44 protein-coding genes are annotated in these 57,671 nt (G+C 58.7%); 25 read left to right on the top strand and 19 right to left on the bottom strand.

The window, feature by feature from the left end; genetic code table 11:
- Positions 1-89: 89 nt before the first annotated feature.
- Positions 90-1,568: an HD domain-containing phosphohydrolase gene (locus HB376_RS19675; protein WP_213765346.1), complete on the top strand. Its 1,479-nt coding sequence runs from the start codon at positions 90-92 to the stop codon at positions 1,566-1,568.
- Positions 1,569-1,662: 94 nt separating this feature from the next.
- Here HB376_RS19675 and HB376_RS19670 read toward each other — a convergent pair whose 3' ends face one another.
- From HB376_RS19670 to nadC, 3 genes are all read right to left on the bottom strand, one after another.
- Positions 1,663-3,024 (bottom strand): MFS transporter, encoded by a 1,362-nt coding sequence (locus HB376_RS19670; protein ID WP_213765345.1) that lies wholly within the window; start codon positions 3,022-3,024, stop codon positions 1,663-1,665.
- Positions 3,025-3,147: 123 nt separating this feature from the next.
- Entirely contained in the window at positions 3,148-4,953 is a 1,806-nt protein-coding gene (gene phnN / locus HB376_RS19665; protein ID WP_213765344.1) for a phosphonate metabolism protein/1,5-bisphosphokinase (PRPP-forming) PhnN, read from the bottom strand.
- 7 nt (positions 4,954-4,960) lie between these two features.
- Entirely contained in the window at positions 4,961-5,797 is an 837-nt protein-coding gene (gene nadC, locus HB376_RS19660; protein WP_213765343.1) for a carboxylating nicotinate-nucleotide diphosphorylase, read from the bottom strand.
- 865 nt (positions 5,798-6,662) lie between these two features.
- Between nadC and HB376_RS19655 the strand changes: the two genes are divergently transcribed.
- Both HB376_RS19655 and HB376_RS19650 read left to right on the top strand, forming a co-directional pair.
- Positions 6,663-8,210, top strand: coding sequence for a methyl-accepting chemotaxis protein (locus tag HB376_RS19655; RefSeq protein WP_213765342.1), 1,548 nt, complete (start codon positions 6,663-6,665; stop codon positions 8,208-8,210).
- A 252-nt stretch (positions 8,211-8,462) separates the two neighbouring features.
- The gene (locus HB376_RS19650) at positions 8,463-12,239 is read left to right on the top strand and encodes a chemotaxis protein CheB (protein WP_213765341.1); all 3,777 of its coding nucleotides are present in this window, start codon (positions 8,463-8,465) and stop codon (positions 12,237-12,239) included.
- Positions 12,240-12,323: 84 nt separating this feature from the next.
- Here HB376_RS19650 and HB376_RS19645 read toward each other — a convergent pair whose 3' ends face one another.
- The 3 genes from HB376_RS19645 to HB376_RS19635 form a co-directional block, all read right to left on the bottom strand.
- Positions 12,324-14,762, bottom strand: coding sequence for an HAD-IC family P-type ATPase (locus tag HB376_RS19645; protein WP_213765340.1), 2,439 nt, complete (start codon positions 14,760-14,762; stop codon positions 12,324-12,326).
- A gap of 84 nt (positions 14,763-14,846) precedes the next feature.
- The gene (locus HB376_RS19640) at positions 14,847-15,401 is read right to left on the bottom strand and encodes a general stress protein (protein ID WP_213765339.1); all 555 of its coding nucleotides are present in this window, start codon (positions 15,399-15,401) and stop codon (positions 14,847-14,849) included.
- A gap of 166 nt (positions 15,402-15,567) precedes the next feature.
- On the bottom strand, positions 15,568-17,184 hold the full coding sequence (locus HB376_RS19635) for an oleate hydratase (protein ID WP_213765338.1): 1,617 nt from the start codon (positions 17,182-17,184) through the stop codon (positions 15,568-15,570).
- 205 nt (positions 17,185-17,389) lie between these two features.
- On the opposite strand from HB376_RS19635, the gene HB376_RS19630 reads away from it, so the two are divergent.
- From HB376_RS19630 to HB376_RS19610, 5 genes are read left to right on the top strand one after another with little or no spacing between them, the layout of a single operon-like run.
- Positions 17,390-18,916 carry a basic amino acid/polyamine antiporter gene (locus HB376_RS19630; protein ID WP_213765337.1) on the top strand — a complete coding sequence of 509 codons (1,527 nt, stop codon included), beginning with the start codon at positions 17,390-17,392 and terminating at the stop codon, positions 18,914-18,916.
- Positions 18,913-21,282: an ornithine decarboxylase gene (gene speC / locus HB376_RS19625; RefSeq protein ID WP_255631447.1), complete on the top strand. Its 2,370-nt coding sequence runs from the start codon at positions 18,913-18,915 to the stop codon at positions 21,280-21,282. The genes HB376_RS19630 and speC overlap by 4 nt, the downstream gene beginning before the upstream one ends.
- 30 nt (positions 21,283-21,312) lie before the next feature.
- On the top strand, positions 21,313-22,536 hold the full coding sequence (locus tag HB376_RS19620) for an arginine deiminase (protein ID WP_213765336.1): 1,224 nt from the start codon (positions 21,313-21,315) through the stop codon (positions 22,534-22,536).
- A 29-nt stretch (positions 22,537-22,565) separates the two neighbouring features.
- Complete coding sequence (locus HB376_RS19615) at positions 22,566-23,570, top strand: ornithine carbamoyltransferase (protein ID WP_213765454.1); 1,005 nt, start codon at positions 22,566-22,568, stop codon at positions 23,568-23,570.
- 10 nt (positions 23,571-23,580) lie between these two features.
- Positions 23,581-24,510, top strand: a complete 930-nt coding sequence (locus HB376_RS19610; RefSeq protein ID WP_213765335.1) for a carbamate kinase — start codon at positions 23,581-23,583, stop codon at positions 24,508-24,510.
- Here the strand turns inward: HB376_RS19610 and HB376_RS19605 are convergent.
- Positions 24,494-25,366, bottom strand: a complete 873-nt coding sequence (locus HB376_RS19605; RefSeq protein WP_213765334.1) for a slipin family protein — start codon at positions 25,364-25,366, stop codon at positions 24,494-24,496. The two genes, HB376_RS19610 and HB376_RS19605, sit on opposite strands and share 17 nt — an antisense overlap.
- Positions 25,367-25,406: 40 nt before the next feature.
- Complete coding sequence (locus HB376_RS19600; protein ID WP_213765333.1) at positions 25,407-25,913, bottom strand: universal stress protein; 507 nt, start codon at positions 25,911-25,913, stop codon at positions 25,407-25,409.
- A gap of 561 nt (positions 25,914-26,474) precedes the next feature.
- Here HB376_RS19600 and HB376_RS19595 point away from each other — a divergent pair.
- The 5 genes from HB376_RS19595 to HB376_RS19570 all read left to right on the top strand — a co-directional run bounded on the left by HB376_RS19595 (position 26,475) and on the right by HB376_RS19570 (position 38,149).
- A complete protein-coding gene (locus HB376_RS19595) occupies positions 26,475-30,911 on the top strand; it encodes a chemotaxis protein CheB (RefSeq protein WP_213765332.1) in 4,437 nt (1,478 codons plus the stop codon).
- A 613-nt stretch (positions 30,912-31,524) separates the two neighbouring features.
- Entirely contained in the window at positions 31,525-31,806 is a 282-nt protein-coding gene (locus tag HB376_RS19590; protein WP_213765331.1) for a hypothetical protein, read from the top strand.
- A gap of 344 nt (positions 31,807-32,150) precedes the next feature.
- Positions 32,151-33,134 (top strand): zinc-dependent alcohol dehydrogenase family protein, encoded by a 984-nt coding sequence (locus tag HB376_RS19585; protein ID WP_213765330.1) that lies wholly within the window; start codon positions 32,151-32,153, stop codon positions 33,132-33,134.
- Positions 33,135-33,991: 857 nt separating this feature from the next.
- Positions 33,992-34,789: a PRC-barrel domain-containing protein gene (locus tag HB376_RS19575; protein ID WP_213765328.1), complete on the top strand. Its 798-nt coding sequence runs from the start codon at positions 33,992-33,994 to the stop codon at positions 34,787-34,789.
- Between the two features lie 147 nt (positions 34,790-34,936).
- Positions 34,937-38,149: an HAD family hydrolase gene (locus HB376_RS19570; RefSeq protein ID WP_213765327.1), complete on the top strand. Its 3,213-nt coding sequence runs from the start codon at positions 34,937-34,939 to the stop codon at positions 38,147-38,149.
- Positions 38,150-38,227: 78 nt separating this feature from the next.
- Here the strand turns inward: HB376_RS19570 and HB376_RS19565 are convergent, their stop codons facing one another.
- A complete protein-coding gene (locus tag HB376_RS19565; RefSeq protein ID WP_213765326.1) occupies positions 38,228-39,001 on the bottom strand; it encodes a helix-turn-helix domain-containing protein in 774 nt (257 codons plus the stop codon).
- 108 nt (positions 39,002-39,109) lie between these two features.
- The gene (locus tag HB376_RS19560; RefSeq protein ID WP_213765325.1) at positions 39,110-39,769 is read right to left on the bottom strand and encodes a BON domain-containing protein; all 660 of its coding nucleotides are present in this window, start codon (positions 39,767-39,769) and stop codon (positions 39,110-39,112) included.
- 440 nt (positions 39,770-40,209) lie between these two features.
- Between HB376_RS19560 and HB376_RS19555 the strand changes: the two genes are divergently transcribed.
- The 3 genes from HB376_RS19555 (at position 40,210) to HB376_RS19540 (ending at position 42,103) form a co-directional block, all read left to right on the top strand.
- Entirely contained in the window at positions 40,210-40,953 is a 744-nt protein-coding gene (locus HB376_RS19555) for an HAD family phosphatase (protein ID WP_213765324.1), read from the top strand.
- Entirely contained in the window at positions 40,950-41,129 is a 180-nt protein-coding gene (locus HB376_RS19550; RefSeq protein WP_213765323.1) for a hypothetical protein, read from the top strand. Before HB376_RS19555 ends, HB376_RS19550 begins: the two co-directional genes overlap by 4 nt.
- 572 nt (positions 41,130-41,701) lie before the next feature.
- Complete coding sequence (locus HB376_RS19540; protein ID WP_213765321.1) at positions 41,702-42,103, top strand: hypothetical protein; 402 nt, start codon at positions 41,702-41,704, stop codon at positions 42,101-42,103.
- A 77-nt stretch (positions 42,104-42,180) separates the two neighbouring features.
- Here HB376_RS19540 and HB376_RS19535 read toward each other — a convergent pair whose 3' ends face one another.
- Both HB376_RS19535 and HB376_RS19530 read right to left on the bottom strand, forming a co-directional pair.
- Positions 42,181-43,089 carry a cation diffusion facilitator family transporter gene (locus HB376_RS19535; RefSeq protein WP_213765320.1) on the bottom strand — a complete coding sequence of 303 codons (909 nt, stop codon included), beginning with the start codon at positions 43,087-43,089 and terminating at the stop codon, positions 42,181-42,183.
- Between the two features lie 149 nt (positions 43,090-43,238).
- Positions 43,239-43,475 (bottom strand): hypothetical protein, encoded by a 237-nt coding sequence (locus HB376_RS19530; RefSeq protein ID WP_213765319.1) that lies wholly within the window; start codon positions 43,473-43,475, stop codon positions 43,239-43,241.
- Between the two features lie 462 nt (positions 43,476-43,937).
- On the opposite strand from HB376_RS19530, the gene HB376_RS19525 reads away from it, so the two are divergent.
- The 5 genes from HB376_RS19525 to HB376_RS19505 all read left to right on the top strand — a co-directional run bounded on the left by HB376_RS19525 (position 43,938) and on the right by HB376_RS19505 (position 45,709).
- On the top strand, positions 43,938-44,258 hold the full coding sequence (locus tag HB376_RS19525; RefSeq protein WP_213765318.1) for a hypothetical protein: 321 nt from the start codon (positions 43,938-43,940) through the stop codon (positions 44,256-44,258).
- A gap of 62 nt (positions 44,259-44,320) precedes the next feature.
- Positions 44,321-44,497: a hypothetical protein gene (locus HB376_RS19520; protein WP_213765317.1), complete on the top strand. Its 177-nt coding sequence runs from the start codon at positions 44,321-44,323 to the stop codon at positions 44,495-44,497.
- Entirely contained in the window at positions 44,494-44,760 is a 267-nt protein-coding gene (locus tag HB376_RS19515; protein ID WP_213765316.1) for a hypothetical protein, read from the top strand. Before HB376_RS19520 ends, HB376_RS19515 begins: the two co-directional genes overlap by 4 nt.
- Positions 44,651-44,956, top strand: a complete 306-nt coding sequence (locus tag HB376_RS19510; RefSeq protein WP_213765465.1) for a hypothetical protein — start codon at positions 44,651-44,653, stop codon at positions 44,954-44,956. The genes HB376_RS19515 and HB376_RS19510 overlap by 110 nt, the downstream gene beginning before the upstream one ends.
- Before the next feature lie 207 nt (positions 44,957-45,163).
- Positions 45,164-45,709 carry a hypothetical protein gene (locus HB376_RS19505; protein ID WP_213765315.1) on the top strand — a complete coding sequence of 182 codons (546 nt, stop codon included), beginning with the start codon at positions 45,164-45,166 and terminating at the stop codon, positions 45,707-45,709.
- A gap of 200 nt (positions 45,710-45,909) precedes the next feature.
- Here HB376_RS19505 and HB376_RS19500 read toward each other — a convergent pair whose 3' ends face one another.
- The 5 genes from HB376_RS19500 to HB376_RS19480 form a co-directional block, all read right to left on the bottom strand.
- A complete protein-coding gene (locus HB376_RS19500; RefSeq protein ID WP_213765314.1) occupies positions 45,910-46,887 on the bottom strand; it encodes an aldo/keto reductase in 978 nt (325 codons plus the stop codon).
- Positions 46,888-46,942: 55 nt separating this feature from the next.
- Complete coding sequence (locus HB376_RS19495; protein ID WP_213765313.1) at positions 46,943-47,794, bottom strand: helix-turn-helix transcriptional regulator; 852 nt, start codon at positions 47,792-47,794, stop codon at positions 46,943-46,945.
- 234 nt (positions 47,795-48,028) lie between these two features.
- Complete coding sequence (locus HB376_RS19490) at positions 48,029-48,628, bottom strand: carboxymuconolactone decarboxylase family protein (protein ID WP_255631446.1); 600 nt, start codon at positions 48,626-48,628, stop codon at positions 48,029-48,031.
- 257 nt (positions 48,629-48,885) lie between these two features.
- Positions 48,886-49,299 carry a phasin family protein gene (locus HB376_RS19485; RefSeq protein ID WP_213765312.1) on the bottom strand — a complete coding sequence of 138 codons (414 nt, stop codon included), beginning with the start codon at positions 49,297-49,299 and terminating at the stop codon, positions 48,886-48,888.
- A 196-nt stretch (positions 49,300-49,495) separates the two neighbouring features.
- The gene (locus tag HB376_RS19480; RefSeq protein WP_213765311.1) at positions 49,496-50,488 is read right to left on the bottom strand and encodes an AraC family transcriptional regulator; all 993 of its coding nucleotides are present in this window, start codon (positions 50,486-50,488) and stop codon (positions 49,496-49,498) included.
- A gap of 155 nt (positions 50,489-50,643) precedes the next feature.
- Here HB376_RS19480 and HB376_RS19475 point away from each other — a divergent pair, with 155 nt between their 5' ends.
- The 3 genes from HB376_RS19475 (at position 50,644) to HB376_RS19465 (ending at position 54,131) form a co-directional block, all read left to right on the top strand.
- Positions 50,644-51,471 carry an NAD(P)H-binding protein gene (locus tag HB376_RS19475; protein WP_213765310.1) on the top strand — a complete coding sequence of 276 codons (828 nt, stop codon included), beginning with the start codon at positions 50,644-50,646 and terminating at the stop codon, positions 51,469-51,471.
- Between the two features lie 417 nt (positions 51,472-51,888).
- Positions 51,889-53,271, top strand: coding sequence for a sigma-54 dependent transcriptional regulator (locus HB376_RS19470; RefSeq protein WP_213765309.1), 1,383 nt, complete (start codon positions 51,889-51,891; stop codon positions 53,269-53,271).
- Between the two features lie 50 nt (positions 53,272-53,321).
- Entirely contained in the window at positions 53,322-54,131 is an 810-nt protein-coding gene (locus HB376_RS19465) for a hypothetical protein (RefSeq protein WP_213765308.1), read from the top strand.
- A gap of 49 nt (positions 54,132-54,180) precedes the next feature.
- On the opposite strand, the gene HB376_RS19460 is transcribed toward HB376_RS19465, so the two are convergent.
- Complete coding sequence (locus HB376_RS19460) at positions 54,181-55,464, bottom strand: tetratricopeptide repeat-containing glycosyltransferase family protein (protein ID WP_213765307.1); 1,284 nt, start codon at positions 55,462-55,464, stop codon at positions 54,181-54,183.
- Positions 55,465-55,693: 229 nt separating this feature from the next.
- On the opposite strand from HB376_RS19460, the gene HB376_RS19455 reads away from it, so the two are divergent.
- Complete coding sequence (locus HB376_RS19455; RefSeq protein ID WP_213765306.1) at positions 55,694-56,473, top strand: alpha/beta hydrolase; 780 nt, start codon at positions 55,694-55,696, stop codon at positions 56,471-56,473.
- Between the two features lie 147 nt (positions 56,474-56,620).
- Here the strand turns inward: HB376_RS19455 and gcvA are convergent, their stop codons facing one another.
- A complete protein-coding gene (gcvA, locus tag HB376_RS19450; RefSeq protein ID WP_213765305.1) occupies positions 56,621-57,511 on the bottom strand; it encodes a transcriptional regulator GcvA in 891 nt (296 codons plus the stop codon).
- Positions 57,512-57,671 lie beyond the last annotated feature (160 nt).

Below are 57,671 nucleotides of genomic sequence, written 5' to 3'. Positions count from 1 at the left end.
ATCTCTTGTATCGGTCAAATGACCGAGCCTGTGCCGATCCAACGAGCGCACTAAGCGAAAAGAGAAAAGAGAAAAATGAGGCGAAACTGATGCAAGACGACTCTGCTATCCGGGTGCTGGACGCCATCAAGGCGCTTGCGTTTATCGGCGACCTCAGCATGGGGCAGCCAACCGATCATTCGATGCGTACCGGCTGGCTTGCGGGACGGCTCGCCGCCGACGCCGGCCACGACGAGACGCAGTGCGGTGTTGCCATGGAGGTGTCGCTGCTGCGGTGGTCGGGCTGCACGGCAAACGCAGCGGGTTTCTCGGAGTGGCTGGGAGACGACGTCGGCAGCAGGGCGGACATGCTTGCGATGCGGCCCGGATGGGCCGGCGACGAATCATCGGGACGGCTCGGTGCGGCCATTACGCCGCTGGCGCAGATTCACTGCGAAGTATCGGGCGAAGTCGCGCGCATGCTCGGGCTAGCGGGAGCAACCCAGGTGGCGCTGCGGCACATTTTCGAAAGTTGGGATGGCTGCGGTTTCCCGCATCAGACGCAGGGCGGCAACGTGCCCGACGCCGTGTTTCTCGTCGCGCTGGCTGGCGATATCGAGATTTTCAGCCGTATCTACGGGGTGGAGCAGGCAAAGGTGCTGATAACCCGGAAGGCCGGTCATCAGTATCCGCAAGCGCTTGCGCAACTGGCATTATCTCGCGCGCCAAAATGGCTGAACGAGCTTGACCAGTGGAGTACGTCGGCGCGCGATGAACCCTTGAACACTCAACCGATGCAGCAAACGAGCGCGCCGGAAATCATTGCTGACGTGATCGACCTGAAGCTGCCCTGGATGGCGGGCTATTCACGGCGCGTGGCGAACGCGTCAGCGGTTTGCTGCGCGCGCCTGGGCCTTGACGAGGAGACACAGCGCCGCGTGTATCTCGCCGGCTTGATTCACGGCATGGGACGCGCGGCGGTGCCGAACTCGGTATGGAACACACCGGGCCGTTTGCCCACGGGAGCCTGGGAGAAAGTGCGGCTGGTCCCCTACTGGACCGCACGCGCAGGCAAGCAGATCGGTGCCCTCGCTCGTGAATCGGAGATTGCTTCGCTTGCCTATGAGCGGCTGGACGGTTCAGGCTATTTCCGGGGCGCAGAAGGCGGTGGCATTGCGCGTGAAGGCCAGGTGCTCGGTGCGGCCGCCGCCTGGGTCGCGTTGCGCTCGAAGCGTCCCTGGCGGGAGGCATACTCCGCTGAAGATGCCGCAACCTTGCTCCGCGAGCAGGCGTTGGCAGGGCGATTCAATGCCGATATTGTCAGTGCGCTAATCTCGAATGAATATGACGCGTATGACGGCGGCGTAATTTGCAGTAAACCCCACTCGGCCCAGGCACCGCTTCTGTCGCCTCGGGAATCGGAGGTGCTTCGTCACATTAGCCTGGGCGCCAGTAACAAAGAGGTGGCAAAGGCGCTTGAGCTAAGTCCCAGCACGGTGCGCACGCACGTCGAAAGCGTGTTCCGCAAGCTCGATTGCTCGACGCGTGCGGCGGCTACCTTGAAGGCGTCGACGCTTAAATTGATTTGACGTAGGCGACTCATTCGACCGCGCTGACATCGGCACCGGTCAACGAGTATCGCCCCGGGAAGCAGCTGACTTGCAACCCGGGGGGCAACAGACATCAGGGACGCACTTCATCCGAAGTCAAATCACGGTTCAAGTCGCTGCTGCTTGCCACCTGCTTGATGAGCTCTTTAGACGGCTCTGCAACCGGGACTTGCTGGGTGTCAAACAGCGGCTTCTCAGGATGCACGAACAACCAGAGCACCGTGCCTAACGCGGCCGCCAGTGCGATGACTATCAAGGCGCTACCCCAGTTACCGGTGAGCTTCACCATGAAAGCGACGGTAACGGGTCCCGCGACGTTCGATGCGGCTCCCCACAGATTAGTCCAGCCAGACATCACGCCGGTAAAATCCCGCGCCAGGTCCTGGGCTGCCGACCAGACGACGACTTGCACAAAACCCACCGCAGCGAATGATAAGCACAGGAAACCAACGACGGCCGCAATATTCACGGCATATGAAGCCAGACAGAGGGCGATAGCGCTAACAAGAAATCCCACCATGGCGACCGGAGCGCGAGCGGCCCAGACCGATTGAGTACGCTTCAATATTTTGTCGCATACGATCCCCGCCACGAACACCGCCACGAACACGGCGATCCATGGAAGCGACGCCGCAAACCCCATGGACTTAAGCGAGAGTCCACGTGCGCGCATGAGATAGGTTGGTAGCCAGGTCGTGTAGAAACTCTGGATCAGGACCAACAAAAAGTACTGGATACCGAAAAGCCAGAACCGCGGATGCCGGAGACACTTCAGAAATAATCCTTTGGCGACAGCCTCCGGTTCCGACTGTCCCGCAGCAATATAGGTTGCCTCCTCAGCGGTAATCAGGGGATGCCGCGCCGGCACATCGCGATAACCGAAACACCACGCGATTCCCAGTACGAGGCCTATTGCACCGAACACATAAAAGACGGAGTGCCAGCCGAACTGCAAGATCATCCAGGCAGTAAGTGGCGCGGAAATGATGGGTCCAAGATAGAGCCCCGCCAGGAGAAAGGAGTTACCCTTCGCGCGTTCATTCTTGGGGAACCAGCGTTTCACCGCGAGCACACCGCTTGACCAGTCAGCGGATTGTGCACCTCCGAGCAGAGCGCGGCAGCCGACCAGCCAGTTAAAGCCCACGCCGAACGGCGTCACTATCATCATCAAGGACCAAAGTGCGCTCGTTCCAAACAGGACCTTCCTGGACCCATGACGCTCGGCCAGCCTTCCCGCAGGGATCTGTCCCAATGCGTACGTCCAGAAATAGATAGTCAGGATCACTGACATCTCGACAAGCGACAGCCCTAGCTCTTTCTGGATCGTGGGGGCGGCGATCGTCATCGCGGCGCGGTCCAGCGTCATGACGAAGGTGATGGGAGCGATTAGCAACGAAACAATCCCCCACCGCAAATTGCCGTTTCTTTTTGGCATTCTCACTGCTCCAAGGATAATTAACCACGCGCTGTTATGGAATCACTGCTACCGATGCGGTCTTGCCAATTGCTTTTCAATCGTTTCCTAATCGTTTCCTAATCGCCTTCCGGTCGTCATGCCTCAAGCGGAGGGGAGGGGCACGCTATTCATGCTGTCAACGCAGATGTCATGCGTGCACGTTGTTTGGGCCAACAAAGCCGCTGCCGAGACAAGCCCTTCGTCAGCGCCGTGAATACGAAATAGTCCGTCCCCGGGCTCGACGTGCTGACCCACTGCGGCAAGAAGATCTACGCCGGCACCCAGATCCGCCGGAGCGCCGGCTGTTCGCGCAATTCCCGCGATGGCCCAGCCATCAATGCTGGAGACGACGCCTCCCTGCTGCGCCACAACCGTTTGTGCAAACCTGGCCGGCAAAACCGGCGGTACTCGCCGGCCCTGGCTATCGACAATGCGTTCGAATGCACTTCGGGCCTGGCCGGAAGAAAGCAGCGACTCCGCGATCTGCCGGCCCTTTGAAACGGTGCCTACGGCCGGTGCCCAAGCAAGAATCTCTGCGGCGAAACGGAGGGCTTTTTCGCGCAGGTCGGCGGGTGCATCGGGGTCGTTGTCCAGCACCAGCTTGACGTCCCGTACCTCGAGCGCAGGTCCGATGCCACGCCCGATCGGGCTGCTGCCATCGGTGACCATGGCCTTGACGCGCAACCCCAGGCCCGCTGCGACATACTCGAAAAGCTCACCTAACGCGCGTGCTTCGAGTTCGTCCTTCAGCTTGGCGTGCGGACCGTAAGGAAGATCGATGATGACGTGCGTGGATCCTGCCGACCACTTCTTGGATAGAATCGATGCAACGGACCAGCGGTTTGAATCAAGGCCCAGTGGTCGGGTAAATGCATTGATCCGATCGTCAATCAACGAGTGATTCAACCGTCCGTTCCATGCAATACAAGCGCGCGCTTCACTGACGCAACGACGTACCTCTGCGCTGGTGAGATCGACACGTGTGACCGTTTCCATTGCGTCGGCAGTACCTGCGGCAGAGGTGATTGCTCTTGATGACGTCTTTGGCATTGCAAGCCCGAACGCCGCCACAATAGGGACTACGATCAAGGTGATCCGGCTACCTGGGACGCCTCCCATTGAATGCTTGTCAACGAGCATTGGCTCGTCCCAAACGATGCGCGGCGTCAGCTTGCAACGCACCTTTGCCAACGCGAGCACTTCGGCGTCAGACAGGTTTTGCGACGCGTGTAAAAGGAACGCGTTGATATCCCGGTCCGAATAACGCAGTGCAAGAATGTCGTCGAGCACAGCGCTATATTGAGCTTCGTTCAGTGCTTCGCCCGCGATCTTTGCCTTCAGGGCGCGCATGCTGGGCGGAGCAGGTTGCGTGGCACGGCCAAGCGCTGCGACGAAACGTTCTATCCCCTGCTCAAGCGTTCCGTCATTTAATACCTTCAATATCTCAACGTCAGCAGAGGTCGGTTCGACCTGACGCGCCACGCGTTTTAAAACCTCCTCTGGGGTTTCCCTGCCTCGCGCAAGAATTCTTGCGGCGAGCACGGAAGCGGGCGCGCTCACTTCGACTACCACCAGCCGCGGCACGCGAGTTGAAAGCACGTCGATCATTGCTCGTGACCCATTCGCGATGACGTGATGCCCCTGCGAAAGTGCATTGAGGAGATCACGACGCAACCCGTACCTCAGTCCGTGTGCCGACCAGGTAATAAGGAATTCTCCTTGGCAGTCGAGACGCGCGAACTCGGTTTCATTAAGCGCTTCGTGATCTTCACCCGGCGAGCCGTGAGGCCGGGTGACTACCCGACGCGCAAAGACGAAATCGCTGAGAACTTCACGCGCTCCGTCAATGAGAGAGTCTTTGCCGGCGCCACTCGGGCCGACCACAAAAAAGAAAATTCCGTCGGACATGAGGTTGTTACTCCGCCTCGTCCAGACCGATGTCAACGCACACCGAAGCCTGGTTTATCTTGCTCGTGGAGATATAGTCGACGCCCGTTTTCGATATTTCCCCGATGGTTGCGAGGCTGATACCGCCAGACGCTTCAAGCTTCGTACGGCCATTGACCAGCTTCACGGCCTTCGTCATTTCCTCGACGGACATGTTGTCGAGCATGATCACGTCAACGCCGGCTTCCAGCGCTTCCTCGACTTGCTCGATGCGGTCGCACTCCACTTCGAGCTTCGTCAACACCGGCAATTGGCGGCGCGCACGTTGCACAGCCTTCGTGATTCCGCCACAAACCGCAATGTGATTGTCTTTAATCATCACGCCGTTATCAAGTCCGAGGCGGTGGTTCAAGCCCCCGCCGCAGGTCACCGCATGCTTCTCCAGCATGCGCAAACCGGGTGTGGTCTTGCGTGTGTCGATCAATCGTGCGCGCGTTCCCGCGACTGCCTTGACATACTCCGCGGTGAGGTTGGCAATGCCCGACATGCGCTGCAGGATGTTAAGCGCCGTTCGCTCGGCGGTCAGTACGCTTCGCGCATTTCCCCGTACGTCAAGAAGCACAGCCCCTTTCTTTACGTGGTCACCGTCCTTGACGCGTACGACTACGTCGAGCGTTGAATCGTAGCGCTTGAACACCCGTGCTGCGACGTCGATACCCGCCACGATCAGATCCTCGCGTGCATTCATGAAGAATGCTCCCGTTTCGTTCGCTTCAATCATGACCTGTGCGGTGAGGTCACAATACCCAATGTCCTCGGTCAGCCACATGTCAATCAGGCGATCCGTTTGAAATACGTCGTACATGTCCATCTCCTAGTGTATGAAAAAACAATTGTTGCTGCTGTATCGGTCCGGGCGTCAGGACTCACGGCTTATTCTTTTTTGATCGACAAGGGCGTCGGAAGGGGTGCCCCTTAAATCGAGAACAAAAAATATCGGACTACGAAATAGATAAGATTTAACGCAAGCATGACAGCGTGGTAAGGCAGTCTTACTGGCGTTGATGTACCTGTCGTTTCCGCCTGCAATTACAACGTCCACGCTCAAAAGCTATGCCCGGCCCGGACACTGGGCAGGTTGAACAGACGGCGGCGGCCGTGACGAACTCAAAGCTTGCCTGATCCGGTGTCGCGTTTGTGTCGATAGCTATCAGTAAGGACCGGCGAGCAACGCGCCCGGCGCCAGGCGTTCGAGGTTCCATTCGCGCAGCATGGGCAGGCCGTAACAGCGGCGGAAGGATCTGCCCGATACGCAAGGTCTTTGTCATCTGGTCGACTCCTCCGAAGCGCGGCATCAGGTTGCGTTTGATTTCTGAAAGTCTAGTGTTCACATTATAATTTGGCAAGATATCTAAGTATATTTTTGTTGGTGCATGTGTGCTTTAGTTTGGTGAAAACCCTTATTAAATGCCTCATTTAAGGGAATACCCCATTTGAAGTCGCACGCATGGAAATGATCTTCTTCAGGAAAAATTCAATGTGTACACTCGATATGACTTTATTCAACCAACCTGGACAACAGACTGTTGGCGAGCGCAGGACATGGAGGGAGTGAAGCGCGCTCTGCAGCAAGGCGGGAATCTGAAAAACATCGAAGAACTCGGCGGGAACTATCAAGTATCCGGGTTTCGTGCCGTACAACGCTTAGTACACGACTCTATAAAGACCTCATGAAACGCCTTACATTTCAGCAACAGTTGTGGATTCCTTTGGCGCTCGCCCTGATTTGCCTGATCTCCGTGGCGGGTTTCGGGGCTTACCAGACTCGCGAGGTCCGTCTGGAAGAAAGACAGCATTCGTTGAAGGACGCCGGAGATATAGCAATGAGCATCACGCGCCGTTATGCGGCGCTGGCCGCTGACGGAACCTTGTCGACGCCTGAAGCGAAGAAGCAGGCACTCGCGCAATTGCGAGCGATCCGTTATGGCGCCGACGGGTACGTATCCATCGTCGATTCAGATTGTCATGCCGTCATGAACCCTTCCAAGCCGGAAACCGAGGGCAAGTACTTTGGCGACTATCAGGATTCCAACGGGAAGTACGTGTACCGCGCGATGGCTGCAATCGCGAAGGGGTCTGGCGATGGGTTCGTTGACTATGCTACGCCACGGCTCGGTTCGAAAGAACCCGTTCGAAAGCGCAGCCACATCGCCACCTTTAAGCCCTGGGATTGGTCGTTCGTGACGGGTGCTTACCTGGATGACATCGACGAGGCATTCAACGCATCGCTGCGCCAGTTGGTCGTGCTCGTCGCCATCATCGCGGCCATGCTGTCTGGTGTTGTGTACCTTGTGAACCGAAGGCTAAACCGTTCGCTAGGTGGCTCGCCGGAGTATGCAGCGCAGGTCGTGGGCGCTACAGCAGGGGGTAACCTCGCGCAGCACATAGACCTGCAAGCCGGCGATCGGGGCAGCCTTCTGTTCAAGCTTCAAGAGATGCAGGCGCAACTGCGTCAGGCGGTGGTCGCGATTATCGGCGCGGCGAATTCCATTGGAACGTCAACAGATGAGATATCGTCGGGCAACGCTGACCTGTCAAGAAGAACCGAGGGGCAGGCCGCGTCGTTGGAGGAAACTGCTGCAAGCATGGAGGAGCTTACGTCGGCGGTGAGACAGAATGCCGACAACGCGCGACAAGCTTCGGTGCTCGCCGGCGATGCCTTTTCCATCGCGAATCGAGGTAACGACGTCGTTTCGGAAGTCGTCGCGACCATGGATGAGATCACCAGCAGTACGAAACAGATTGGGGAGATCCTTGGGATGATCGAAGGGATCGCGTTCCAAACCAATATCCTCGCACTCAACGCGGCTGTCGAGGCCGCGCGGGCCGGTGAACATGGCAGGGGATTCGCGGTTGTTGCATCCGAAGTCCGGAATCTCGCGCAGCGTTCATCGACCGCCTCCAAAGACATCAAGAGATTGATCGAGCATTCGAATGGTCGCGTTCAGAGCGGCGCCACGCTCGTCGATAGCGCCGGCCAGTGCATGAAAGAGATACTGGTTTCGGTTCAACGAGTCACCGCGATCATGAAGGAGATCGCGTCGGCCTCCGAGGAGCAAAGCGACGGGATCGAACAAGTCAATCGGGCCGTTACCCAGATGGACGAAGTAACGCAACGAAACGCGGCGCTTGTGGAGCAGGCGGCAGCGGCTGCAGTGTCAATGCGCGAGCAAGCTCATGGACTTGTGGAGAGTGTGGCTGCTTTTCAGGTCGACTGAGTTTATCCGCACGCACGCGATAAACCAGCGATAAACAATGGCCCCATAAGCGCCCGGTTAAGCAGACTGGTGCATAATTGGGGAACGGCCAGCCAGTCTTCGCTTTGCGGCGGTTCACGCCCTGTGAATCGCCGGATCAGCTTCTTCGCCCTTCAAAAAATTACGTTGGATGGCCAGCTTCGTTTTTCGCTCCTTGTCACGCGGCAAGAGCCGGCGAATGGAATTCGACCGCACTTCGTCACAGGAGCAGCAGTGACAACTCGTGCTACAGCAGACGAAGCAACCACTCAATCTTTCACGGTGGTGGGAATTGGCGCTTCCGCAGGCGGACTCGAGGCCATCTCGGAGTTGCTCGGTGCCATCGCGCCGTCCTGCGGAATGGCCTTCCTGGTCGTCCAGCATCTCGCACCGTTTCGGCCCAGCCTGCTTCCGGAGATCCTGTCGAAACACACTTCAATGCCGGTCATTGAAGCGACCGACGGCATGGCCATTGAAACAGACCATGTCTACGTGATCCCGCCCAACAAGAGCATGTCGATCGCGCAGCACCGTATCAGGCTGCAACCGCGGGGAGAGACCCTGGGGCCGCCCATGCCGATCGACGACCTGTTCGATTCGCTCGCGAGCGACCTGGGCGTCAATGCGATCGGCGTGATTCTTTCCGGTAACGGCTCGGATGGCGCGCTCGGCCTACAGGCTATTCAAGGCGGGGGCGGCATTACGTTCGCACAGGACACGGCGTCGGCGCGCCACAGCAGCATGCCGCTCGCGGCCATGGGACTCGGTTGTGTCGACAGCGTGCTTGCACCGCGTGAGATCGCACGCGAAATCGCGCGCGTCGGGCGCTTTTCCAGCCGCGCACTGGACGAGCTCGAATCCATGGGGCCGGCAACGGACCCCGGGGACCAGAGCCTGCGCCCTCTGTTTCGCCTGTTGCGCAACGCCTGCAACATCGACTTCACCTACTACAAGCGCGGCACGGTCCAACGCAGGTTATCGCGCCGGATGGCATTGCGCGAAATGACCTCGGTCTCGGACTATGTTGCCCTGCTCGGGTCCGATGCCGCTGAAACGCTCGCACTGGGCCGTGACCTGCTGATTCGCGTGACCGAATTTTTCCGCGATCCGGCAACCTTCGACGACCTGCTCCGAACCGTCTTTCCGCGCCTGATCAGCGACCATGATGCACCGCCAGGCATCCGCATCTGGGTACCCGGTTGCGCGAGTGGAGAGGAGGCGTACTCGATCGCCATCTGCCTCGTGGAGTATCTGGGCGATCGTCTCGCCGATACCAAGATTCAGGTCTTCGGTTCCGATGTCAGCGTCGATGCGCTGGAAACCGCACGCGCGGGCCGCTATATCGAGAACATCGCACGCAATGTGTCTCCCGAGCGGCTTGAGCGGTTCTTTGTGCGCGATGGTGACCACTACTGTGTCAGCAAGTCGGTCAGGAGCCTCTGCACGTTCGCCCGCCACAACGTGGCGACCGATCCGCCGTTTTCGAGGATCGACCTGATCAGCTGCCGCAACCTGCTGATCTACCTGGATCCCGTGCTGCAGCGGACAGTCATGCCGCTGTTTCATTACGCGCTGGCGCCCGATGGCGTACTTATGCTGGGACCGTCGGAATCGGTGGGTGCGTCGTCTGAGCTATTCAGCGTGATTCCCAGCGTGTCGAGCAAGCTCTATAGCAAGAACCCCAGTCCCGGACGTCCGAGGATGGGCCTGCCTGCGTCGACGGTGATGCCGCAATCGTTTGTTTCCACCAGACCCTCGAACGGCGGTCGCGAGGTCCCGACGCGTGCCGAGTTGCTGCGTAACGAGGTCAATCGCATGACTTTGGAACGGTACACGCCGCCGAGCGTGCTATGCGACGACGAACTGAATGTTCTCGAGTTTCGCGGCGATACCTCGGCGTATCTGGCCAATCCGAACGGACCGCCCAGCAGCAGTCTCAAGCGGCTCGCACGGCCGGAAATTTTCCTCGCGATCGACGAGGCTGTCAGACGGGCGCGCCGCGAAGCCACCGTTATCCGCAAGGCGAGTCTGCGTTTAAACGCCGCTGCAAGCGTGACGCTCGAGGTGCATCCGGTACAGATCGCGGGCGTGCCGGGACGTTGGTATCTGATCTTCTTCGAAGCGCCTGCCGAAGGCGTAAGACTATCGCCCAAGCCGGGGCGCGCACCGCTGACAAACTTCGTGGCGCAGGCTTTTCGGCAAGTCAAGGGGCAGCCCGAGCGCGAAGCCCACAGCGAGAAGGACCTTGAAATCGCGAGGCTGGACGCCGAACTCGAGGGCAGCCACCGGCATTTACTGGCGATACTCGAGGAACATGAGCGAGCACGGGAGGACCTGCGGGCAAGCGAAGAGGAACTGCTGTCGAGCAATGAGGAATTCCAGAGCACCAACGAAGAACTCGAGACCGCCAAGGAAGAGCTGCAATCCGTTAACGAAGAGTTGACGACGACCAATGACGAGCTGCGGTATCGCAACCATGAGCTCAAGACCGCGAACGACGAGGTCGAACGCGCGCGCGACTTCTCGCAAGCAATTGTCGAGACCATGTCCGAACCGTTGCTCGTGCTCGAGGCGGACCTGAAGATCACTTTGGCGAACCGCGCGTTTTACCAGACCTTCCAGACATCACCCGACAAGACCATCGGCACGAAGCTGTATGACCTGGGTAATGAGCAGTGGAATATTCCCGCGCTGCGTGAGCTGCTCGAGGAACTCGTGCCGCAAAGGACCAGCGTTCGCGACTATCAGATCACGCACGAATTCCCGGGCATCGGGCTACGGACAATGCAACTCAGCGCCATGCGCATTGCATGGCCCGCGCAAGCGTTGATCCTGCTTACGATCTCCGATGTAACCCAGCAGCACCAGGCATTCGGCCGCTTGCAATCGGCGGATCAACAAAAAGACGAGTTCCTCGCCATGCTCGCGCATGAGTTGCGCAATCCGCTCGCAGCCATTCGCAACGGTCTGCAGGTTTGGGAGCGGGACAGCGCTGACAAGGAAATGCAGAAGATTGCCCGCTTGGGCGCACAGCGGCAACTCGACCACGAGATCCGTCTGGTCGAGGATCTGCTGGATGTGTCGCGAATCACGCGGGGCATCATCATTCTCAAGACCGAGCCGATTGACCTCGTCGAGACGGTGCGTCGAGCGATCGAGGCCATGCGTCCGGAATTCGAGGCTTATGCGCATGAAATCACATTGGCTTTTCCAACCGGTGTGCTACCCATCAACGGTGACGCGATGCGGGTCGAACAGGTCGTGACCAACCTGTTGGGCAACGCGATCAAATACACGCCGCACGGCGGTCATATCCGGATTTCGATTGAGCGCTATCTCGACGACGCGGTCCTGACCATGGTCGACAGCGGCATTGGCATGACGGCCGAACTCATTCCGACGATCTTCGATATCTTTGTGCAGGCCGAACGTTCGCTGGATCGCAAGGCCGCGGGTCTCGGTCTTGGCCTCGCGCTGGTGCATCGCCTGGTCGGATTGCATGGCGGCGACGTGCGCGCATACAGCGAAGGGCCCGACCGGGGCAGCAAGTTCGTGGTGCGCCTGCCCGCCATGCCGCGCGGCACGGTGGCTGAGGAGCCGGTGCATGTGGCGCTTCATTGCGCACCGTCGCTCGGCGCCATGCGCGTGCTTGTGGTGGACGACAACCTTGATGCGCTGGAGAGCAGCGCTGCTTTGCTAAGGATCGACGGACACGAGGTGCAAACCGCGCGCGACGGTCCATCCGCGCTTCTCTGTGTCGAACAATTCAAACCCGAGGTGGTGTTGCTCGATATCGGCCTGCCTGAAATGGATGGCTACGAGGTCGCTCGCCGGATACGTTCGATGCCGGGTCAACATGACACCTTGCTGATTGCCCATAGCGGGTACGGCGAGGAGGAGCATCTTCAGCGAGCCACGCAAGCGGGTTTCGACCACCACCTGATCAAGCCGGCCGACCTCAGCCAGTTGAGCGCCCTGGTCGCGTTGTGCCGCGATAGACGCAGTCGCTAGTAGCCGACGCCGCGCAGCTCCTGGCGCGCTAGTGGTGAGCGTGTTGAAGCAAGGGAAGGGACGTCATAATGGACTTGCCTGCGTTCAAGTAACGGCCAAGCGGCGAAAGAGCACAATCTTTGCGCTATCCAGAACGACGGCCAGCACGACAGCGGCGCCTAACACGGCTGCAATGAGCTGCAGCGGCAACGCCGTCATGAGCAGTCCATTTGACGCAAGCACCGTAATGATCGCCACGTCTGCGACCGAGGACGCGACCAGCCATCGTCCGGGCGCGGAGCTCCACATACGCTGCCGTTCCCGTGCGACGTAAAACACGGCCTGTCCGCTGAACACCAACGTGACGACGGCAACGGTTCGCAGTGCGTCTGTATCGAGACCCAGTACGAACTTGCCGGTCGCGAGCGTTCCTACGCAGAAGAGCAGATCGATCATGCCCATTGCAATGCCCGCCAGCGTCAGGTTGCGTATATGCCAGATGTTCGGGCGCGGCGAGGGCCGCACATTATCGGTGGATGACGACATGGCGAGAAAGTCGCCTGTCACCATCATGAGCACCATGAGTGCGGGCGTCAGTATCGCGTGACCGGTCATGAGCAGGCCGGCCGCGAGAAACAGGACCTGCACGATCTTGTGGATGATTGAGCGCAGCGTATAGGTCAGGATGCGCTGGAAGGTGGTGCGGCCTTCCTCGACCAGGGCGACGATGCCACCCAGACCCGCCTCGGTCAGCACGACGCCTGCCGCCGACTTTGCCACGTCCGTGGCGCTCAACACGGCGATACCCATTTGCGCCTGGCGCAGCGCCGGCGCGTCGTTCGCTCCGTCGCCGCACATCCCGACGATATGGCCGTGCTTCTGCAGCACTTTGACGAGCTGGTATTTGTCCTCTGGCAGGACACCTGTGTAGATCGAGTAGGACTCTGCATCGATGTCTTCGGGCAACGGTGTGGTGGCCCAGGTTTTCCCGGTAATGCCGACCAGGGCCGCGACGGTTTCGGCAGTCTTGCGAGCGTCGCCCGTCACCATGACCGTTCTCACACCGAGCCCGCCGAGCTGAGTGATCAGCGCGGCAGAGTCGTCGCGCGGCGGGTCGCTGAGGCCGATTATTCCAGCCATGACGAGGGCTCCGGGTGGGCCCGAGGCCACGGCCAATACCCGTAATCCCTTCGCCTCAAGTTTCTCCGCTTCCGTTGCAGCGGCCGCGCAAGAAGGTGTCAACGAAGAGATGGTCGCAAAGGCTCCTTTTACAACGTGCAACGGCGCGCCGTCCGGCGTGCGTAGCGTGGCCTCGGAGCGCTTCAAGGCCGGATCGAACGGCACGAACTTGACCAACGCCGGCGCGTCCGGGATCGGCTTGGCTGAGGACGCGCCGCGAATGGCGGCGTCGACCGCGTCCTGGCCACCGTCCGAGCTCGCAAGCGCGGCGAGCGCAAGCAGGTGAGCTTCGTCGAATGGAGGCATCGGGCTGATCGATATGACCGCAAGTTCGTTGCGCGTCAGGGTACCCGTTTTATCGGAGCAGAGAACGTCGATACCGGCTGCTTCGTCGACTGCCGAGAGGCGCGTCGACAGAACACCCCTGCTCGCGAGAGACCGGGCGCCGACAGCCGCGGCCAAGGTGAACATCGATGGCAACGCCACAGGAATTGAAGACAGGATCGCGACCAGAAGCAGAGGCACCATCTCACTGATCGGCATGGAGACGAAGAACGAATACACGCCCAGCAGAACAGTCACGGCTCCGTTGAACAGTACAAGGTTACGCACGACTCGCAATACGGTTTTCTGTTGCGAGCTCTCCGCCGTGGCGGTGCGAACGAGTTCCGCTGTCCGTCCAAACTTGGTGCGTTCGCCTGTTGCAACCACCTTTCCAAGGGCTTCGCCACGTCGCACGAGTGCGCCCGCGAACGCATGAGCACCCGCGCCCGATTCGATTGCCACCGACTCGCCGGTCAGCATCGACTGGTCCAGCAACACGGAGCCGTCGATCAGATCGACATCGGCTGGGACAACCGTCCCGAGCGAAAGCTTGACGATATCGTTAGTCACCAGGCCGGCAGCGGGCACGGTCTTCCATTTGCCGTCACGACGGACTGCGGCCAGCAACGCAAGACGCGAGCGGAGCGCGTCGACCGTCGCTTGAGCCTGACTCTCCTGAAAGAGGCCAAGACCCGCGTTGAAGAGCAAGAGCAACAGGACGATGCTCGCGCCAACATAGTCTTTCAGCGCCACTTGAAAAATAATGGCGACTTCAAGCATCCAGGGCACGGGCGCCCATAATTTCTTGGCCGCCATCCAGAGGGGACTCTGGCGAACATCGGCTATCGCATTCGCGCCTTCGGTCTTCAGACGACGCTCGGCCTCCTCAGTCGTGAGGCCGGATGGCACGGCGGCGGTGCCATGGTCCTCGGGGCCGGGCGGCGGGACCGGGCGGCGGTCGTCGACCACCGCGCTTGAGTCATGTCCCTCCGAAGGACCGGAATTGTCGCCGGCTTGCGAGTTGGTCGACGACTGAATCATCAGATGCTCCAAGCGTCCGCGAGCGAATGCGGACTATGTCAGGTCGGCGTGCCGATGCGGATCGCGTTACGCGGTCGAGTCAGATCAGAGGGCTGTTGTTGCCGGCGCTTCGTTGGCAGGTGCGGCCCCTTCGTGAAGGTCCAGCCGTGCCGGTTGATGCGTTTGCAGGATTGCACGGGCGCGCGCCATCTCTTCGGCCGGGCCGTTCGCCATGACAATAAATCCGTTTGCCTGGAGCGCGGTCTCGTAATGGATCACGTGATCCTTCGGAACGCCTGCGTTGAAGAGCGCGGCGCCCAGGGCGCTGACACCGCCTACCACCACCGCGCCTTCAAGAGCGGATACCACGATGGACGCAAGATAACCGACCACGACGACCGGTCCGATGATCGGCAATGTCAGGAAGACACCACCGAACAAGGCGCCCCATAGAGCTCCCCAGAACGCGCCGTATTTGCCCCATATCTTCATGCGGTCGCCGGTATTGTAGAAACCGACCACTTTTTCTTCAGTGTGATAGCCCTTGCCGACCACACTGAAATGTTTCATGTCGAAGCCGTTTTCAATGAGCTTTCGGACAGCCGCATCGGCTTCGGTGTGGTCATTGAACGTGGCGATCAGAACGTCGTTGCCGGTCATTTGCTTCTCCTTTAACGCATTGGATAGGGCGCAAAAAGGTTCGCGGGTGCAAACCCTTCTGCGCCAGTGTGTTTCGATGGTACCTACATAGTCCGTGCATGCGCAGGCTCGGAAACTACTCAGTGCGTGCCGTGCGCGGTACGGTGATAAACGCGTTGGCTGATCTCTATAGGTCGTGAAGGGCCTCGAACGCCTTGAACAGGACGCGCGGATCGAACTTGCCCTTGTAGACGGCCGGCGGCGTCCGCGCGATGTCAAGCAGGCGATAGACCGCTGCCTGCGCCGAGCGAATCGAATATTCGACGGTGAAGACAACGTCATCCGGCAATTCGCAAAACTGGCCGGTAAAAGCCAGATTCACCGATCCCTGCGGCACGACTTCCGGCCGGTCGCCGTGTTCGCGCGGCATGAACTGACTGGTAATGAAGGGCATCAGGCAGGGGATGCACACGGCGTGGTCGAGAACAGAAGCCGTGTTGCCAGCGCGCAGATGCCCTAGTACCTCGGTCATGATCTCGCGGCCAGTGCACTCGGCCATCGGTTTCTTCACGAAGTCGCCGGGGCGATCGATAGTGAGGCCGTATCCCCAGAACACCTGCACGTCGCTCGGCTGACCGATGAAATGCGGTTGATGCGGCAGGACGATCGACATGAGCCAGTTCGAATCCGCGAAGGTGATGAGCCCACCTTCTCCCGGGACATTGCCGGTGAAATCCCGGACCAGGTTGAAGAACGCAGGATCATGCAAGGTGGTCGTGAACGACAGCCACTTCGATTCATCGACGTGATCGGTGAACACGTTCGGGCGGCCGAAAGCGGGGCGGTTCAGCGCGATTCTGTTCCAGAGTGCCCAGGAACCGGTGGCGGCGCTGCTGCCGTCCAGCATGGCCGCGCGATCCATACCGCCGAGGGTCGAGCCTTCGGTCATTGAACCCAGTGTGACGATCACCGCATCGCGCGGCCCGACCGGGATTGAAACGCTACGCCCCTCCCGCTCGCAGACGATTCCCTCCACGCGCGTTTCACCATTGGCTTCGTTGAGCACCAGATTGCTCACACGCGTGCCGAACTGGAACTGGACGCCGCGCTCGTCGAGCCATTTGCTCAGCGGCCGGACCATCGAGTCGTATTGGTTGTAAACCGTGCGCATGATTCCGTGCAACTGGTTGAACCCCGACACCATGTGCACGAAGCGCAGCAGGTAGCGCTTGAATTCAACCGCGCTATGCCATGGCTGGAACGCGAAGGTCGTGCACCACATCAGCCAGAAGTGGGTCTTGAAGAAGGCCGGGGCGAAGTGGTCCGCTATGCGGCTGCGGCCCAGCATGCGCTCTGGTTCGATCGCGAGGCGTTCGAGCGTGAGGATGTCTCTTTCAGTGATCCCGAACTCGGGCTTGTCAATCCGATGACCGTCGCGTACCAGGCGAGATTTCGACGCCGTCTTCATCGTTTCATTCCAGTCCACGATTTCCTGCGTGACCGTCTTGCTTTCATCGAGCGTAGGGATCGATGAGAACAGGTCAAACGTACACACGTACTTGCTCTCGAACATGCGGCCGCCGCGCAGGACATAACCGTCCTGGGCCGAGCCTGCTGCGTCCAGACTTCCGCCTGCTACGCCAAGCGCTTCGAGTATCGTGATATTGCGGCCCGGAACATCGGCATCGCGAATCAGGAAGGCGGCCGCGGCCAGCGATGCAATGCCGCCTCCCACCAGATAAAACTTGCTGTCTTCGGAGGAGAACGGCATGGCAGGGTCCGTATCCGTATCTGCACGTTGCATGGGATCACCCGGGTTGGATTTGTTAAGCGATGGGCACGAAAGCACTGCTTTGCAAGGTAGCCTTCCCACTTAAACCGGGGTTGATACAGATCAACGAGCGGGGCCATGCAGTCCCTATGCTGAATCAGGTCAAACGTCGAAAAGCCTTGCAAGGGCGCACAGACGCAACACCGACGGCACACAAGCAGCAGGGAGAAAACGCCTCATGGACCAGACGCACAGCAGTTTGCCGCTCAAGCCCGTTTCCTCCGATGCGGTCGTTGGTCAATCCGCCATTCAGCCGGCCACTCAGCCCACCACCCAGCCCGGTAGCCGCAAGCTCAGCTTGCCGCTTCTCACGGGTGTTGTGATCGCCTCGATGATCGGCGGCGGCGCCTTCAATCTGCCGCAGAACATGGCCCAGGGCGCAGGACTGGCGGCAATCGTGATTGCATGGATGATCACGCTTGTCGGCATGTTCTTTCTGTCGAATACGTTCCGCACGCTAGCCGATAAACGCCCCGATCTGAAGGCGGGCATCTACTCGTATGCGAAAGAAGGCTTCGGCTCCTTAGCGGGCTTCGAGATGGCCTGGGGCTACTGGCTGTCCGCCGCTTTCGGCAACGTTGCATTCGCCGTGCTGATCATGAAGACGGTCGGCTACTTCTTTCCTGTGTTCGCGGCGGGCAACACCTGGCCGTCGATTGTCGGCGCGTCGCTGCTGATCTGGGTCATGCATTTTGTCGTGCTCTATGGCGTAAAGCGTGCAGCAGTCCTGAGCGTGATATCGAGTGTCTTGAATATTGGCACCATCACAGTGGCCCTGTGTGCGATGGCGGTGGCGGTCAAGGGCGGCATGTTCTCCTACGACTTCTGGGGCGCCCAGGAGCATTTAGGCAGCCTCCTCGCGCAAGTCAAGAGCACCATGCTGGTTACCTTGTGGGTGTTCATCGGCATTGAGGGTGCGGTGGTGGTGTCGGACCGCGCCAGCAAAACCTCGCAAGTGGGGATCGCGACTTTTCTGGGCCTGACGGTCTGCACGATCCTCTATTTCCTGTTGTCGGCGCTACCGTTCGGCGTGATGCATCAGGCGCAACTGGCGGGACTCGCTTCACCGTCGGCAGCTTATGTGCTGAAGGCGGCGGTGGGCGACTGGGGCGCGGTGTTTATCGTCGTCTCGCTGCTCGTGTCGCTTTTGAGCTGCTGGCTTGCCTGGACCATCCTTGTCGCAGAGTTGCCGTTCGAAGGCGCGAAAGACGGTGTATTCCCGAAGTTTCTCGCTGAAGAAAACCGTCACCATGCCGCCGCGCCGTCGCTATGGGTATCGAGTGCGGTCATGCAGCTCGTGATCTTCGTGGTGCTGTTCGCCAACGACGCCTGGATGTGGCTGATCTCGATCACCGGAATCATGATCCTGCCGCCGTATCTGGCGAGCACCGTTTTCCTGTGGCGCTTCGCGACGCAGTCTAAGTTCGCACCGACCACCGGCGAAACCTCGAAAGAATCGATCTGGACCGGCGTGCTTGCGACGGTCTATTCCCTCTGGCTCGTCTATGCCGCGGGACTGCAGTTCCTCCTGATGTCCACCATTCTCTTTGCACTCGGCTTTCCCGTTTTCTGGTGGGCACGGCGCGAACATGCGGCCGGCGAGCGGGTGTTCACGGGACGTGAGGCATCGGTCGCGGGCGTGCTCGTGGTGGTGGCCGGCGTGGCTATCGTCCTGTTCAGCCGGGGCATGGTGAAGATCAGTTGAGTCAGGAACGACCCAATACAAGGATCAAGATGCTGTACGACCAGATGTTCGGCTTCCTGTTTTGCTGTGCGTTGCCCTTGCCACCGGCGTTGCCGTCCTCACGCTTTCGGCGGCTCGTCGATGAACTCGAACGCCTGGGGTACGCCACCACGGTCACCGTTACGGTGGCGGAAGCGTCCTCCGCTATCCGCAGCGAGGCCGCAGTTGGCTGCGTGATCGTGGAATGGTCGCTGACCGAGTCGGAGACGGATGTTGAGGCTTTCGTGCGCTTTGTACGAGAGCGGGGTCTCGACGTACCCATCTTCATCCTGGTCGAGCGCCATCTCTTGGCGGAAATTCCGGTCACGGTGCTGGGGCATGTGACGGGTTATGTGTTCATCGAAGAAGATACGCCGGAGTTCGTCGCCCGCAATCTGGTGAGCCATTTGCGGACGTACGCGGACTCACTCAAGACGCCGTTCTTCGGCGCGATGGTCGACTATGCGGAGCAGGCGAACCAGATGTGGACCTGTCCGGGCCACAACGGCGGCGTGTTTTACCAGAAGAGTCCGATCGGCCGCGCGTTCGTCAAGCATCTGGGTGAAGCGGTCTTCCGTAACGACCTGGATAACTCGGTCGTCGAACTGGGGGACCTGCTGGTTCATGAAGGCCCCGCGCTCGCTGCGCAAAAAGCGGCGGCGCGGATCTTCGGCGCGGAGCGGACTTACTTCGTGTTGAACGGTACGTCCACGTCCAACAAGATCGCATTGACCGCGCTAGTAACGCCGGGTGACCTGGTGCTCTTCGATCGCAACAACCACAAGGCGGCGCATCACGGCGCGCTGCTGCTCGGCGGGGGCATCCCCGTCTATTTGCAGACACAACGCAATGCGCACGGGATGATCGGCCCAATCGATTTCGACGCACTCGACGAGGACCGCATCCGCGACGGCATTCGTTATAACAAGCTCGTCACCGACCCCAAGGCGTGGCAGCGCGAGCGGCCGTTTCGTGTTGCGGTGATCGAGCAATGCACCTACGACGGCACAATCTATAACGCGCAAATGCTGATCGAGAAGATCGGGCACCTGTGCGAATACATTCTCTTCGACGAAGCCTGGGCCGGCTTCATGAAGTTCCATCCGTTGTTCAAGGGACGTTTCGCGATGGGCATCGAAGGACTGGATGCCAACGCGCCCGGCATCCTTGCCACGCAGTCGACGCACAAGCAACTCGCTGGCTTCTCGCAGGCGTCGCAGATCCATGTGAAGGACGCGCACCTTGACGGCCAGCGCCGCCAGGTCAGTCACCGGCGTTTCAACGAGACCTTCATGCAGCACTCGTCCACGTCGCCGTTCTATCCGTTGTTCGCCTCGCTCGATGTAGGCGCGCAAATGATGAAGGGCCGCTCCGGCGAAGTGCTGTGGGACGACACGATCAAGCTCGGGATCGAGATGCGCAAGAAGATCCGCGCGCTGAAACACGACTACGAAGCAACGGAGACGGACCCCGCGCGCCGCTGGTTCTTCGATCCGTTCGTACCGGACAAGGTGGCGGCAACGAACGGCATGCAACGCTGGGAAGACCTGTCGACGGACGAACTCGCGAGCAACCCGCGTTACTGGGAGCTTGCGCCGGACGCGACATGGCATGGCTTCGGCCACCTTGCTCAGGGCTACGCGATGACGGACCCGAACAAGCTGACGCTCATCACGCCCGGGTTCGATCGAAGCACCGGTGAGTACGCGGAGCACGGCGTTCCGGCGGCGGTGCTCGCCGAGTTCCTGCGCGAACGGCGCATCGTGCCGGAGAAGAATGACCTCAACAGCATCCTGTTCCTGCTGACACCCGGGCTGGAGTCGAGCAAGGCGGGCACGCTGCTTTCGGCACTGGTGCGCTTCAAGCAATTGCACGACGAGAACGCGCTTCTCGACGATGTCATCCCTACCTTTGTCGCCGCGCATAGCGAGCGTTACGCGGGAATCGGCCTGCGTGATCTTTGCGTCGACATGCATGCGTTCTATCGTGAGCGCGATGCGAGCCGCCTGCAACGCGAGCAGTTCCGCGCAGCGCACTTTCCCGAGATGGCGATGACCCCGCAAGCCGCCATGCACGAACTCGTGCGCAACAACGTGGAGTTGTTGCCGATCGACCAGATCGAGGGACGAATTGCGGCAACGCTCGGCCTTGTCTATCCGCCGGGCATCGCGGTGGTCGTATCCGGCGAGCGCTACACCGAGCGCGCGATGCCGACGCTCGATTACTTCCGGATGTTCGAGGAAGGCGGGAACCGTTTCCCTGGTTTCGAGAATGAGATCCAGGGAATTTATCGAAAGAAGGAAGCCGACGGCAGCGTGCGGCTCTATACCTACGTCGTTAATTCATAAAGAGCGTGAAGACATGAGGGGAAATCACTGATGGCTCTGGGCGTTCATTCGGAAGCGGGCAAGCTGCGCACGGTGATGGTCTGCCGTCCTGGTCTTGCACACCGGCGGTTGACTCCCGCCAACGCGGCAGCCCTTTTGTTCGACGATGTCATCTGGGTCGACAAGGCGATCGAAGACCACGACGTTTTCACGGGAGTGATGCGCGAGCGGGGTATCGAAGTACTGGAGTTTCACGATCTGCTTGCAACAATATGCGGCGACCCGGTCGCGCGCGACTGGATTCTCGATCGACGTATTGTGGAAGAAGAAGTCGGCACCGGGATGCTGAAAGAATTGCGCGCGTGGCTCGAACAGATGCCGGCGCAACAACTGGCCGAGGTGCTGGTCGGTGGCGTGGCGAAAGCCGAGATGCCTTTCGACGCCCGCGGCCTTTTTGGCGGCTATCTGGAGCAATCGGACTTTGTGATCCAGCCGCTCGTGAACCTGATCTTCCAGCGCGACACCAGCGCGTGGATCTACGGCGGTGTCACGGTTCACCCCATGTACTGGCCGGCTCGCCGCAAGGAAGCATTGCTGGTTGCCGCCGTGTACCGCTTTCATCCGCGCTTCGCCGGCCAAGTGAATACGTGGTGGGGCGACCCGGATCGCAACTTCGGCGTGGAGACAATGGAAGGCGGTGACGTCATGTCCATTGGCAATGGCGTGGTGCTGATCGGCATGGGCGAGCGTTCGAGTCCGCAAGCGGTCACTCAGGTCGCGCGGCATCTGTTTGCGGGCGGTGGCGCCAAGCGGGTGATCGCGTGCGAGTTCCCGAAACGGCGCGCCTCGATGCATCTGGACACGGTGTTCTCGTTTCTCGATATCGACTTCGTCAGCATCTATCCCGAGGTCGCCGATGAGATCCGTTGCACCAGCCTGTATCCGGGTGATGCACCCGGCGAAATCCACTATGAGCGCCATGACGCCAGGTTCCTGACGGTCGTGAGCAATGCCCTCGGGGTGGGGTCACTGCGCATCCTGACAACCGGCGGCGACGCATACGAAACCCAGCGTGAACAATGGGACGACGGCAACAACGTGCTGGCGCTGGACCGGCGCGTGGTGGTTGCGTATGACCGTAACACTTATACCAATCGCAAGATGCGGCAGGCGGGCGTGGAGGTCATCGAGATTCCGGGTGGAGAACTCGGACGCGGGCGCGGCGGTACGCATTGCCTCAGTTGCCCGGTCGAGCGTGACGCGATCGACGCCTGAATCACTCACCTAATTCTCAACGGGATCTCATCGTGTTCAATGTACATAACCGTAGTTTCCTGACGCTGATCGAATACACGCCGCGTCAGATTCGCTACCTGCTCGATCTGTCGCGGGATCTTAAACGCGCCAAATATGCCGGCACGGAAATCGCGCGTCTGGTGGGCAAGAACATTGCGCTGATCTTCGAAAAGACCTCGACGCGCACGCGTTGCGCATTCGAAGTCGCGGCTCACGATCAGGGCGCTCATGTCACCTATATCGATCCGGGCGCGTCCCAGATCGGGCATAAAGAGTCGATGAAAGATACCGCCCGCGTACTTGGCCGCATGTACGACGCGATCGAATACCGGGGCTACGGGCAGGAGATTGTGGATGAACTCGCCAAGTACGCGGGAGTGCCGGTGTACAACGGGCTCACTGACGAGTTCCACCCGACGCAGATGCTCGCCGACGTGCTGACCATGCATGAATTCAGCGACAAGCCGATCCACGAAATCAGCTATTGCTATATAGGCGATGCCCATAACAACACGGGCAATTCGCTGATGATCGTGGGCACGAAACTCGGCATGGACGTACGCCTGTGTGCGCCGCGCCGGTTATGGCCGCACGACGACCTGATCGCGCAATGCCGCACGTTCGCGGCGGCTAGCGGAGGGCGTTTGACGCTGACGGAAACACCGGCGGAAGCGGTGAAGGGTGTCGATTTCATCTATACCGACGTCTGGGTATCGATGGGTGAGCCGTTCGAAAAGTGGGGCGAACGGATCGAGGAGTTACTGCCCTTCCAGGTGAATGCGGCCTTGCTTGCGGCCAGCGGCAATCCGCGCGTGAAGTTCATGCATTGCCTGCCCGCGCTTCACGACACCAAGACGGAGATCGGCAAGCAGATCGGCGATAAATACGGCTTGCTGAATGGGGTGGAAGTGACAGACGATGTATTCGAGTCGGACGCATCGATTGTTTTCGAGCAGGCAGAAAACCGCCTTCATACGATCAAGGCTGTTCTCGTCGCCACGCTGGCCGAGTGAGGAGAACGCAATGCTGATGGTAATCGCATTGGGCGGCAACGCGTTGCTCAAGCACGGTGAGGCGGTCAGCGCCGAAGCGCAGCGCAACAACGTGCGGATAGCAGCCACACAACTCGCGAAGGCCGCAGCCGGCAACGATCTCGTGATCGTGCATGGCAACGGACCGCAGGTTGGCATGCTCGCGCTGCAGGCGGGGAGCTTCCCGCTGGACGTGCTCGATGCGGAAACGGAAGGCATGATCGGTTACATGATCGAGCAGGAAATGCGCAACCTCCTGCCTGCGGGGCGGGCTTGCGTGACCTTGCTGACCATGGTCGAAGTGAGCGCGTCCGACTCAGCTTTCGAACACCCCGACAAACCGATCGGACCCAGGTACACGGTCGCCGACGCGGCGGTGGCATCGGAGGGAAAGGGCTGGACCGTGGCGGCGCAAGGCGACAAGTTGCAGCGTGTCGTACCGAGTCCAAAGCCGGTGCGCATGCTCGAGATAGAGCCTGTGCGCTGGTTGCTCGAACACAGTTGCGTGGTGATCTGCGCCGGGGGCGGCGGGATTCCGGTAGTCGCTGACGCAGAAGGACGGCATCAGGGCGTAGAGGCAGTAGTCGACAAGGACCGCAGCGCAGCGTTGCTTGCAGCGGAACTGAAGGCGGATCTGTTCGTGATCGCGACCGACGTGCAAGGGGTTTATCTCGACTGGGGCAAGCCGTCGTTACGCTTGGTCGCGCGGGCGAATCCTGGAGCGCTTGGCGAGCTGGCGTTCTCGGCTGGATCCATGGCGCCAAAGGTGGAGGCGGCTTGCGACTTCGCCAACCGCACGGGGAGCCGGGCGGTCATCGGTGCGTTGAGCGACATCGAAGCCATGATCGCCGGCAATGCCGGGACATCGATCGATGCAACGGCGACCGGCATTGAAGAAGCGTTAGCTACGCAGCCGTCTTGATGAGCGGCTTGACCTCGGCACCGGGCAGATCACGTCCGGCAATCGCAAGCGCGAGCGGCGGATTCAGGCTGTCGACCATCGAGGTAGGCATGAGGATGGTTGCCCCGCGCTCCTTGGTCGTTTCGTAGATGATATTCATCGCGCGCAACTGCAGCGCACCCGGTTGCGACTCGTACACCTTTGCCGCCTCGACGAACTTGGCCGCAATTTCCGCTTCTGCCGAACCCAGGATCACGCGGGCTTGTTTTTCGCGTTCGGCCTGCGCCTGGCGCGACATCGCATCCTGCAATGCCACCGGGATTGCCACATCGCGAATCTCGACGGAGCCCACCGTCACGCCCCATTCGGCCGTCTTGGCGCCGATCTCGTCGCGCAGTCGGGCATCCGCTGCTCGCCGGTCCGACAACAGTGCCGCGAGCATGGATGAACCGATCATCTCCCGTAGCGACGTTTGTGCTACCCGATCAATCGCCTGCCGATAGTCCGTGATAGCCAATGCCGCCTTTTGTGCGTCGTGGATGTGCCAGAAGATGATCGCGTCGACGTTCACGGGTACCGTGTCTTTCGTGAGCGCTTGCTCGGCATTGAACGAGGTGGTCTGGATCCGTTCATCGATGACCGCAACTACGTTGTCGATAACCGGGATGATCATGAAGAACCCGGGTCCCCTGACGCCCTGCAACTTGCCAACGCGTAGCACCACGAATTTTTCCCAGACGTTCGCGACCTTCACGGACAGGAACACCAGCACGGCTGCGATAAAGAACAGCGGAGCCAGCCACACGCTCACAAATTCACCGGTAGCCAGCCCGGCAAGTACCAGTACCAACGCAAGGAAAAGGGTGATGGGATTCATGATGGCACTTCCTGAAAGGCTGTCGGCCAGGTCTACTCGATCAGGCCGGATTGTCGATGGATTCTGCTGCGGCAGGCGCTGCGGCGGTGAGGGCTCCCGGATGGGGAGCTGGAACCAGCAGGACTGGACACGTCGCCATTCGGACGAAACGCTCTGCAACGCTCCCCAGCAAGAGCCGCTGGAAACCTCGGCGCCCATGGGTACCCATCACCACAAGATCGGCTTTCAGCTCGTCCGCTGCAACCAGCAGGCGTTGTGCAATGCCGTCGCCATACAGGTCGACTTCGGCGATCCGCGCGACGCCGCGGGTCTTTTGCAGATGCATTTTCGCGAGCGCCTCATTCGTTACCCGGGTTCCTTCTTTGATCAACGCATTGCGCAGGAGCGAAGGGTCGTAGCCGGGGGCGTCGTAAGCCATCAAAGGTGCGTCGATGATATAGACGGGCTGCAATTCGGCGCCGGCTTCACGCGCGATTGCCAGGGCTGCGTCGAGCGCCAGGACGGACGTCTCGCTTCCATCGATTGCGACCAGGATGCGCTTATACACGGTGTTCTCACTTGAGTAGTACACAAGCCGCGGTGTTCGATGAATGCGGACGTTGCGCTGATGTTTCCTTAGGCGAGGGTAGCGCTTTCATGCGCCGCAGCGCCAGCCTCGGAAACTACTCAGAAGACGCCTTTCGGAGCGGCGGCGGTGGCACTGGATTCGTTTAACGGGAATTCTCCTTTGAGGTCCAAAAACGCGACAGCGCTTAGATAGGCGAGTACGATTGTTAAATCGAATGCACACGCTGTTACGCGGATAAAACGCGCATAAATTCCCTGAATAAACCGTTCGGGCCTGATTCGTGCGCTAGCTAAAGGGAAACTAAAGGGAAACTCGTGGGGAACCCGATTAATTTCCCCATTGGCCTCATTATTCTTCGATCTTCATACTAAAGAACGCATTAACCGCTACTTACAAGCGAATCTGCTGCGGCGTGCCTCTGGGGCAACCGTCGAATGCCCTGCATCTACCCACTACGCCCGCTGACCGGCTTGCATTTGTAAGCCGGGAAGACTCGAGGAGCGCTGGCCGCTTCGATGCAATTCTCTCCGGATACACAAAATGCCTGCAAGTCTCGTCCGTCAGGCTGGCCTCTCTCGACCCAGGTCGAAGCGCAAGCCGCTTTCAGACGTTGATTCCGCCTCTCCAGGCGACGGCCTTTTTGTCGTTGGTGTCGGCGCATCGGCGGGCGGACTCGACGCATGCCGTAAGCTTGTCGAAGCGTTGCCGCCAACCACCGCCGCAGCATGGATCTTCGTCCAGCACCTCGATCCGGCTCACGAAAGCTTATTGGTGAGTTTGCTTGCCGGTCATACACGGATGACCGTCGTGCAAGCGGCAGACGGTATGTTGATCGAGCGGGAGCACCTTTATATTATTGCCCCGGGTACCTATTTATCCGTTGCCGGCGGAATGTTACGCAGTTCCATTCCACAAGCACGTCACGGCGCGAGGTTACCCTTTGACTTCCTGCTTCATTCACTCGCGAAAGAGTACGGCCCACAGGCAGCGTGCGTTGTCCTGTCCGGAACTGGCGCGGATGGCAGTCTCGGTCTGAAGGCGATCAAGGAGCAAGGCGGAATGATCATTGCCCAGGATCCGCACGAAGCGGGATCTGACGGAATGCCACTGAGCGCGATTGCCACTGGCGCAGTGGACCTGGTGCTGCCGCTAGCAAAAATTCCGGAAGCGCTCATTGAACACCGGCGACGAATTCCAGGCCGCGACGCGGTTGACAAGAGTTCGAACCAAGGCGCCGGGCCGGTCTGGCTAGCTGCGATTATTGAGTTGTTGCGCGCGAGAACCGATCACGATTTCACGCTTTACAAGCGCGGTACGCTGGAGCGTCGAATAGAGCGCCGCCGCGCAATGGCTGCAGTCGAGACGCACAACATGGCTGCCTACACTGAGGTTCTTGCTAACGACCCTGTCGAACTCGAACTTCTCGCTAAAGACATTCTCATTAACGTCACCCAATTTTTTCGCGATCCAAAGGTTTTTGATCTGCTCGCGAAAACCGTTGTGCCCGAGCTCGTCCGCCTCCATGCGCCGGGTCAGGATATCCGCATCTGGATCGCGGGGTGCAGCACAGGAGAGGAAACCTATTCGCTTGCCATGCTTTTTCGCGAGGAGATTGCAGCCTCGAGGCGCAGCATCAAGCTGCAGGTCTTTGCTTCGGATGCCGACCCGGATGCGCTTGCGAAGGCTCGCGAAGGTCTATATCCAGAAACCATCGAGGCAGATGTTTCGCCCATTCGACTTGGCAATTTTTTCCTCAAGGAAGGCAGCAACTATAGGGTGTCACCCGATCTGCGCTCGATGGTGGTGTTCACTGTCCATGATGTGCTTGTGGACCCGCCATTTTCCCGGCTTGACATGGTCTCGTGCCGCAACCTGCTTATTTATCTGAATCCCGAAGCACAGACAAAGGCCGTGTCCCTTTTCCACTTCGCATTACGCGACGGCGGAATTCTTCTGCTAGGCAGTGCCGAGACCGTTGGAAAACCCGACGGCCGCTTCGAGATTCTTTCGAAGCCAGAGCGCATTTATCGGCATACCGGTCACGGCAGGTCGCACGACGTCGGCTTTTCGATGAACTCGGCCAACGCTGTTCGCATTGCGTCCCGGCAAGAGCAGGGCCACGCCGTTTCGCGCCAATCCGCAATGGCGGAGTTATGCAGGCGGCTGGTCATACAGTCGCATGCGCCTGCCACCGTCCTGATCAGCAAGGATCTTGAGTGCATCTATTCCGTCGGACCCACCGACCGGTATCTGCATGTCGCGTCAGGTCCTCCCACTCAGGACATCCTCGCAATGGCCCCGCAGGATGTGCGCAGCAGGCTCAGGCTCGCCATTCAGCGTGCGAAGCAGGGAAATGCGCGTGTCGTGGTGGCGGGGGGGGCCACGACGGTTCAAAACGGCAGCGTGGTGGGTTTCAAGCTGGACGTCCAGCCTGTCTCGAACGATGGCGAGGAAATGTTCCTGGTTTCCTTTGTCGACGACCCGCATCAGGATCACCATGACAGGAAGGCCATTGCTATCGCGCCTGAGGACGTGCCTCGAGTTGCAGAGCTCGAGAGCGAGCTCGATGCGACGAAAGCGGAACTCGCCAATGCGATTCGAAGCCTCGAGATAATCAGCGAGGACCATAAGGTGGTCAACGAGGAGGCGTTGTCGGTTAACGAAGAATACCAATCGACTAACGAAGAGCTGCTGACGTCAAAAGAGGAATTGCAAGCGTTGAACGAGGAGCTGACGGCGCTCAACAGCCAGCTACAAGAGACGCTGGAACGGCAGCGCACGACGTCCAACGATCTTCAGAATGTCTTGTATAGCACCGAGGTAGCAACGCTTTTCCTGGATATGCAGCTCAATATCCGCTTCTTTACCCCGGCGACGAGATCGCTGTTCAATGTTCTCCCGGGCGACATAGGCCGTCCACTACGGGATCTCAGTTCGCTGGCCGCGGACGATGATCTTATTGCCGATACACGAACCGTACTGGCGACGTCTGTTCCGTCCGAACGTGAAATACAGGCGCAAACCGGTATCTGGTTTATTCGTCGGATCTTGCCGTACAGAACGGAGGACAACCGGGTGGAGGGAGTTGTCATTACGTTTACGGACATCACTGAGCGCAAGTTGGTAAAGACCTCGTTGAGGAAAGCCAAACAGCTTGCAGACCAGGCCAATAATGCGAAGTCACGATTCCTGGCTGCGGCTAGTCACGACTTGCGCCAGCCCCTGCAAGCGCTTGTGCTGCTGCAAGGTTCCCTCGCGAACGCAGTTGAAGGCGACGTCGCGAAGAAGATGGTCGAACGTCTCGAGCATATCCTGAGCTCAATGTCCGGCATGTTGAACGCATTGCTGGACATCAACCAGATCGAAGCCGGAACCGTTCATGCGGAGCTGGTCAGTTTTCCGATTGGCGAGCTCCTTGATCAAATGAGGGACGAGTTTAACGATCGTACGCTGCCGTCGGACCTCGCCTTCCGGGTTGCTCCCTGTCGTCTCTTGATTAGAAGCGATCCGCATTTGCTGATGCAGGTGATTCGTAACCTGCTGTCCAATGCCTTCAAGTACACCAAGCAGGGGCGCGTGTTGTTAGGTTGCCGCCGCAGAGGCGATAAACTGCGCATCGAAATCTGGGACACAGGCATTGGCATTCCGAACGATGAGCTAAAGGCCATATTCGACGAGTACCATCAGTTGAACAACGCGGCGCGTGAGCGCAGCCGGGGCCTGGGTCTTGGTCTGTCAATAGCGAATCGTCTGGCCGATCTTCTTGGCGATCAAATTACGGTACGTTCTCAGCCCGGCAAGGGCTCCGTGTTCTCGATAGAAGTCATGCTTGGACCGCTCGAAACGAGTGCGCCTCCGAAGCACGATGATGAGCGTATAACCGAAGTTTCAAGGCCCGAGCCGAACGCGCGCAACGGCTCGATACTCGTTATCGAGGACGACCCTGAGGTACGCGACCTGATCGGATTAATACTCAAGGCAGAGGGTTATAACGTGAGGACGGCATCGGACGGTGTCGAGGGATTGGAACTCGTGTTTCAGCACGTCATTCAACCCAACCTTATCCTGGCGGACTACAACCTGCCGGGCGGCATGAACGGCCTCCAGGTTGTTGCCAGCGTTCGAAAAATCGCTCGTTGGGAAGTCCCGGCGATCATCTTGACGGGTGACATATCGCTGGAGACACTGCGCGACGTTGCCCAGGGTAAATGCCTGCACCTGAACAAGCCGGTGAAGGTTAATGATCTCATCAAGGCGATCGAAGGTCTCATGGTCGCTCCGCTCCATTCAGTGGCGCCGCAGGCTTTAGTGCCCGCGGCGCGGCCGGCGGGACAGGCGTCGTCCGTCGTGTACATAGTCGATGACGACCCGCATATCCGCACGGAAATTCGGCAGACCCTTGAAGACGACGGCCGCACCGTTGAGGATTACGGATCCTGTGAGGCTTTTCTGGAAGCCTATAAATCGGGGAGAGAGGCATGCCTTCTGGTCGATGCCTATTTGCCCGGTATGAAAGGAGTCGATCTGCTCAAGCTATTGCATGGCAGGGGCGACCGGTTGCCGGCCATCATGATCACCGGCAATAGTGACGTTAGCGTGGCGGTACAGGCCATGAAGGAAGGCGCCTCGGATTTCATTGAAAAGCCGATAGGCACAGCCGAGTTGCTCGAAAGCGTGGGACGCGCGTTTGAACAGTCGGTGAACTCGCAAAAACTGCTTGCCTGGCGTGAGGCGGCGGCGAATCACATCTCGGGCCTGACGCCAAGACAACACCAGATAATGGATCTCGTGCTTGCGGGATGCCCTAGCAAAATCATTGCGGCGGACCTCGGCATTAGTCAGCGTACGGTCGAGAATCACCGGGCGTTGATCATGAAAAAAACAGGCTCGAGGTCATTGCCGGCGTTGACGCGCCTCGCGCTTGCGGCGCAACTGGCGCGAACCAATGGTGTCGATGAACCGCCTTCCACCGGATAGAAGGACTCGCCTCTGGCGCGAGCGAAAACCCGTCTGCCGGTCTTATTTCGGGCCGCTGCGCTTAAGCGCCACTCTCCGAGGTTCCAGCATTTTCTGCCCACGCAAAAAAAGTGCTGCAAAGAATAGCGCTGTCATGCCACCCAAAACGCCCCAGATTGGTAGTGCCATGGCAATACTCCTAGTGTTATGACTATAGGGTGACGCGTTCGTACGCTATGAGGCAGCACGTCCGTCGACGAAAGGGTCGAAAATTATCCGTGATGATCGGATCAGTCTCATTTGGTCAATGTACTCCGTAAAACATTGCCTGGCAGGATCGGAAACTACTCAGTTAGTGAAGACCAAATCGTGTGAAAACCACCCACCCACGCAAGGCGTTTTATTCACCCCTTCCTCCAAAGAATTATTCAGCAGTCAAATCTGCACTCGAAAACCGTTTATCCACGAGCGACTTGGAACATCTGCCTGAGTAGTTTCCGAGTCTGCCCTTGCCGTGTGCTCGGCGCTATTGTGAGCATGAGCGCGTAGAAGTTCGCGGGGGCGTGATTTCTCAGATTTACGCCGAGCGGCTGAGGCACAACATAGCGCGGCGTGTGGATCTCAGGAGGCTGTCATGGAAAAGCAAACTTTTACCGCGGAACAAATTCGTCAGGAGGTGCTTGGACGCTTGAATCAAAGAGCGCCCGTGCCCGGAGAGCATTCGGAGACGTCCGTTCCGTTGCCGATAGCCCATTTGCCCGATGCTGAGGAGCGGAACTGGGATATGAAGCACGAAGGTCAAGACCCGCGCACCGGCTACGTTCGTCGGGTAATTGATGAAGCACGACGCGATTTTTTGTTATCGGATTCCGCCGAGCGCGACGAGATACTGGGAGACTCTTTTGCTCATGGTTGAGGCAGGAATTTTACCGGTCACATCGAGAAGATCGAAGAGACCTGACGGCTTAAAAGCGGTGCGCTTAGCGCTATCCGCGCATTTTCAATGGCGTCGAGCGACGCTCCGGGGGGGCGCCTGCGCAGAATACGCGGTGTGGCTGACCTGAGCCGGAAATCAGGGTGCCTGGATTTAATCATTAGAATAACGTAGATGATTATCAAATCTCCCTGAGAACAATTGAAGCCGCTGGTGCTGGATTTCACGAGTCGTTAAGTGCTGCGCATTGCCAGCCTCAGGCTTTAAATAGCCGTCAAACATGCAACTAGGCCACGTTGCTCAAGGTCATGCAAACGGAGAGATCGATGCATGCAATGGTGCTGAACAAGATTGGTGGTGCGCTTGAATGGACCGAGCTCGCCGACCGCGAACCTGGTCCGAACCAGATTCGCGTGAAGGTCGGCGCGTGCGGTGTTTGCCGCACGGACCTTCATGTTGTCGACGGTGAGCTGGCGCATCCACAGGTTCCCATCATTCCCGGCCACGAGATTGTTGGCCGCATCGATGCTCTCGGGGTAGACGTCGAAGGTCTGCAACTGGGTGAGAGGGTTGGTATTCCGTGGTTGGGTCACACCTGTGGCGTTTGCTCGTTCTGCGCCGCGCACCGGGAGAACCTGTGCGATCAGCCGTTATTCACCGGGTACACGCGCGACGGCGGTTTTGCCACCGCGACGATTGCAGACTCGCGCTTTGCGTTTCCACTCGGCGAGTCCGGCACCGACGAGTCGATTGCCCCTTTGCTCTGTGCGGGACTCATTGGCTGGCGCTCGTTGACCATCGCGGGCGACGGCAAGAACCTGGGCCTTTACGGCTTCGGGGCGGCTGCGCACATTCTGGCCCAGGTCGCTAAATGGCAGGGCCGCTCGATTTTTGCTTTCACGCGTCCCGGAGACCTGGCGACACAAGACTTCGCCCGTAGCCTTGGCGCAATCTGGGCGGGTGGATCGGACGAAACGCCGCCACAAGCGCTCGACGCTGCCATCATCTTTGCACCCATAGGCGGCCTGGTGCCGTGCGCCTTGAAAGCCGTCCGCAAAGGCGGACGCGTGGTGTGCGCGGGCATTCATATGAGCGACATTCCCGCGTTCCCCTATAGCTTGCTATGGGAAGAGCGGCAGTTGCTATCGGTTGCCAACCTGACGCGCCAGGACGGGATCGATTTCCTGCGTCTGGCGCCACAGATCGGCATTGTCACCAAGACCACTCGATATCGATTGCAAGAGGCTAACCAGGCACTAGCCGATCTACGCGCAGGCCGCTTTGAAGGCGCCGCGGTTCTCGTCCCCTGAGCGGAGTGTCTCAAGACATTAAACGGCGGGTACTACTCAGCTCAATTTGACCCTTGAAACCGCCTTGGCTAATAAGGTCCTAAGCCTGCGAGAGCGCATTAGTCGAATAAATTAACCGCAAGTGACCTTGATCTGACGCAAGCCAAACGTGCGTGTTCGGAATATTGTTGTTAGCACGAACTGACATCAACCCGGGAACGCTGCCCGAGTGCGAGCGACCAGGGGCGAGCCGTCGTAATGATGAATTGCGGAGTGGAATATGAACAGGCTTTATGGAAATAGCCCCGTTCCGAAAGGGTTTTCAACCCAATCGATCGTGGGTGCCCCTGCACAAATCGCAGTCCACAAACGATCCTCCGGCGGTGGACCGATTTCACTCACCGCGGCCACGTTCGATCAATATGTTGATGCGTCCGACCTGCCTGTCGTCATTCATTTCTGGGCGCGATGGTGCAGCGTATCGAAGACGATGTCGCCCCATTTTTTCGCCGGCGCGCGTAAGCTCGCCGGGCGGGCATTGTTCGCGAGAGTGGAAACGGACCAGGAAACATCGCTCGCTCAACGCTACGGAATTGAATGCGTCCCCACGCTTGTGCTCCTCAGGAATGGAAGAGAGATAGAACGCCACTGCGGCGCGATGACCGCGGGACAGCTCGATCTTTGGCTGCAGCCGCATCTCCGGAAGACGACCTAGAAAAAGTGTCCTGCCGGCCCTGGAAGATTACTGTTGCCTGAAGATCATCGAGGCTCGGCGGTAGACGATCCACGAAGTGTCGGGGACGCGCGAAGCTTAGTCTGATCGTTTCGGCAACCTGGACCAGGCTTGTTGCCAGCTCTAAATATGGGGAGTATTGAACATGTTGAGAAGCATAGAAAGTCTTAAAGGTAGCGAGGTCGCTGCAAGCGATGGCGTGTTGGGTAGTGTCGATGAAGTCTATTTTGATGACGAGGCATGGGGTGTCCGATATCTCGTTGTCGATACGGGAACCTGGCTCAAGGGTCATCGCGTATTGATTTCACCCTATTCCGTCAAACATACCGACCCGGGCGCGGGCAGCGTGTCGGTGGATCTGACGCGCGAGCAGGTGAAGAACAGTCCGGGCATCAATACGCATCAACCCGTGTCTCGCCGGCATGAGCAGGACTATCTCCGCTACTACGGCTATCCGGAGTACTGGGGCGGGCGCGACTCGTGGGGCATGGGTGGTTTCCCGGTGCTCGGTCCAATGCAGATTGGCCCGGGTATCCAACCGGAGCCATTCGAGCCGGATGAACTTGAGGCCGACGCGCTATCGAAGGATGTGCATCTGCGAAGTACCGAGGCTGTGACGGGTTACCACATCGAGGCGCGTGACGGGAGCATAGGTCACGTGTCAGGTTTTATCTTCGATGACGAGTCATGGATCATTCGCTATCTGACAGTGGACACTCGAAACTGGTGGCCCGGAGGAAAGACCGTGCTTTTGGCGACTGAGTGGGTTGACTCTGTCGATTGGTTCGGATCCAGCATTGTCACCGACCTCACACGTGAAGCGATCAAGAAGTGCCCGGACTACGACGATCTGGTGCCGCTGAGCCGTACCTACGAAACAGCGCTGCACACGTTTCATAGCAAAGACGGATACTGGACCAAGGGCAACAGTGCTTCGCGGTGAGGTGACCCTTGACGCGACGCCTGACATGACTTCCTGCGAACGACGGATGAGACTCGATCTCGTGAAAATGTTGAGCGATCATTCGTTTCAGGGAGCAGGTTCGGTGAAATCGCTGGGACCGTCGGCGATTTGCGTCATCGGATCCGTATGATTTCCTATCCGGTCGTCACGCTGTCGCCGCGGGATTACGACGCCGTCCTGTTCGATCTGGATGGTGTACTGGCAAAGACAGCACACTTGCATGCTTGTGCGTGGAAGCAGGTGCTGGAGGACGTGCTTGCGCAGCAGGAGGTCCATGCGGGTGTGCCGTCCATTCCCTTTGACATTGATTCGGACTACGCGCGCTATGTGGAGGGCAAGTCACAAGAAGACGGCATTGCGGGGTTCCTTGAGGCGCACGAGATCCATTTGCCGATCGGCTCATCGGATGACGGACCCGAGGTCCAAAGCATGCGCTCATTGGGTCCGCTGGAAAGCCATTACTTCCGTCAGAATTTGAAAGCAGACGGCGTCGAGCTTTACGACGCCTCTATCGAGTTGGTGCGCAAACTGCGCGCGCTGAGTATCAGGACAGCCGTCGTATCCTTTGCCGGCAATTGCTCGGCAGTGCTGGAAGCGGCGGGTATTACTGAGCTTTTCGACGTGCAGGTGGACTGCCTGGAAGCTGATGGCGGCGCCCCGAATTCCACGCCGGAACCAGATCCCTGGCGAGATGCAGTGCGACGCCTCGGCGCAGACATTTCAAGAGTGGCCGTAGTCAGTCAGTGGATCGAAGGAATAAATGCTGGTCATGCTGCCCGGTTCGGGTGCGTCATCGGCGTTGATCGAGGTGGGCGCACGCAGGAGCTGCGCGACGCGGGTGCTGACGTCGTTGTCACTGACTCGTCCCAGGTTCAGGCAACGGCTGCGCCTCCTCCCGAATGGTCATTGGTATTCACGGGTTTCGAGCCCGCTCATGAAGGCGTCAGGGAAACCTTGTGTACCTTGGGCAACGGTTACTTCGCGACTCGTGCGGCCGCGCCATGGAGCATGGCCGACGACGTGCATTATCCCGGGACCTACCTCGCGTGCGGGTATAACCGTTTGCACACCGACATTGCCGGAAGAGTGGTTGAAAACGAAGACCTCGTTAATCTCCCCAACTGGCTGGAACTCAAGTTTCGCATTGGTGCAGAAGACTGGTTCGACATACGAGCTGTGACACTCTTGTCCTACCGTCAGGAGCTTGATCTTCGTCGCGGCATGCTCTTGCGATCGATATCATTCGAGGACGCCAAAGGGCGCAGGAGCACGCTTGACGAGCGTCGCTTTATCTCAATGCGGAATATGCATCTGGGAGCGCTGGAGCTCACGCTGACCGCCCACGATTGGTCGGCGCCGGTCACCGTGCGCTCGGCCATCGACGCACGCGTTGTCAACAGCGGTGCCAAGCTATACCGCAATTTCAGCAACAAGCATATCGAACCGCTAACGGCGGAAGTCGTCGGGATGGATGGCATCGCCATGACCATACGCACGAGTCAGTCGCATGTGAATGTGACTCAAGCGTCGCGTACTCGGGCGGTGCACCACGGCAAGGTGTTGGACCTGCCACGGCGAGTGATCGAAGAGCCGGGGTACATTGGCCAGGAATTTTGCATGGATCTGGCCCTGGGCGAGTCGCTTGTCGTCAATAAAATTGCCGCGCTCTATTCGTCGCGCGACCCGGCTATTTCGGAGTGCGGATTTGAAGCGCGCAAGGCGATTGCGAGAGCAGGATCTTTCGATGAACTCGCGGCCGGTCACGCGTTCACGTGGAAGCACCTGTGGCGGCGTTTCGACGTGCGCATTGAGCCGGCGGACCCAAGCTTCAAGTTGAACGTGTCCATGTTGTTGCGCTTGAACATGTTTCATCTTTTGCAGGCCGTGTCGCCGAATTCCATCGGCCTTGATATAGGCGTACCGGCGAGGGGTTGGACCGGAGAGGGGTACCAGGGGCATATCTTTTGGGACGAGTTATTCATTTTTCCGTTCTTCAACTATCGCTTGCCGGAAATCACGCGGTCGCTGTTGATGTATCGCTACCGACGCCTTGGGGAGGCTCGCGCGGCTGCCTCCGCGGCTGGCTATGCGGGCGCCATGTTCCCCTGGCAGAGCGGAAGCGATGGCAGCGAGGAAACCCAGGCTTTCAATCTCAACCCGCGCTCACAGCATTGGGTGCCTGACAACTCTTACTTGCAGCGTCATGTAGGCAGTGCAATTGCGTATAACGTCTGGCAATACTTTCAGGTGACGCACGACGTCGAATTCCTGTATGCATACGGTGCGGAATTGATCCTCGACATTGCCAGGTTCTGGTCGAGCATCGCGAAGTTCAACCCGGCGCGTGGGCGTTTCGAGATCCACGGCGTGCTTGGACCGGACGAGTTCCACGATGGTTATCCTGGGTCCACGGCGCCCGGCGTCAACAACAATGCCTACACGAACGTCATGGCGGTATGGGTGCTGCGCCGAGCCCGGGACGTGCTCGACCTGTTGCCCGAGATGCTGCGCGCCGAGCTGATGATCGACCTTGACTTGACGGCCAGCGAAATAGACCGCTGGGACGACATCAGCCGGAAAATGCTCATTCCATTTCATGATGAAGGGATCATCAGCCAGTTTGAGGGCTATGAAAAATTACGCGAACTCGACTGGGATGCCTACCGTGTTCGTTATTCGAATATTCAACGGCTCGACCTGATTCTTGAAGGCGAGGGTGACAGCGCCAATGGCTACAAGCTTTCGAAACAGCCTGATACGCTGATGCTGTTCTACCTGTTTTCCGCCGAAGAGCTCACTGAACTATTCCTGCGCCTTGGCTACCCGTTTCCGGGCACCACTATTCCGCGGAACGTCGACTACTATACGGACCGGTCATCGGATGGCTCTACGTTGAGCCGGGTCGTCAACGCGTGGGTGCTCGCGAGATCGGATCGGCCGCGATCCATGCAATTCTTCGCTCAGGCGCTGCAAAGCGACGTGGGTGACATCCAGGATGGCACCACCGCCGAGGGCGTTCACCTCGGGGCAATGGCTGGAACGGTCGATATCGTGCAACGCGTCTGGACCGGTATCGAGATCAAGGATGACCTCTTGCGGTTCAAACCGCAATTGCCGCTTGATATTGAGTACCTGGAGTTGCGCATTCGCTACCGGGGGCACTCGATCGATCTAAGGCTCGACCACGAGACGCTGACGCTGCATGTCCATACCAGCGTTGCTGCCCCTATCGCTCTGCTCGTTGGCGAAGAAAAGTATGAGCTGCAAAGCGGCACGACGCGGGAGTTTCCATTGACCGCAGCGGCAACGGACTGTGCAACGGAGGAGGCGGCCCATTGAGCTTCCAGATGGAAAAGCCCGCTCGCAGTTTCCGGCTCACGCAAACCCGGCCGGCGGAATCTCGTATCCGGTAAGGTGCTATACGCGTGACAGACCGAGACGGTTGACGATTCTAATCTGCTTGCCGTGGGTATCGACGAGACCTTGCTTTTTCAACTTCGAGAACATCCGGCTCACCGTTTCCAGTTTGATTCCCATGTAGTTGCCCATTTCTTCCCGCGTCATGCGGAGGTTAAAGTCGACCGGCGAGTACCCTCGCGCCTTCATCCGGTCCGACAGGTCGAGAAGAAACGCTGCTACGCGCTGTTCCGCGGACATTGTTCCAAGCATCATCATGTGAGCGGACTCCCGGACAATTTCGCCGCTCAGCACGCTGTAAAAGTGGTGCTGGATTGAACTGACCTGGTGACACAGCGAAGCCAGAAGCGCAAAACGGATGACCGATACTTCGCTGTCTTCGAGCGCAATTGCGTCGCAGTTGTGGCGCTCGGTGCAGAGGCCGTCAAGGCCAAGCACCTCCCCCATGAACTGAAATCCGGTTACCTGTTCCTTGCCGTCGCGGTGAGTGATAACAGTCTTGAAGCAACCGGTGCGCACCGTATAGATACTATCGAATGGATCATGCGTACGGTACAGTGCACTCCCGCGCTTGACCTTGCGCGTCGTGCATAGGATCGATTGCAAACGCGTGAGATCCAGCAGAGTAGCGCCTTTCGCTACCGGAGCCGCGTGGTCGATGCGGCTCGGCAGGTAGTGCGGAAAAGCGGCTGATTGGCTGCGGGACTGCTGGCCCGACGCGGCCGGTGCGGCCGGTATGGGATGTGTGGCGGGGTTGAGTTGAACGGCAAGCATGATCGGCTCCTGATCCCGGATAGAATATCCGCAAGAAATTTCTATACAGTTAGGAATACGATATATTTTTACACGATATTCCCGGTTCGCATGCAGCCGGCGACTTCTTCACAGTGCAATGGTCAGGTCATTCTCCACGGCGGATGCGCCGGGAGCGGACCAGGCGATTGCGACTGCCAGATCCCGGTCATGCGGTGTGCGCACGGTCCCGGTCAGTCGCACTGTTGCGCCGTTTGCCGTTACCGTAATGTTGCGTGCGTCGGACCACGAACGATTCAGCGCGTGCATGAGGTCGCCGCGCACCTGTAAGACGTTGATGGGGGCCCTGAGCGTAATCTGGTTCGTCACGCCGGTTACGCCGAGTAGCCGTCGAACATCCTGAACGGCAGCCTCTCTCTGGAAGTGCCAGTCCACTTTCCCGCTGAGCGTGATCCAGCCGTCCTCCACCTTCACCCCAACCGTGTCTCGCGGAACCGAGACATCCCATGCCAGCCGATTCACGATTGCCGCTGCTATGTCGTCGTCGCTGCGCTTTGCATCGAAGGCAAGCCGCACCTCGACATTATCCACCACCGCCTCGACTCCCTTGACACTTAGGGCAGCGGCCTCGGCAGCATGTTTTTCCGCGAATGTTTCTACATGTCCCATCAACGTCACGATGCCCGCGATCGCCGTGACACCAATATGTGCAGCGATCACGCTGGGTTCCCAGGCAAGCTCGGAAAGAACGGCCTGTTGCAATTCGCTGTCGTTATAAATGACTGCCATGATGTCTCCGGGATGAGCAAGCAATAGGTGCGCAAGGAGAACGGCAAGCGAGACGCGCGTCCTGCCGGCGGACACGCTCTTCCGGGCAGGCCCTTGCGCAACGATAGATGGTTTGATCTTGATGCTTCCGATGATAGGAGGTTGAAAGCGGGTCCGATAGACTCGGAAACTACTCAGCTTGATGTGCGCGATGTGCGTCTGTCGATGGCGGTGATTGCCCGGACGCACAGATTTTTTCCATCGCTATTTTTCCGAAGGCGATTGACTCGCTCTGAGTATTTTCCGAATCTGCCTTCGTTGGCGTTTACGTCGGATACTGGGACTTTTGAGCCGATCTTATGGAGCTTGGATATGCGTTCAACTCGGTATGTTAGTCACGATACGGTTGGCGCTGAAAACGCATCGGATTCCGCCACGTGCGCCTTCGGCATGGTTCGAGCATGACCCATACCACACAGCCGATCTCCGCCTCACCAAGGCCCCGGATTTTATCGGCGGGAATCTTTGACGTAGATGGGGTCCTGCTTGCCTCGCCTCATGAGCGCGCGTGGCGTGAAGCGCTGGGAGACCCGGCCGATGAAGCTCGCTTCACTACGGCAATGTACCAGTCCCAGGTCGCTGGCAAACCTCGCTTCGCCGGCGCTCTCGCGGCCTTGCAGGCGCTGGGGCGGCCCGATGCTGATCAGCAGGCCGCAGGCTACGCTGAGCGCAAGCAAAGACGACTGGAGGAACTGATACACGCCGGGGCAGTGAAGGCGTTCCCCGATGCATTGCGCTTCGTTCGGGCCGTCATGGCGTTAGGGTGGCCCATGTCCGTTGCGTCGTCGTCGAAGAACGCCAACGAGATGATGAAGCGCGTTCGACTGGACGCGGACCATAACCTCCTCGATGTCTTTGCATCGAATGTCTGCGGCCGGGATTTAAAGCAAGGCAAGCCAAACCCGGAAATCTTCCTCCTGGCCGCTGCGGATTTGCCGGCCGCACCTGGAAACTGCTTCGTGGTGGAGGATTCGCCAGCGGGTATCGAAGCCGCGTGCGCCGGTGGAATGACGGGGCTAGGCGTTGCCCGGCTTCATGATGCAGCCTCGCTCCGGGCTGCGGGGGCAAGCCTGGTTGTGACCAGCCTCGACGAGGTTTCCATTGAGGAACTTGCGCGTGGGCGGCTTTGCCGGCGCGCGCCATGACCGCCGCTGCAACCCTCGCGGGCGTGTTGACTTCAACGGACGACTGCGACTGGGTCAACTGGGTCATCCAGGAAGCCGGATACGATCCGCTGCGCGAAGGAGAGATCACGCTCAACGTCGCCCTTGATGTGCCGGACACGGGGCTTTTGCCCGAGCATATAATGCCTTCGAGCTAAGCTGTGTGCGGGCACTTTCGGTCGCAATGAATTCCAATAGTCGATGATCTTCCTGCCGCAAGACGGCAAACACCCGACAAAGTTGATACAGATCAACGCTCAGGTGCCAGTGCGTGATGCAATGAAAAGAGTGAGCGGTTTCTAATCGAACGGGATTTCGCGCCTCGCACTGGAATTGGAACCGAAAGAGAAATACGCCTCGTTCTAAAAAATGCGTGGCTGATTATTTTGAACTGCTTATTGAAATGCGGCCGTATCAACTCCTGCGACTCCTGGCTCGAACATAACAGCGCTAACCATGTTGCTGCCGGAGCCGCCGGCTTATCGGCAGACCATCGTCACCGGTGCCGGTTCCGTTCTTGAACTGGACTTGATCAGGACGAGTCGCTGTTTCAAGCGACCCGGCTCAACAGGCGTAAACCAATGAATGGATTCAGCGGTATCTGCTACGAAGATTTGAGACCTGGCGTTTAACGATTGGCTCGACAATGCCCGGGAAGACTATGAAACGAAGACTTTTATCGGTGATGGCAGTCGCGAGTCTCGAAGCTTGCACGATGAGCGGATCACCCATGGACAGTCATCGTTACGAGATTGCTTTAGATGAGGCTCGCGATGACGCATCAATAGACTGCGTGGGGCAGGCGGCATGCGACGCGATGTGGCAAAGGACGCTGGAATTCGTTACGCAGCACTCGGTGACGAACATTACTCGATCGAACAAAACCGTCATTGAAACAGCGGAGCCGCATGAATCAGGTGTTCTTTATTTATGGGCGTCGCGTACCCCGATAGGCGACGGCATCGGCAGCTCGACGATTCGCGTCAAAGGCCTGTGCCGGGGGATGTACACGACCAACGGGGATCCCGCATGGATGTATGTCCCATGCGCCGCTTTGATCATGAGCGCAGAAAGGGAGTTTCGACAATTTGCTGCTGGCGCTGCCCCAGGGAAGGGAACAGCCCCTGAGTAGTACCTGGAAGGCGAGAGCGTACTGCAATGGGTCGCGGATCGCGGGTTGACGTCTCACGTCGCGCACTGTTCGCTGGATCACTTGATCAAATCGTCCAGGCGCCGATCATCGATACCGGCGGGTTCCAGATGCGCAACCACATCTGCTGCCTGGAATATCGATCTCACGGCGTCCTCCGCGTGGTCGCCAATGCTGTGACCCTGTTCAACCGACATTGCGCCGTCCACTTCCACGTGGAATTCCACGAACACCCGGTCTCCGCCATTTCGGGTCCGGATGTCATGAACGCCCCGAACACCTTCGCAACCGAGCACAGCGGACCGGACCCGCTCCCGGTCAGACGTATCGAGTTCCCGATCGAGTAACTGGTTCAACGCTTGCAGGGCCATGTCCCGTGCATTCCATAGCATGTAGCAGGATATGGCCAGCGCGCCTACTGCGTCGGCCCGGTTCCACGCAAGGAACCGTTCAAGTGCCAGCGCGGCCAGCACTGCAATATTCACCGCGACGTCGGTGACGTAGTGCGCCCGGTCTGCAGCGATGGCCGTCGACCCCGTTCGTTTGACAACGTATGTTTGCAATGCGATGAGCCCGCTTGCAGCAACCAGGCTGGCAATGATCACCCACAAGCCGAAGCCCATGTCGGTGAGCGGTTGCGGGACAAACAGGCGCTCGACCGATTCAATCCCAAGTCCCACGGCCGCGCCCGTGAGCAACAACGCTTGCACGAGCGCGGCCACGGCTTCCGCTTTGCCATGTCCATAGCGATGCCCCCGGTCGACAGGGCGCCCCGCATACCGGACGCCCACAAAGGTGACGAGAGACGCGACGACATCAACCAGACCATCGGCTGCGGATGTGAGTAACGAGATTGAGCCCGTCGCAAGCCATGCCCAGGCCTTTACACCGACCAGGGCGAGGGCGACCGCGAGCGCCACGATCGAGGCGAACCGGCGCAGCTTTTGATTCGACAGGTTTTCGGACATGGGCACACGTCTCGCTTCGTAAGCCATCATGCTACGACAGTCGCATGCAAGCGTTAAAAATGCGCGGCTTGGTCAGTGTGCAGGTGAGGGAGCGTGTTTTAGCGTTTGATTGAGCCGCTTGAGTGGGTCACTTGACTGAGCCACTTGAGTCACTGGCCGGTCGGCTTGCTTGAATTCGGCGCAACGCCTGTGTTCAGGATTCTCAGATTGCGGATCCGCCTGAAGGTAGGGTTGTCATGCAGCAAGCGGGCAGTAATATGCGCCACTGCGGCTTCACCCAGAAGATAATCCGGCACGCCGGAGACCGTGTGGTGAGTCATGTGCTGGTTGTAAGTTTCCGGCGCTTCGGCCGAACTATAGAAAAAATCGACTTCGTACGTTGCCAACTTGAACTCCAATGGTGTGATCAATCGTTAAACAACCATTGACGGAATCAATTCTATCAAGAGCTTGCAACGAGCGCGCACAAGGGTTCAACAAGCGAAATTTCCATTTCTGGCCAGGAGAGCTCGCAGCGTCACTCAGGTTTGATACAGGCCCACATGTCTGGCGCACCGGGCAAAAAAGCGGGTCCGCGCAGACACTTGCCAAGAGCGCCTCTTGATCGGCTCATTCGCATTGTTTTTCGTTTTTTCGTACTTAAAGTGCCTCTGAAATGCGAAAACCGGCGCGTTTTGGCACTCCCATGACTAACACGTGACTAGCGCAAGAATAAAGTCCTTAAAAAGAATTGCCTTTGTTCGCCCGATTTGTGTTCCCCTAAAGAAGGCACCTACTGCGTCAGTATCAGTCGCGGGTGCCGGTCTTGCAGCGTCGCTGTATGACGGCCAAAGGAGAAGTCAGTAGAAATGAATCGCCAGATCGTTGAAGAGTTGCTAGCTGGGCACGGGGAAGGGAAATTGCTTTTAAGCCATCGCATACACGGCAATGACTTCGAAGTCATGGTCTCACTGTTGCAAGCATCGGGAAATACGTTTGTCCGGGATTATTGTGCTCGGGCGCCTATCCTCGCCGGTACAAACGGTCTGAGCGATGCTGTCGCGCAGACCTTTACGGCCGTGCACACCGCCATAAATGGCGACCTGCGAGCCAAACCTGCCGGAATGTCGTTGTTTAAGTTTGTCTCCGATCCAACCCGGCGGGACGTGTTCTTCCGTCCATTCGACTAAATAGCCGCCCCGTTTCATCGGGCTTCTGTTCATACAGGGGGAACCTGCTGGAGAACCCCTGCTTGGTCTCCGCCAGACCCCGTGGCGATGCGCGCCGTGCGCCGGTAAACACCGAGCGCACGGCGCGTCAGTTCGCCGTAGCTTTCTACGAACATTGCGTGCGAGCGATCGAACACGGTCCGACACAGGGCGCGCATGGGCTGCCGCTGATCGGCTGCGGCGACTGGATGACGGCATGAACCGCGTGGGGACGCAGGGCTGCGATGAAGGCGTGTGGCTTGGCTTCTTCCTCTACGACGCAATGCTCAGATTCGCCGAAACGGCACGGGCTCACAACGATACCGGCTTCGCAAGCCGTTGCCAGGACCACGAGGCCGTGCTGCGAACCGACCTTGAAGCGCATGGCTGGGATGGCGAATGGTATCGGCGTGCTTGGGCTGCACGTCAGGGGCGACCGCTTGAGCGTCACGCCGCTGCTGCCGGCCAGCTGGGAGTTGTTTGAGTTGAGCTACTGCTTCGGCAAGACGCTCGATCGCATATCGGTCAACCAGTCCGCGAGGGATGGCGTGCAGCGTGTCGTTCTCGATGACGTGTCGCAAGCCAACGCAGAGATACACCTGATCGACGATGGGCGCGAGCACAGCGTCGAGATCGAGATGCCACGGGTCGCGAGTGCGGTTTCGCTGACTCCCGCCTGATGATTCGAAGGAGGCTCTGGCCGCTCAAATACGTCAAGACCATCTCTCTCGGGATCAAAGAGTACATTACGTAATTTATGGAATGAGTCTGTTTTGCGTATCTGATACGTCGAACTTCCGGCCTGACGCAACGGGTGCAACCGCATCCGGTGCCAATGGCCTTTCGCCAGAACGGCACACCCGCCTGGCAACCCACAGAGAAAAATGATGGATCTTCGAACCGTTAAAGAAATCGCAAAATTGAAGGCTCAGGTCGGGCCGTTGCAAAGGCAGTTCGCCGAGCGGTTGAACGCAGCCGTCGTCCAGGCTAAAAGCACGGCGGTCACCGAATTCAAGAATCACTTTACGAAAAGCGGGTTCACGGCGGCGGGCGAGGCGAAACGATACACAGCGAGTTATGAAGGCGTGCAATTTTTGCTGGAGATTGCGGAGACACGGGGGACGCTTTCGCTTTGCGAGTTCCACCTGGTGCCCCCTGCGTTGCTCAACGAGGCAAAGCTGACGGTGCATATGATTCGTAAAGGTCCGCCTTCGTCTGGACGGCCCTTGGCTGCGGAAGAGGCCAGCTTGCTTCTCGACGCAGAGCGGAACCTGGCCGATGCCCGGTCAGCGCTGTCGTCAGCGGCGCCCGAGTTCTGCTTTATGGTCGTCGAAGAGGAAAATGCAGAATTGCCCACAGTCGACGTAGTGCTCGAAAACAGGCCGGTATTCGATACGTTTGGAGAGTTTCTCGTGAGCGTTTATCCGCAATAAATGGGTTGCCCGCTGCGGCCCGGGTTCACCAAAGCGAGAGATTGAAGATCACGGCCGCCGGCGTATTGGGAGGGGCAGGTTGCCCGAAAACATGCGGTCTCCTTATGATCAATCGTTCGTCGCGAACTTGACCTTCAGTCCCGCATGGCACGGGCCGGCCTGCAAGCGCTACCCGGCCGTGCCCATGCCCATGCCGCGTTTCAGATCCCCGCGACCCGATGCGGCACATACGGCGCTTCCAGCGCCGCAATCTCATCTGTCGTCAACGTCAGCGACAATGCCGCGACGGCGTCGGTCAGATGATTCGGTTTCGATGCACCAATGATCGGTGCCGTTATCGGGCTCTTCTGCGCGACCCATGCCAGCGCCACGACGGCACGCGATACCCCTCGCGCAGCTGCGACGCTTGCTACCGCGTCGATCACTTTACGATCGGCGTCGAGTGTCGCTTTATAGAGGGTTTCGCCGTAATTGTCCGTGTTTTGCCGCTCGGTGGTTTCGTTCCAGTCGCGCGTGAGTCGACCGCGCGCGAGCGGGCTCCACGGAATCACGGCCTTGCCCTGATCGGCGCATAGCGGCAACATCTCGCGCTCCTCCTCGCGGTACAGCAAGTTCACGTGATTCTGCATGCTGACGAACTCGACCCAGCCGTGCTCCCGCGACACATGAAGCGCCTTATAAAACTGCCATGCATGCATGGACGAGGCGCCGATATACCGCGCCTTCCCCATCTTGACGACGTCGTGCAGTGCTTCAAGCGTTTCCTCGATAGGCACGGTGTTATCCCATCTATGTATCTGATACAGGTCGACGTAATCGGTGCCCAGGCGCCGCAGGCTGTTGTCGATTTCAGCGAAGATCGCCTTGCGTGACAATCCCGCGCCGTTTGGCCCGGGACGCATGCGGTTGAAGACCTTGGTGGCGATCACGATCTCATCGCGGTGGGCGAATTCCTTGAGCGCACGGCCAACAATTTCCTCCGATGTTCCATCGGAATAGGCATTGGCGGTATCGAAGAAATTGATGCCGGCATCCAGCGCCTGCTTGATCAGCGGACGGCTTTTGTCCTCGTCGAGTGTCCAGGCGTGATTGCCGCGATCGGGCGTGCCATAGGTCATGCAGCCGAGACAGAGTGGCGAAACATCGAGGCCAGTTGAACCGAATTTTCGATAATTCATCGCAGATATCTTCCTATGAACGAGTGGGTCTTGCATGGCGAACGTAATTCTTTCGTTACTCCGCTGCAACCTTGCCAAGCATTGCGACGTGGTGAGTTTCTGTGAGATCGTCTGCCGGAAACATACATTCAATACGCAATTCCTGCGCGGCGACGGTCTGCGGGGTTCCAACAGTAGTGACCATGGAAAAATAACTCAGCACTTCGTCATCTTTGACGAAGCTGATGGGGATGACGGGCAGGGTGGGCGTAGAGGCGGATCCGCTCAGGGACCGAAGGGATTTCCACCCGGTCTGCACGTCGGGGTAGGCGAGCAGCGCAGCGAGTAATTCCTGGGTTTTTTCGTCGACAACGCGTCCAACGGATTCACGATAAACACGCTGGATCAGGCTTTTCGCAACGTCTTCCCAATTGGCAATAAACGGGCGCATGCCTGCAGGATCGAACATGAGATGCAGCATGTTACGAGGGCTCTTGCGCGCAGACAGGTTGATGAAGCAATTGAAGAACCGTGGCGCAGAGTCATTGGTCATGAGCACGTTCCAATAGCGGTCCATTACCACCGCGGGAAAAGGTTCATGCTGACGCAAAATGCGCCCTAGCGCACTGGTCACACTCTGCATTTCGAGCGCGTCCCACCCGCTTTCCTGATAGATGGGAGCGTAGCCGGCTGCCAGTAATAATGTATTGCGTTCACGAAGAGGAATGTCCAGCGCCTGGGCAATATCCATTAGCATCTGACGGCTCGGAACGCTGCGCCCGCTTTCGATAAAGCTGATGTGCCGTTGCGACACGCCCGCATCAAGAGATAACTCAAACTGACTTCTGCCGCGCATATCGCGCCATTGGCGCAGCAGCAAACCGAGTTCGTTGGCAGGCGGCCTGGTGTTGAGGCGCGCAGAATTCATTGGTCTCTCGTTCGCAACAGGGTTCAGGTGAAGAGTCGTGATCGACCGCGGGGGCATAAGGCTATCGCCAACGTTCGCGCTCTCTCGATCCAGCAGACAAGAATACTCTTAACTCGCCAAATCGACAGGCCGGCACCCGGTCGTGCCGGCGGTTGCGGCAATTACAGCAATCGCGCAGGGTTCGGTGCGAACCGAACCCTGCGCGATCGTTTCCGCTCAGTGACGGTCCTCTCGTCAGGCAGGTGTCCATGCCTGAGCCTTAAAGCGCTCTTCGACAGGCGTACCGGCCATGTTTGTCGTAGTGGCGGCCATGGTGGACACACCAATGCTGGTGATTACCTCGAAAATCTGAAGCGGCGAATATCCAGCGGAAGTAAACCTTTCGATATCTTCATCGGCCACATTTCCTCGCTTTTCGATCAGGGCTTTGGTCATGCGCGACAACGCCGCGTATTTCGGGTCGTCCGGCAGTCTTCCCTCGCGGATTGCCTTGACGTCGGACTCCCTCATGCCGTCCTCAAGGGCGAACGTGGAGTGAGCCGCAACGGTCCAGGGGCACTTGATCGTGACCGCGTTTGTGAGCAGCAGAACCTGCTTCTCGCACTCGTCGAGGCTTCCTCCGTGAAAGCTTCCGAAGCTGCCGGCGAACCCGTTGAGGAGAACGGGGTTCCCCGCCATGGTTGCCATCACGTTTGGCAAAAAGCCGAACTTCTGTTCCAGCGCATGCAATGTCGGTTTGGATTTTTCCGGCGCCGATTCGATCGTGTGAAGTGTAAAGCTATGCATTCCTAACTCCTTTCCATTGGTTGAACGAGACTCTGTGCGTATCTCCATGCGATGCTTTTTTTCAACGCTGATACCGCAAGCAGATGACTGCCATCTTAGCGATCGCACGAATATGTTCAATTACCTCGGATGTAATAAAGACGGCTCTACGTCCGCGGTTGGCCGGCAGCGCGGAGTTCCTTTCGAAGGGGGGAATGAAGCTTGAATGAAGCTTGAATGAAGCGGATAGAGTGAAGAAAACCGGGAACGGCGGTCACGTTCCCGGTTGGGCCCGGCTTGGCGCCTCGCTTGAGCTACTCCTTAGGTTACTCCAGCGACGACTTCAATTCCTTGGCGGCCTCTTCAATTCGCTTCGTCACAATCGCATACGCTTCGGTCTGAGCCTGCTGCGTTTTCTGAGCGATTTCCTGCATATCGGCGAGCGCCTGATGCAGCGCCTTTTGAACGACTTCGGTCGGATTCGACGATGCTTTGGCCGGAGAGGTGGCAAACTGCTGCGCGATACCCTGGAAGTCATTGAGGGCCCGGCGCAGGATCTCGATCTGTTTATCTCGAAGGGCTTCCATGCCGCCGAATGCAACGCGGTTCGCGGCCGCCAGGGCTTCGACGTCTTTTCTGCGCGCATCCAGAATTGCCTGTACGTCGAATCCCGGAAGTTTGTACTGCTGGAACATCGCGGAAAACTGACTGAACGGGTCGCTGTACTCGGGCTTCGTCATGTGCCTCTCCCTAAGATATGTTCACGTTCGCGGAAACGTCAGCGCTCCTCAGGCGTGGAGGGTGGCGCCCAACGCTCTTTCGATAGTACAGGCTAACGATCTTTACTGAATCCAAGGGAAAACGCGCACAGGACGACAGTCTCGGCTTATCTGACTGTCAGAAAGGATCATGCGGCAGGCACTATTCGGCACGGTCTTAGCCTATTGCAAGGTTCATGGCGTCATGCACCGCAAGCGCGGCGCCGTTTCGCGCAGTGCGTCGCGCCGCCCCGGGCGAAAGACCCATGATTCGCTTGAATGCCCGGCTGAAGGCGGCTTCGGAGTCGTATCCGAGGGCGTTTGCCAATTCTGCCAGCGATGAATCCGTCTCTCGCAGCCGCGTGAGCGCCGCCTGCATTTTCCATCGCGCGGCGTAATGCATGGCCGGTTCGCCGACGAGTTGCGTGAAGCGCGCGGAGAACGCCGAGCGTGACATGCCGACAGCGTTTGCCAGCGACGCCACCGTCCAGTTGCTCACGGGATCACGATGAATCATCGCGATAGCTCGCCCGATCTGCTTGTCGCGCATTGCGCCGAGCCATCCCGTCTGTGCCTGGCGGTCGTTGGCGATCCAGGACCGGATAGCCTGGATCACGAGAATGTCGGCGAGCCGCGTGATGATCGTTTCCCCTCCGGGGTTCTGGTGCTGCGCCTCCGCTGCGATGAATCGCAGCGTGCTCTGGATCCATTCCGTTTCCGGCGATTTCCACGTGTCGACGCAAATCAGCGGCGGCAACAGACGAATCAGTTGATGCGCCGCCGGGTGATCGAAACGGACGACGGCACAGATCATGGTCGTGGCCGCGCCGCCTTCTCCGTGGCGGAGAACTTCGTACCGGTTGCTGATTGCGTCGCGCGGCAGGTCGAAGAGTTTTCCCGCCGGGACGCCCGCGCCGCTCATCAGGCGATGCCCCGCACCGTGGGGAACAAGGGCGAGGTGCCCGGGACGCAGCAGGCGAGGTTCGATACCGTCCACTTCCAGCAGGCACTCTCCTGCCGTGACGACATGAAACATCAGGCATTGCTCGAACGCCGGCAGTTCCAGGGCCCAAGGCGCGGTGAACTCGGACCGGCAATAAAAGGTGCCGCTCATGCGCAGGAAGTGCAGCGCTTCGCCGAGCGGATCTTCGGGTGCGGGCAGGTCGATCATGGGATTAGTGTCATTCAGCGGGATATCGGCACGTCCATTCCAATGGACGAATGAGCATGAAACCGAGACGTAATGCCATTGTTCGTCGCACTTTATGACATTACTCTGGATTCACGGTTACCGCACGATGCGGCGTTTATCTGGAGGAGTGATCCATGAATACAGAACCTATCCTGGTGCTCGGAAGCACAGGCAAGACCGGTCGTCGGATAGCGGAGCGTCTTGCGGCTCGCAATCTGCCCGTGCGGCACGGTTCCCGGTCCGCCACGCGGCCCTTTGACTGGAATGATCCCTCAACGTGGGTGCCAGTCCTCGAGGGCGTCAAGGCCGTGTACGTTTGCTACTACCCCGATCTATCGGTCGCTGGCGCAACGAACGCGATCCAGTCATTCACCGACCTGGCGGTGTCAAGCGGCGTGCGGCGCCTTGTGCTGCTCTCCGGGCGGGGCGAGCCGGAAGCGCAACGCTGTGAAGACATCGTGCGCAGTTCCGGCGTCGAGTGGACGTTGCTGCGCGCGAGTTGGTTCGCGCAGAACTTCAGCGAGGCGCATTTTTTGGAGCCGATACGCGACGGCGAGTTCGCATTGCCCGTCGCGGATATTGGCGAGCCATTTGTCGATGTTGAGGATATAGCCGATGTTGCGATAGCCGCGCTGACGCAGGAGGGTCATGCAGGGCAACTTTACGAACTCACGGGTCCGCGCCTGGTGACGTTCGCTGAAGCGATCGCGCAGATTGCGCAAGCATCCGGGCGGCCGATCCGCTTCACGCGGGTGTCCATGACGGAGTACGCCGCTGCGCTTGAAGAAGCCCGGCTTCCGGCGCAAATTGTCGAGCTCATCTGCTATCTCTTCACGGATGTACTCGACGGCCGAAACGCCTCCGTGACGGACGGTATCATCCGCGCGCTCGGACGCGCTCCGCGCGATTTCAGCGACTACGTGCGAGAAACGGCGGCAACGGGAATCTGGGGTAATGGGTAAGGTTAATTGACTCGTCCCGTCCGCCGGTGCGAGCGAAAACCCGTTAGAACAATTCCCCAACACCTTCATGGGCGTGATGATGCCCGCGTCTACATCGTGTCTAACGCTCATCTAATGCCCAGGTGCTCTGGTTACATATAGCGACGTTTTCTCATCGACGGAAACGCAACTTAACTTTTGGTTTCACCTGTCGTGAATTCGCCCCGCTAGGATGGCAACAAGACGACAAATCCGGTGGATCAAATTGTTACCTGCCAGCGCGCACGCGCTTTGCTACAGGGCACGCGCGTTGCTATGGGTTCTCTCTTTTCGTCCATAACCGATCCAGATGATAAATGTCCGCCAATCGATGGTGAGTGTTGAAAGCCATCGAGACTAAACATGTAAAGAAGGGTCTACCAGAGAATCGCCTACGACATGGACAGCGCACATCGCACGCTTCTATATATTGGAGGTAAACCAAATGAATCACTTCTAAGGCGCCTCAGTGAGCGCGCGTGGCTTGTCGTACCGGCCATGGGTGCTAACACGGCGGCGAAGCTGGCGCGTGCGCCCATGGCCGGGCTGCTCGATTTAACAGACGGTGTCCACGAGGGCCGGATTGCAAGGGTCGAACAACTCTCGCGATCCGTACTGGTTGCATGGGTTGCGCTGGTGTCGCAAGAGACGCGAAAGTGGACGGCCGTTCGAGACGTCATTGCGGCACATTGCTTCGACTTTGTAACGCTGCCGACATCGCATGAGCGGATCGTGAATGTAGTTGGGCAGGCCATTGGTATGGAGGTTCTTCGTTCCGAGGTGGAACCGCCGGATCTTGACGATGCGACAAGCAGCGGCATGCTAGGTTCTTCCGAGGCCATGCTGGAACTTCATTGGGCCATTCGAAAGGTGGCCGCGACCGATGCAACAGTGTTCATTTCAGGCGAGTCAGGAACCGGCAAGGAGTTGACCGCGCAGATGATTCATGCGCGATCGGCACGCCGTGATATGCCCTTCGTGGCGGTAAACTGCGGCGCCGTTCCACCGGATCTCCTGCATTCGGAATTGTTCGGCTACGAACGCGGAGCGTTCACAGGTGCCACGCAGCGCAAGATAGGGCGAGTCGAGCAGGCGCATGGCGGAACGTTGTTCCTCGACGAAATCGGCGACCTGCCGCATGAGAGTCAGGCCGCGTTGTTGCGCTTTATCCAGGAACGCAGGATCGAACGCCTGGGTGGCCTTGAGTCTATCGACGTGAACGTACGGGTGATCACGGCAACGCACCAGGACATGCAAGCTGCCGTGGAGGAGGGCAGGTTCAGGGCAGACCTTTTCTTCCGGCTTTGCGTGCTTCAGGTGAGGGAGCCGCCTCTTCGCGTGAGAGGCAAAGACATCACCGCGCTTGCGACGCACGCACTTGAACGGTTTAAAGGTGAACGCGCGCGCAGGATACATGGCTTCGCTCCGGACGCAATTGCAGCGTTGCATAACTACGGCTGGCCCGGGAACGTCCGGGAACTGATCAATCGTGTCCGCCGCGCGATCGTTTTGTCCGAAGGCAAGTTCATCACCGCTCACGACCTTGAACTGGCGGAGCATGTCGCGCTCGCGCCGGACTCGCTTCGGGAAGCACGGGCGTCAGCGGACAGAAGGGCGATAGAGGTCGCGCTCTTCGTGCACAAAGGCCGGGTTGTCGACGCCGCCCGCAGCCTTGGCATTTCGCGTGTGCATCTGCACCGGTTGATGCAGGAGCTGGGAATACCCACGCGTGCAGCCATTGACGAAGCACACGATTCGACCGATCCGAGCGACTACGAGTAAAGCTTCCTGAGGCAGCCGATGAACCCTGAATGTAAGTGATGGAGAATCCTATGCGCGTGCTTGGATCAGTTGATCACATTGCATGGACCACCTGCGATCGATGCGGAAACACGTATTCCGGTAGTGGGCAACAATGCAGTCGATGCGGCAAAACGCCAACCATCATGCAGCGGCTGGCGAATTTTTCTTCCCCTTCGAACGCGAAGAAAGGTAGTTCGCGCGGCGTATCGCGTCGCACGCGTTCACGGGGCACGTATCCGGGGCTAGCGGAAACCGCACTTCTTTCCGATCGGGCAAGCAGGCGGCGCACGGCACGAATTGCGTTTGCGTGCGCGATGGGTGCCGGTGCGCTGATTGCTTATGCATTGACCGAACCCTATCTCGCGGGCTTCGGTTTTAACCCGCAAGCCGATGAGACACACTTGACGGCAACAGGGCCGCTCGTCCAAAGCGGACCGGTGACGACACAGGGCAATAGCGTTCTGCCGACGCAACCATCGCTATTGAATGGTCGCCAGCATGCCAGCGATGAAACCGCGCGAACACCGCAGTCCGATATCAGCGCGTTCTATCACGCGCTGCAGGGCGGGAATCTGGCGGCGGCGCGCCAGCGTCTCGCCGGGATATGGGTAAGCAGTGAAGACAGCAATCAGTTAGAACAGATGCGCACCGAACTCGCCAGCCGCGAACATGCACGCGATGCATTGCTGCACCACGCGTGGCATTGCCGTGCGCTTGGTGACTGGCAATGCGTTGCCGACAGTGCGACGCAAGCGTCCGCGATCGATGCATCGAGCTGGGAAGCAAAACATCTGGTTGCGCGGGCGGCGAAGGAAACCGGCAAGGCTCACGATGAATAGCGCTTGGCAGCGTTCAGCGGATGCGATAGATCAAGCGCCAAGCGTGTGGCTAACGAGCGCTTCGCATGATGTCGGCCAGAGCGTCTTTCACCTCGTCGATCAAGGCCGGCCAACCCGCCTGACGCTGGCGAAACAGATACATATCGTTGGGGTACCAGGGTGACCCGGTCCCCGTCCGGTGCCAGCGCCAGTCGACTCCTGTCTGTGGCAACATCAACCAGCACGCAACGCCCAACGCGCCGGCCACGTGAGCGATCGCTGTATCGACGCAGATGACAAGATTGAGTTGCGCGACAATGGCTGCGGTATCGCCGAAATCGCGAATCTCCCGTCCCAGGCAAAGAGCGGGTTGCGCCATTTTGCATTCGTCGGCCTGCGTTTCGGCATCGCCCACTTGCAGGCTGATAAAGCGAATTCCATTGACGGACCACAGCGGCGCCAGATTGGAAAAATGGCTCAACGACCGTTGTGCATCGTTGTCGTGCCCGGCATTACCTTTCCAAACCAGCCCCACGCGCAAGCCGTCGCCGGGTAAGCGTGCTCGCCACATCTCCAGACGGTTGGTGAATACACCGACATAGGGAATCTTCGCCGGGATCGACTCGACTGTCGTGCCCGTGCGCCAGGGCAGGCTCATCAGCGAAGCCCAGTAATCGTGAACGTGAAGCGCCTGAGGGTCCGTCACCAGTGCGTCGATACCTTCCACCGTGCGCAGAAGGGGCGCGAGTACCGGTTTGCAGATCACCGATATCTTTGCCGCGCCTCGCGCTTTAAGCAGCGGCACATAGCGAACGAACTGTATGGTGTCGCCGTATCCTTGCTCCGGCAAGAGCAGCAGTGTCTTGCCTTTCAGATCCTCGCCGTTCCATTGAGGGAAAGGCAACTGCCCGTGTTCTCCAAACACTTCCGATCGCGCTTCGTAGTATTGCCAGCCTTCCGTATAACGCCCGGCGGATAGAAGAAGCATCCCCAGATTGAAGCGGGCCTCGGCGAAATCCGGCTTCAGTTCGAGCGCCCGGCGATATTCGATCTCCGCCTGTTCATAGTGATGAAGTCTTTCGAGTGTACCGGCGCGGTTATTCCTGATCTCCGCGGAATCCGGCATCTGTTCGAGCGCGCGACCATAGTGCGCTTCGGCTTCGCTGAACCGCCCGCATTGCCGCAAGAGATTCGCCAGGTTGTTGTGAGCCAGGCCATTGCAATCATCCCTTTCGAGCACGCCGCGGTAAGCGTGTTCTGCCTTCGTCAGGTCGCCCTGTTGCCAGGCTCGCGATGCTGACTCGATAAGCTGATGGTCCGTGTGTTCGCGGTCGGCGAGGGTTTTGCGATTCATGGGGCTGTCTTGTTCGCAGCAGACGTTGGCAAGCGTTACGGCTCTTGTATCAGGCGGCGATTACAAAATACTAACCGTGCAGAGGGCGCGGGGCAACCAAGCACATCGGATAAAACGTAGCGCGTGCGTGCGAAGGGGCGAATTAAAAAATATTTCATTGCGACGGGAATAGAGGGATGGGTAGGTGTGTTCGTCCCATTGCAAACCACAAACTTCCCAGGAATTAAAAATGAAAATCCGTCGCGCTACGTTACTTTTGTCGATCATTGCCAGTGCGTTCATTTCAGTTGGCGCCATGGCTCAACAGACTCAATCCGCTAAAGGTCCTGTCAAGAACATCGTGCTGGTCCACGGTGCGTTTGTTGGTGGCTCGGGTTGGAGACCTGTCTACGATATCCTGACCAAGGATGGCTATAACGTGACGCTGGTCCAGGAACCGTTGACGTCGTTTGCGGAAGACGTGACCGCCACAAAACGTATTCTCGATCGTCAGGATGGACCGGCCATTTTAGTCGGCCATAGTTACGGCGGCGCGATCATCACGTCAGCCGGGAACGATCCCCATGTCGCCGGTCTGGTCTACATCGCGGCTCATGCGTTGGATACCGGTGAGACCGAGGTTGGCAACGGCAAGAAGTTTCCGAACTCTGCGCACCCGCTTGTGAAAACACCGGATGGTTTCCTATTCCTTGATCCGGCCAACTACCCGGGCGACTTCGCCGCGGACCTGCCGCTGAAGCAAGCCCAATTTGAAGCCCGGGCACAGATGCCGACGTCGGCCACGGTCTTCGCAACCCCTATGACCGATCCGGCATGGAAGGTGAAACCTAGCTGGTACATGGTCGCGAAATCCGACAAGATTATCAATCCCGACCTGGAACGGATGTATGCAGCCCGTGCCCATAGCCATACCGTCGAGATTGCCGGCGCGAGTCACTCGGTGTATGAGTCGCATCCCGACGAAGTGGCGGCCTTGATTGAACAAGCTGCCGAGCACGCGCAGGACTAAGCTTCATTTCTAAAGTGAAGGGCGGTGCAGGGCATGGATCGTGGGCTGGTTAGATTTTATATAGATAGTAATACTTATAAAATGATGTAGCCGTATTTTTCATCGGTCCATTCCCTGCTGGCTTTCGGTGTTTTTACCACGCACCGCTTAAGTACTGGCTTCTTGTTCCAACCACGAGCAGAAGGCGACCACAAGCGCGTCCGTTTCCTTAGCTTCCGGCACATAAGTACAGTAACTGCGTGCAGGAAGAAGGGGGCCGGCGAATGGCGCGACAAGACGGCCGCATGCCAGGTCATCTGCTATCAGGGCGGTTGGTCCCATTGCCACGCCTATGCCGTCGAGTGCGGCTTGCAGCGTGAGATAAAAATGATCGAGTGTCAGCGTCGTGGCGGGTTTGAGATCGGCGACGTCTGCTCGAGCGAGCCAGTCGCTCCATAACCTTGGCAGACTTGATGTATGCAGGAGCGTGTGATGGATCAGGTCACGCGGCGTTTTGAGCGGCCGTTGATCCAGCAACGCGGGACTGCAGACGGGCAGACGTTCCTCTGACAAGAAGGGGCGCATTGAATAACCGTAGAATGTATCGGGGCCGCCGCGAATGATAATGTCGTAAGCGTCTTGCAGGGCTTCCACCGGCTCATTCGACGTCTCCAGGCTCACCTCAACGCCGGGATGCTGCGACTGAAAACCCGCGAGCCTTGGAACTAGCCAACGCAACGCGAACGTGGCGGGTCCGTTCACTCGCAGCACGCGGGGCGATACGCCGCCTACGTAGCCATACCTTGCGGTCGCGGAAGCGACCTGTTCGAATGCGGGCCCGATTTCAGCGAGGTAGGCGCGGGCTGCCGTCGTCAGGACTACACGCCGGTTATGCCGCTCAAACAGGGGTGCGCCCAGCCACTCTTCCAGCAGACGAACATGCTGGCTCACGGCGCCGTGAGTCACATGTAATTCGGTTGCGGCTGCCTTGAAGCTACCCAGACGCGCGGCAGCTTCGAAGGCACGTAGCGCATTGAGCGGAGGTAAGGGATGCCGCATTCAGATCAGTTTTGCTAACATGAAGTGCGAGATTTTCCGGGTTGTCACTGGTTATCAAGAGAGATATATTCGCCGGAAAAGCTTCCTGACGCAATCGCTTTGTCCCGAGGCTCCCCACGCGTCCATATGGAGGGAGGTCTTACGCGGATAGCGCGGGGTG

Source organism: Caballeronia sp. dw_19 (genome assembly GCF_018449515.1).
GTDB lineage: Bacteria > Pseudomonadota > Gammaproteobacteria > Burkholderiales > Burkholderiaceae > Caballeronia.
Note: the sequence above shows the minus strand (reverse complement) of the source record. Positions and strands in the feature narration are given on the sequence as shown.

Excerpts from the sequence above, each read along its gene's own strand:
- HB376_RS19540 (WP_213765321.1), top strand. The coding sequence starts at position 41,702 with ATGGACAGTCATCGTTACGAGATTGCTTTAGATGAGGCTCGCGATGAC.
- HB376_RS19585 (WP_213765330.1), top strand. The coding sequence starts at position 32,151 with ATGCATGCAATGGTGCTGAACAAGATTGGTGGTGCGCTTGAATGGACC.
- HB376_RS19560 (WP_213765325.1), bottom strand. The coding sequence starts at position 39,769 with ATGGCAGTCATTTATAACGACAGCGAATTGCAACAGGCCGTTCTTTCC.
- HB376_RS19610 (WP_213765335.1), top strand. The coding sequence starts at position 23,581 with ATGCTGATGGTAATCGCATTGGGCGGCAACGCGTTGCTCAAGCACGGT.
- HB376_RS19675 (WP_213765346.1), top strand. The coding sequence starts at position 90 with ATGCAAGACGACTCTGCTATCCGGGTGCTGGACGCCATCAAGGCGCTT.
- HB376_RS19500 (WP_213765314.1), bottom strand. The coding sequence starts at position 46,887 with ATGAATTATCGAAAATTCGGTTCAACTGGCCTCGATGTTTCGCCACTC.
- HB376_RS19490 (WP_255631446.1), bottom strand. The coding sequence starts at position 48,628 with ATGGAGATACGCACAGAGTCTCGTTCAACCAATGGAAAGGAGTTAGGA.
- HB376_RS19565 (WP_213765326.1), bottom strand. The coding sequence starts at position 39,001 with ATGCTTGCCGTTCAACTCAACCCCGCCACACATCCCATACCGGCCGCA.
- nadC (WP_213765343.1), bottom strand. The coding sequence starts at position 5,797 with ATGTACGACGTATTTCAAACGGATCGCCTGATTGACATGTGGCTGACC.
- HB376_RS19475 (WP_213765310.1), top strand. The coding sequence starts at position 50,644 with ATGAATACAGAACCTATCCTGGTGCTCGGAAGCACAGGCAAGACCGGT.
- HB376_RS19515 (WP_213765316.1), top strand. The coding sequence starts at position 44,494 with ATGAACCGCGTGGGGACGCAGGGCTGCGATGAAGGCGTGTGGCTTGGC.
- gcvA (WP_213765305.1), bottom strand. The coding sequence starts at position 57,511 with ATGCGGCATCCCTTACCTCCGCTCAATGCGCTACGTGCCTTCGAAGCT.
- HB376_RS19550 (WP_213765323.1), top strand. The coding sequence starts at position 40,950 with ATGACCGCCGCTGCAACCCTCGCGGGCGTGTTGACTTCAACGGACGAC.
- HB376_RS19595 (WP_213765332.1), top strand. The coding sequence starts at position 26,475 with ATGCCTGCAAGTCTCGTCCGTCAGGCTGGCCTCTCTCGACCCAGGTCG.
- HB376_RS19460 (WP_213765307.1), bottom strand. The coding sequence starts at position 55,464 with ATGAATCGCAAAACCCTCGCCGACCGCGAACACACGGACCATCAGCTT.
- HB376_RS19575 (WP_213765328.1), top strand. The coding sequence starts at position 33,992 with ATGTTGAGAAGCATAGAAAGTCTTAAAGGTAGCGAGGTCGCTGCAAGC.
- HB376_RS19645 (WP_213765340.1), bottom strand. The coding sequence starts at position 14,762 with ATGATTCAGTCGTCGACCAACTCGCAAGCCGGCGACAATTCCGGTCCT.
- HB376_RS19635 (WP_213765338.1), bottom strand. The coding sequence starts at position 17,184 with ATGCAACGTGCAGATACGGATACGGACCCTGCCATGCCGTTCTCCTCC.
- phnN (WP_213765344.1), bottom strand. The coding sequence starts at position 4,953 with ATGTCCGACGGAATTTTCTTTTTTGTGGTCGGCCCGAGTGGCGCCGGC.
- HB376_RS19670 (WP_213765345.1), bottom strand. The coding sequence starts at position 3,024 with ATGCCAAAAAGAAACGGCAATTTGCGGTGGGGGATTGTTTCGTTGCTA.
- HB376_RS19465 (WP_213765308.1), top strand. The coding sequence starts at position 53,322 with ATGCGCGTGCTTGGATCAGTTGATCACATTGCATGGACCACCTGCGAT.
- HB376_RS19555 (WP_213765324.1), top strand. The coding sequence starts at position 40,210 with ATGACCCATACCACACAGCCGATCTCCGCCTCACCAAGGCCCCGGATT.
- HB376_RS19570 (WP_213765327.1), top strand. The coding sequence starts at position 34,937 with ATGATTTCCTATCCGGTCGTCACGCTGTCGCCGCGGGATTACGACGCC.
- HB376_RS19590 (WP_213765331.1), top strand. The coding sequence starts at position 31,525 with ATGGAAAAGCAAACTTTTACCGCGGAACAAATTCGTCAGGAGGTGCTT.
- HB376_RS19485 (WP_213765312.1), bottom strand. The coding sequence starts at position 49,299 with ATGACGAAGCCCGAGTACAGCGACCCGTTCAGTCAGTTTTCCGCGATG.
- HB376_RS19480 (WP_213765311.1), bottom strand. The coding sequence starts at position 50,488 with ATGATCGACCTGCCCGCACCCGAAGATCCGCTCGGCGAAGCGCTGCAC.
- HB376_RS19655 (WP_213765342.1), top strand. The coding sequence starts at position 6,663 with ATGAAACGCCTTACATTTCAGCAACAGTTGTGGATTCCTTTGGCGCTC.
- HB376_RS19455 (WP_213765306.1), top strand. The coding sequence starts at position 55,694 with ATGAAAATCCGTCGCGCTACGTTACTTTTGTCGATCATTGCCAGTGCG.
- HB376_RS19620 (WP_213765336.1), top strand. The coding sequence starts at position 21,313 with ATGGCTCTGGGCGTTCATTCGGAAGCGGGCAAGCTGCGCACGGTGATG.
- HB376_RS19495 (WP_213765313.1), bottom strand. The coding sequence starts at position 47,794 with ATGAATTCTGCGCGCCTCAACACCAGGCCGCCTGCCAACGAACTCGGT.
- HB376_RS19535 (WP_213765320.1), bottom strand. The coding sequence starts at position 43,089 with ATGTCCGAAAACCTGTCGAATCAAAAGCTGCGCCGGTTCGCCTCGATC.
- HB376_RS19605 (WP_213765334.1), bottom strand. The coding sequence starts at position 25,366 with ATGAATCCCATCACCCTTTTCCTTGCGTTGGTACTGGTACTTGCCGGG.
- HB376_RS19630 (WP_213765337.1), top strand. The coding sequence starts at position 17,390 with ATGGACCAGACGCACAGCAGTTTGCCGCTCAAGCCCGTTTCCTCCGAT.
- HB376_RS19470 (WP_213765309.1), top strand. The coding sequence starts at position 51,889 with ATGGACAGCGCACATCGCACGCTTCTATATATTGGAGGTAAACCAAAT.
- HB376_RS19640 (WP_213765339.1), bottom strand. The coding sequence starts at position 15,401 with ATGACCGGCAACGACGTTCTGATCGCCACGTTCAATGACCACACCGAA.
- HB376_RS19505 (WP_213765315.1), top strand. The coding sequence starts at position 45,164 with ATGGATCTTCGAACCGTTAAAGAAATCGCAAAATTGAAGGCTCAGGTC.
- HB376_RS19525 (WP_213765318.1), top strand. The coding sequence starts at position 43,938 with ATGAATCGCCAGATCGTTGAAGAGTTGCTAGCTGGGCACGGGGAAGGG.